Annotated in this window: 57 protein-coding genes and 1 CRISPR repeat array (1 of these 58 only partly in view); of the genes, 17 read left to right on the top strand and 40 right to left on the bottom strand. The window is 58.3% G+C overall.

The genetic code is table 11. The annotated features are described in order from the left end of the window. On the bottom strand, positions 1-800 hold the 5' portion of the coding sequence (locus VLM75_05185; GenBank protein ID HSV96314.1) for a peptidylprolyl isomerase. Its footprint begins 598 nt before the window's first position; 800 of the gene's 1398 nt are visible here — the first part of the coding sequence; it begins with the start codon at positions 798-800; its stop codon lies beyond the left edge, outside the window. Between the two features lie 260 nt (positions 801-1060). Between VLM75_05185 and VLM75_05180 the strand changes: the two genes are divergently transcribed. Beyond that, positions 1061-1606 (top strand): tetratricopeptide repeat protein, encoded by a 546-nt coding sequence (locus VLM75_05180; GenBank protein ID HSV96313.1) that lies wholly within the window; start codon positions 1061-1063, stop codon positions 1604-1606. Between the two features lie 43 nt (positions 1607-1649). Here the strand turns inward: VLM75_05180 and VLM75_05175 are convergent, their stop codons facing one another. The 8 genes from VLM75_05175 to VLM75_05140 all read right to left on the bottom strand — a co-directional run bounded on the left by VLM75_05175 (position 1650) and on the right by VLM75_05140 (position 10819). Continuing rightward, entirely contained in the window at positions 1650-2123 is a 474-nt protein-coding gene (locus VLM75_05175) for a DUF4878 domain-containing protein (GenBank protein HSV96312.1), read from the bottom strand. Between the two features lie 47 nt (positions 2124-2170). Next, on the bottom strand, positions 2171-3370 hold the full coding sequence (locus VLM75_05170) for a 6-phosphofructokinase (GenBank protein ID HSV96311.1): 1200 nt from the start codon (positions 3368-3370) through the stop codon (positions 2171-2173). Between the two features lie 95 nt (positions 3371-3465). After that, entirely contained in the window at positions 3466-4164 is a 699-nt protein-coding gene (locus tag VLM75_05165; protein ID HSV96310.1) for an acetate--CoA ligase family protein, read from the bottom strand. Continuing rightward, the gene (locus VLM75_05160) at positions 4161-5636 is read right to left on the bottom strand and encodes a CoA-binding protein (protein HSV96309.1); all 1476 of its coding nucleotides are present in this window, start codon (positions 5634-5636) and stop codon (positions 4161-4163) included. The genes VLM75_05165 and VLM75_05160 overlap by 4 nt, the downstream gene beginning before the upstream one ends. A gap of 319 nt (positions 5637-5955) precedes the next feature. Next, on the bottom strand, positions 5956-6942 hold the full coding sequence (gene galE, locus VLM75_05155; protein ID HSV96308.1) for a UDP-glucose 4-epimerase GalE: 987 nt from the start codon (positions 6940-6942) through the stop codon (positions 5956-5958). 83 nt (positions 6943-7025) lie between these two features. Next, a complete protein-coding gene (locus VLM75_05150; GenBank protein ID HSV96307.1) occupies positions 7026-7868 on the bottom strand; it encodes a TIM barrel protein in 843 nt (280 codons plus the stop codon). 19 nt (positions 7869-7887) lie between these two features. Next, positions 7888-8682 carry an exodeoxyribonuclease III gene (gene xth / locus VLM75_05145; GenBank protein ID HSV96306.1) on the bottom strand — a complete coding sequence of 265 codons (795 nt, stop codon included), beginning with the start codon at positions 8680-8682 and terminating at the stop codon, positions 7888-7890. 49 nt (positions 8683-8731) lie between these two features. Then, positions 8732-10819, bottom strand: coding sequence for a U32 family peptidase (locus tag VLM75_05140; protein HSV96305.1), 2088 nt, complete (start codon positions 10817-10819; stop codon positions 8732-8734). Between the two features lie 148 nt (positions 10820-10967). Here VLM75_05140 and VLM75_05135 point away from each other — a divergent pair, with 148 nt between their 5' ends. Both VLM75_05135 and VLM75_05130 read left to right on the top strand, forming a co-directional pair. Continuing rightward, positions 10968-11384 (top strand): hypothetical protein, encoded by a 417-nt coding sequence (locus VLM75_05135; GenBank protein ID HSV96304.1) that lies wholly within the window; start codon positions 10968-10970, stop codon positions 11382-11384. A gap of 22 nt (positions 11385-11406) precedes the next feature. Next, positions 11407-11868, top strand: coding sequence for an alpha-isopropylmalate synthase regulatory domain-containing protein (locus VLM75_05130; GenBank protein HSV96303.1), 462 nt, complete (start codon positions 11407-11409; stop codon positions 11866-11868). 32 nt (positions 11869-11900) lie between these two features. Here the strand turns inward: VLM75_05130 and VLM75_05125 are convergent, their stop codons facing one another. Further along, positions 11901-12809 (bottom strand): TIGR01777 family oxidoreductase, encoded by a 909-nt coding sequence (locus VLM75_05125; protein HSV96302.1) that lies wholly within the window; start codon positions 12807-12809, stop codon positions 11901-11903. 185 nt (positions 12810-12994) lie between these two features. Between VLM75_05125 and VLM75_05120 the strand changes: the two genes are divergently transcribed. Beyond that, positions 12995-13615: a TetR/AcrR family transcriptional regulator gene (locus tag VLM75_05120; GenBank protein ID HSV96301.1), complete on the top strand. Its 621-nt coding sequence runs from the start codon at positions 12995-12997 to the stop codon at positions 13613-13615. Here VLM75_05120 and VLM75_05115 read toward each other — a convergent pair. The 16 genes from VLM75_05115 to VLM75_05040 all read right to left on the bottom strand — a co-directional run bounded on the left by VLM75_05115 (position 13588) and on the right by VLM75_05040 (position 29229). Continuing rightward, positions 13588-14418, bottom strand: a complete 831-nt coding sequence (locus tag VLM75_05115; GenBank protein HSV96300.1) for an SUMF1/EgtB/PvdO family nonheme iron enzyme — start codon at positions 14416-14418, stop codon at positions 13588-13590. The genes VLM75_05120 and VLM75_05115 overlap by 28 nt on opposite strands. Further along, on the bottom strand, positions 14396-15673 hold the full coding sequence (locus VLM75_05110; GenBank protein HSV96299.1) for a glycoside hydrolase family 1 protein: 1278 nt from the start codon (positions 15671-15673) through the stop codon (positions 14396-14398). The genes VLM75_05115 and VLM75_05110 overlap by 23 nt, the downstream gene beginning before the upstream one ends. After that, positions 15670-16767: a flavodoxin-dependent (E)-4-hydroxy-3-methylbut-2-enyl-diphosphate synthase gene (ispG, locus tag VLM75_05105; protein HSV96298.1), complete on the bottom strand. Its 1098-nt coding sequence runs from the start codon at positions 16765-16767 to the stop codon at positions 15670-15672. Before ispG ends, VLM75_05110 begins: the two co-directional genes overlap by 4 nt. Positions 16768-16860: 93 nt before the next feature. Further along, positions 16861-18429 carry an RIP metalloprotease RseP gene (rseP, locus tag VLM75_05100; protein HSV96297.1) on the bottom strand — a complete coding sequence of 523 codons (1569 nt, stop codon included), beginning with the start codon at positions 18427-18429 and terminating at the stop codon, positions 16861-16863. 2 nt (positions 18430-18431) lie between these two features. Further along, positions 18432-19589, bottom strand: a complete 1158-nt coding sequence (locus tag VLM75_05095; GenBank protein ID HSV96296.1) for a 1-deoxy-D-xylulose-5-phosphate reductoisomerase — start codon at positions 19587-19589, stop codon at positions 18432-18434. A gap of 12 nt (positions 19590-19601) precedes the next feature. Continuing rightward, a complete protein-coding gene (locus tag VLM75_05090) occupies positions 19602-20477 on the bottom strand; it encodes a phosphatidate cytidylyltransferase (GenBank protein ID HSV96295.1) in 876 nt (291 codons plus the stop codon). Continuing rightward, complete coding sequence (gene uppS, locus VLM75_05085) at positions 20474-21190, bottom strand: polyprenyl diphosphate synthase (GenBank protein HSV96294.1); 717 nt, start codon at positions 21188-21190, stop codon at positions 20474-20476. The genes VLM75_05090 and uppS overlap by 4 nt, the downstream gene beginning before the upstream one ends. Positions 21191-21370: 180 nt before the next feature. Next, entirely contained in the window at positions 21371-21928 is a 558-nt protein-coding gene (gene frr, locus VLM75_05080; protein HSV96293.1) for a ribosome recycling factor, read from the bottom strand. A 21-nt stretch (positions 21929-21949) separates the two neighbouring features. Next, positions 21950-22681 (bottom strand): UMP kinase, encoded by a 732-nt coding sequence (pyrH, locus tag VLM75_05075; protein HSV96292.1) that lies wholly within the window; start codon positions 22679-22681, stop codon positions 21950-21952. 2 nt (positions 22682-22683) lie between these two features. Further along, complete coding sequence (gene tsf / locus VLM75_05070) at positions 22684-23280, bottom strand: translation elongation factor Ts (protein HSV96291.1); 597 nt, start codon at positions 23278-23280, stop codon at positions 22684-22686. A 42-nt stretch (positions 23281-23322) separates the two neighbouring features. Continuing rightward, a complete protein-coding gene (gene rpsB / locus VLM75_05065; GenBank protein ID HSV96290.1) occupies positions 23323-24207 on the bottom strand; it encodes a 30S ribosomal protein S2 in 885 nt (294 codons plus the stop codon). A 249-nt stretch (positions 24208-24456) separates the two neighbouring features. Continuing rightward, positions 24457-24693 carry a hypothetical protein gene (locus VLM75_05060; GenBank protein HSV96289.1) on the bottom strand — a complete coding sequence of 79 codons (237 nt, stop codon included), beginning with the start codon at positions 24691-24693 and terminating at the stop codon, positions 24457-24459. Between the two features lie 62 nt (positions 24694-24755). After that, positions 24756-25535, bottom strand: coding sequence for a cyclase family protein (locus tag VLM75_05055; protein ID HSV96288.1), 780 nt, complete (start codon positions 25533-25535; stop codon positions 24756-24758). 269 nt (positions 25536-25804) lie between these two features. Then, positions 25805-26413 (bottom strand): transcriptional repressor LexA, encoded by a 609-nt coding sequence (lexA, locus tag VLM75_05050; protein HSV96287.1) that lies wholly within the window; start codon positions 26411-26413, stop codon positions 25805-25807. A gap of 309 nt (positions 26414-26722) precedes the next feature. Then, entirely contained in the window at positions 26723-27658 is a 936-nt protein-coding gene (locus tag VLM75_05045; GenBank protein HSV96286.1) for an adenylate/guanylate cyclase domain-containing protein, read from the bottom strand. Between the two features lie 107 nt (positions 27659-27765). Then, complete coding sequence (locus VLM75_05040; protein ID HSV96285.1) at positions 27766-29229, bottom strand: MATE family efflux transporter; 1464 nt, start codon at positions 29227-29229, stop codon at positions 27766-27768. A gap of 240 nt (positions 29230-29469) precedes the next feature. On the opposite strand from VLM75_05040, the gene VLM75_05035 reads away from it, so the two are divergent. The 4 genes from VLM75_05035 to VLM75_05020 all read left to right on the top strand — a co-directional run bounded on the left by VLM75_05035 (position 29470) and on the right by VLM75_05020 (position 32245). Next, positions 29470-29883: a DUF3795 domain-containing protein gene (locus VLM75_05035; GenBank protein ID HSV96284.1), complete on the top strand. Its 414-nt coding sequence runs from the start codon at positions 29470-29472 to the stop codon at positions 29881-29883. Positions 29884-30140: 257 nt separating this feature from the next. After that, a complete protein-coding gene (locus tag VLM75_05030) occupies positions 30141-30827 on the top strand; it encodes a hypothetical protein (protein ID HSV96283.1) in 687 nt (228 codons plus the stop codon). Beyond that, positions 30828-31649, top strand: coding sequence for a 1,4-dihydroxy-6-naphthoate synthase (locus VLM75_05025; protein HSV96282.1), 822 nt, complete (start codon positions 30828-30830; stop codon positions 31647-31649). After that, positions 31622-32245, top strand: coding sequence for a hypothetical protein (locus VLM75_05020; GenBank protein HSV96281.1), 624 nt, complete (start codon positions 31622-31624; stop codon positions 32243-32245). The genes VLM75_05025 and VLM75_05020 overlap by 28 nt, the downstream gene beginning before the upstream one ends. 90 nt (positions 32246-32335) lie before the next feature. On the opposite strand, the gene VLM75_05015 is transcribed toward VLM75_05020, so the two are convergent. The 6 genes from VLM75_05015 to VLM75_04990 all read right to left on the bottom strand — a co-directional run bounded on the left by VLM75_05015 (position 32336) and on the right by VLM75_04990 (position 37992). After that, the gene (locus tag VLM75_05015) at positions 32336-33280 is read right to left on the bottom strand and encodes a methyltransferase (protein HSV96280.1); all 945 of its coding nucleotides are present in this window, start codon (positions 33278-33280) and stop codon (positions 32336-32338) included. Between the two features lie 95 nt (positions 33281-33375). After that, positions 33376-34080 carry a class I SAM-dependent methyltransferase gene (locus tag VLM75_05010; GenBank protein HSV96279.1) on the bottom strand — a complete coding sequence of 235 codons (705 nt, stop codon included), beginning with the start codon at positions 34078-34080 and terminating at the stop codon, positions 33376-33378. After that, complete coding sequence (locus VLM75_05005; protein HSV96278.1) at positions 34061-35305, bottom strand: glycosyltransferase family 4 protein; 1245 nt, start codon at positions 35303-35305, stop codon at positions 34061-34063. Before VLM75_05005 ends, VLM75_05010 begins: the two co-directional genes overlap by 20 nt. Continuing rightward, positions 35302-36546: a glycosyltransferase family 4 protein gene (locus VLM75_05000; protein HSV96277.1), complete on the bottom strand. Its 1245-nt coding sequence runs from the start codon at positions 36544-36546 to the stop codon at positions 35302-35304. The genes VLM75_05005 and VLM75_05000 overlap by 4 nt, the downstream gene beginning before the upstream one ends. Positions 36547-36554: 8 nt before the next feature. Further along, positions 36555-37022, bottom strand: coding sequence for a hypothetical protein (locus VLM75_04995; protein HSV96276.1), 468 nt, complete (start codon positions 37020-37022; stop codon positions 36555-36557). Between the two features lie 16 nt (positions 37023-37038). Further along, positions 37039-37992 carry a zinc-binding dehydrogenase gene (locus tag VLM75_04990; protein ID HSV96275.1) on the bottom strand — a complete coding sequence of 318 codons (954 nt, stop codon included), beginning with the start codon at positions 37990-37992 and terminating at the stop codon, positions 37039-37041. A gap of 226 nt (positions 37993-38218) precedes the next feature. Here VLM75_04990 and VLM75_04985 point away from each other — a divergent pair, with 226 nt between their 5' ends. From VLM75_04985 to VLM75_04970, 4 genes are all read left to right on the top strand, one after another. Then, on the top strand, positions 38219-38560 hold the full coding sequence (locus VLM75_04985) for an STAS domain-containing protein (GenBank protein ID HSV96274.1): 342 nt from the start codon (positions 38219-38221) through the stop codon (positions 38558-38560). A 36-nt stretch (positions 38561-38596) separates the two neighbouring features. Beyond that, positions 38597-39130, top strand: a complete 534-nt coding sequence (gene pth / locus VLM75_04980) for an aminoacyl-tRNA hydrolase (protein ID HSV96273.1) — start codon at positions 38597-38599, stop codon at positions 39128-39130. Positions 39131-39244: 114 nt separating this feature from the next. Beyond that, positions 39245-39793: a DJ-1 family glyoxalase III gene (locus tag VLM75_04975; protein ID HSV96272.1), complete on the top strand. Its 549-nt coding sequence runs from the start codon at positions 39245-39247 to the stop codon at positions 39791-39793. Positions 39794-39795: 2 nt separating this feature from the next. Next, a complete protein-coding gene (locus VLM75_04970; protein HSV96271.1) occupies positions 39796-41214 on the top strand; it encodes a cyclic nucleotide-binding domain-containing protein in 1419 nt (472 codons plus the stop codon). 42 nt (positions 41215-41256) lie between these two features. Here the strand turns inward: VLM75_04970 and VLM75_04965 are convergent, their stop codons facing one another. After that, on the bottom strand, positions 41257-42525 hold the full coding sequence (locus tag VLM75_04965; protein HSV96270.1) for a peptidoglycan DD-metalloendopeptidase family protein: 1269 nt from the start codon (positions 42523-42525) through the stop codon (positions 41257-41259). A gap of 409 nt (positions 42526-42934) precedes the next feature. Here VLM75_04965 and larA point away from each other — a divergent pair, with 409 nt between their 5' ends. The 3 genes from larA to VLM75_04950 all read left to right on the top strand — a co-directional run bounded on the left by larA (position 42935) and on the right by VLM75_04950 (position 45186). Beyond that, positions 42935-44254 carry a nickel-dependent lactate racemase gene (gene larA, locus VLM75_04960; protein HSV96269.1) on the top strand — a complete coding sequence of 440 codons (1320 nt, stop codon included), beginning with the start codon at positions 42935-42937 and terminating at the stop codon, positions 44252-44254. Continuing rightward, the gene (locus VLM75_04955) at positions 44251-44460 is read left to right on the top strand and encodes a hypothetical protein (protein ID HSV96268.1); all 210 of its coding nucleotides are present in this window, start codon (positions 44251-44253) and stop codon (positions 44458-44460) included. Before larA ends, VLM75_04955 begins: the two co-directional genes overlap by 4 nt. 87 nt (positions 44461-44547) lie before the next feature. After that, entirely contained in the window at positions 44548-45186 is a 639-nt protein-coding gene (locus VLM75_04950; protein HSV96267.1) for a hemolysin III family protein, read from the top strand. Between the two features lie 6 nt (positions 45187-45192). On the opposite strand, the gene VLM75_04945 is transcribed toward VLM75_04950, so the two are convergent. Together VLM75_04945 and VLM75_04940 are read right to left on the bottom strand one after the other, a co-directional pair. After that, on the bottom strand, positions 45193-45708 hold the full coding sequence (locus VLM75_04945) for a thioredoxin fold domain-containing protein (protein ID HSV96266.1): 516 nt from the start codon (positions 45706-45708) through the stop codon (positions 45193-45195). 17 nt (positions 45709-45725) lie between these two features. Next, positions 45726-45908, bottom strand: coding sequence for a hypothetical protein (locus VLM75_04940; GenBank protein ID HSV96265.1), 183 nt, complete (start codon positions 45906-45908; stop codon positions 45726-45728). A 184-nt stretch (positions 45909-46092) separates the two neighbouring features. On the opposite strand from VLM75_04940, the gene VLM75_04935 reads away from it, so the two are divergent. Then, positions 46093-47199, top strand: a complete 1107-nt coding sequence (locus VLM75_04935) for an Ldh family oxidoreductase (GenBank protein ID HSV96264.1) — start codon at positions 46093-46095, stop codon at positions 47197-47199. A 25-nt stretch (positions 47200-47224) separates the two neighbouring features. On the opposite strand, the gene VLM75_04930 is transcribed toward VLM75_04935, so the two are convergent. From VLM75_04930 to VLM75_04920, 3 genes are all read right to left on the bottom strand, one after another. Then, complete coding sequence (locus VLM75_04930) at positions 47225-47545, bottom strand: multidrug efflux SMR transporter (GenBank protein HSV96263.1); 321 nt, start codon at positions 47543-47545, stop codon at positions 47225-47227. A gap of 427 nt (positions 47546-47972) precedes the next feature. After that, complete coding sequence (locus VLM75_04925; GenBank protein HSV96262.1) at positions 47973-48278, bottom strand: DUF86 domain-containing protein; 306 nt, start codon at positions 48276-48278, stop codon at positions 47973-47975. Beyond that, the gene (locus VLM75_04920) at positions 48275-48562 is read right to left on the bottom strand and encodes a nucleotidyltransferase family protein (GenBank protein ID HSV96261.1); all 288 of its coding nucleotides are present in this window, start codon (positions 48560-48562) and stop codon (positions 48275-48277) included. Before VLM75_04920 ends, VLM75_04925 begins: the two co-directional genes overlap by 4 nt. A 431-nt stretch (positions 48563-48993) precedes the next feature. Between VLM75_04920 and VLM75_04915 the strand changes: the two genes are divergently transcribed. Further along, on the top strand, positions 48994-50571 hold the full coding sequence (locus tag VLM75_04915) for a methyl-accepting chemotaxis protein (protein HSV96260.1): 1578 nt from the start codon (positions 48994-48996) through the stop codon (positions 50569-50571). 65 nt (positions 50572-50636) lie between these two features. Here VLM75_04915 and VLM75_04910 read toward each other — a convergent pair whose 3' ends face one another. Next, positions 50637-52304, bottom strand: a complete 1668-nt coding sequence (locus tag VLM75_04910) for a sialidase family protein (protein ID HSV96259.1) — start codon at positions 52302-52304, stop codon at positions 50637-50639. Positions 52305-52476: 172 nt separating this feature from the next. Next, positions 52477-53262: a 4Fe-4S dicluster domain-containing protein gene (locus tag VLM75_04905; protein ID HSV96258.1), complete on the bottom strand. Its 786-nt coding sequence runs from the start codon at positions 53260-53262 to the stop codon at positions 52477-52479. Positions 53263-54633: 1371 nt separating this feature from the next. Next, positions 54634-56492: direct repeats of the CRISPR family, unit length 29 nt; unit sequence CGGTTCATCCCCACGGGTGTGGGGAATAC. Positions 56493-56526: the final 34 nt, after the last annotated feature.

Below are 56526 nucleotides of genomic sequence, written 5' to 3'. Positions count from 1 at the left end.
AGGTATTCCCTGGATGCCTTCGCGAAAAACCTGTTCTTCAGGCGGGCCGCCTGCATCTTGTCCTTGACGATCTTGTCAATATTTTTCGCGCTCAGGTCCTCCCGGTCGACAACCTGCAGGATGTATACGCCTCCCCCCGTTACGACCGGCTCCCTGGTGTATTCATCTTCCCCGAGCGAAAAGGCGGCCTTTGAAAATTCCGGCGGCATCATGTCGGCGACGATGAATCCTATATCGCCTCCGCTTTTCTTTGAGAAGTCGTCGGAATACTGTTTGGCGAGGTCATCGAATTTTTCCTTTTTTCCAAGCCTTGCGATAATCTCGCCGGCGCGTGACACGGCGATATCCGACTCGCGCTTCAATTCCGCTTCGGTCAGCTTCTGCCGCTTCCCCCCCGCTATCTTGTAATCCTTTATCCGGATAAATATCTGCCTGACCCGGACCGCAGGCTCCTTGAAAACGGCCTTCTCCTTAATTTCCCTGTTGTAAAGTAACTCCATAAACTGCGATTCGGCCGCCATGTCGGCAAAGGCAATGAATTCTTTGTTTTTATCAAAGCCTTCCTTCAACGCCTCCTCCACGGCGAAGCGCTCAAGCGCCATCATCTCCAGCTTATTTTTCTGGTGTTTTGGAGACTTCAGAATCGTATCCCTTGAAAGGCGTTTCATGTCCATCCATTCATGAAATTCGCCGCGAGTGATCCGCCCCCCGTCATAGGTTGCAACGACGTCATTCTTGCTTTTACAGGCGGCAATGGCCAGCACCGGCACCAGCATGACCGCGATGATGGATCGATTCATTTCCTGCTCCTGTCGTGGGGGTTTTTTTCTTACCTTAATCCGTGTGATATATTTAGCTTCAGGGATTGTCAACAGGATTTTGAACCGGCGAATCGGGTGCGCGCCGGCGACAGAACCGCCCGGCGCCGCGACCGAAAGGCACAGATTCCACCCCACATTCCGTGCCGATAAATTGTATTGACAATTTTTCTCCACCGGAAGCATAGTTTTGCCGGATACCGTCGCGGCCGGCCGATTACGGAAAATTGATACCCGCAGACATGAAAGACATTAAAACATATAATGAAAGAATCCGTAAAATCCTTACTATCGAGGAATTGCGCGAATACGACCGTGACTCATACAGCCTCATCGACTTCGGATACGGGTACGTTGAGATGGGAGATTTTAAACGGGCGTTTCAGCTCTTCAGCCTGGGAGCCCGGATCAACGGCTCGGACCCCGATATATTAAACGGCCTCGGTATTTCTCTCTGCGAACTCGGGAGGTTAAAGGCGTCCCGGCTCGTCCTCGAGAAGGCGGCGGAATTATACCCCGATGACGCCGTTACACTGGCTAATCTCGCCGGCGTCTACTGGGAGGAAGGTGAATTCGATCTGGCCATCCACTTTTACTCACGCGCCATCGAGATCGACCCCGTGATATCCGAAACGCATTTCAACCTTGTCAATCTCTACTATGAATCGGGTGATCTGTTCATGGCGTATATCGCGTGCCTCAACCTTCTAAAAATCGAGCCGGAAAACCCGCAGGCGCTTGACCTCCGCGACGACATCATACTCAACCTCGGCCTCATGGTATGCTGATGTAAAGGCCGGGAGCACCGGCCCCCGCCTTCGTATCCCGCGGTCATCTTGCCGCTTTTTTCAGCCTCTCCGCGAATCCGGACAGGGCTCCCATGTTCTTCATCAATGAAAGAGCACCTTTCAGGTCGTCCTCCATGTCGATCTTCCAGACGCCGTCTTCCTTTTTCATTTTATAGGTATGCTCGTACCCCTTCATGTTCTCCACCGGGTGCTCGACGTAGCGCACCTTGACCCGGGCCGATTCACCGTCAGTCTTCTCCTCTATCACTTTCCACTTTGCACCCGACACGAATTTCTTATCGGCCAGCGATTCTTCTTTGGTCGACTTGGGATTGAGTTTGTTCAATTCGTTCAACAACTCGACGGTGCCCTTCGTGTAGTATTTATTCGCGTCATCGAATTTATCCGAAGAGTAGACCTTTTGCATGGCCTTGAGCACGTCGCTCGGCCTCCCGCCGCCGCACGCCAGCGCCACGCCCAGGGTCGCGATCGCTAAAAAAATGAAAGTCCTCCTCATGCCACTCCTCCTTGTTGCGAGATTCGGCCAAAACACTCCGACCGCCCCTACTCCCAGAACTTCCGGTATGACAGGGTTTCCTTCAGTGTATAGAAATCGCTGCCGCGCGGAACGTCGCGCAGACGCGTTTTAAGCGTCACGGGATCGATGAGTTCCCCGAAGGGTACCGCCTTTAGGTCAAAGTTGTCGGTCACCGAAACCATCACCCCGAACTCATCCTGGCGAAAGAATTTGAACGCCCCGTAACCGAGCATGCTCCCCAGCACAACATCGAAGCTTATCGGCGCCGCGGACCTCGTTTCATAGCCTATCTGTTTCGGGATGATCTTCACCTCGAGTCCGGTTTTTTCGCAGTAAATCCGTTTCGTCGCTTCCGAAAGGATTTTCCCTATCTGCGCCTCGCGATACAGGATATTGCCGTGCTTGTCGGTCTCGTGCGGGCGGAGATCCTCGGGGAGCTTGTCCGCAAGCCCCTCGGAAATGGCGATGATGCCGTACGGCCTGCGGTTGTTCTCGCGCGCAATGATGGTATCGGCTATCCGCTCGGCCAGCCCATCCACGTCGAGCACGGCGTCTTCTATGTCTTCGAGCGCAATCATCAGTATCGCCTCGGCGGCTATGCCCGCGGCGTAGGTGACCCAGCCGGCCTTGCGGCCCATCAGCTCCACCAGAAAAAAACTGTCGGTCGCCTGCGCGTCCGCTTTCAGATTGAGCATGGCGGTCTGCGCCGTGTTAACCGCCGTCCAGTAACCGAAGGTCCACGGAATGCCGTAATAATCGTTGTCTATCGTCTTCGGTATGTGGATCACCGGAAAACCCATGATCGATAGGTAGTTCGCCGTTTTAAGCGTATCATCGCCGCCAATAGAGATCAGGGCCCCCACATTGAGATACTCGAAGGCGTCGAGGATATTGCGCAACTGGGCGTTTTTTGCCGGATCATCGACGTCTTCGGTCGTCTTGATGTTTTTCCCCGGGTTGGCACGCGAGGTCCGGAGATAGATTCCGCGGTCGTTCCGCACCTGCGTGATATTGTAACCGAGCTCCTCGTAGTGGACCCCCTTTCGAAGCTTCGGATTGTGCAGGTTGAAATCCTGAAGGAACTCGTAACCCCGGAAGACGCCGATTACGGGAATATTGTTGTCGAGGAAATTGAGCGTCGTCGCCGATATCACCGTGTTCGCGCTGGGGGCCGGGCCGCCCGAAAAGAGTATCGCAACCTTCCTGTGTTTTGGCTTGAACTGCATGATTACTCCCTGTTTTACTTTTTTACCGCGCAAGGCGCCGCCCTATGGCGCCGCCGGAAGTATAACCGCGCGTGTTGTCGGATTGCAAGAAATAATCAGGCGGACTTTCCCCCGGCCTTCGCAGCCGAGAGTATAACCAGCGCGTCGACCGCGACCGGTTTGTCGCCGTCGATTATGAGCGGATTGACATCGATTTCGGCAATTTCATCATACTCAAGGCCCAGTCTGCCGATCCCGACAAGCGCCTTGACGAGCTCGGCCCTGTCGACGGCCGGACTTCCCCTGAACTCGCCGAGCAGCTTTTTTGTCTGGATTTCGTCGATCATCTCCTCTGCATCCATCTCGGAGAGCGGTGCGACCCTGAAACTCACATCGCGCAGCGCCTCCGTAAAGATCCCGCCCAGTCCGAACATCACGCAGGGGCCAAACTGCGGGTCCCGCGTCAGGCCGACAACAAACTCGCGCTTGTCGCCCTCTATCCACTCTTGAACAAGAACACCGTCGAGCACCACTCCCTTTCCGGCGATCTCATCGTACGCCTCGGCGACCTCGGTCTCGGTCTTCAGCTTGAGCTTTACCATGCCCATCTCTGTCTTGTGCGTCAGGATGTCCGAGCAGCCTTTAAGCACCACCGGAAACCCGAAACTCTTCGCTATAGCCACCGCCTCGTCGCGGGAACTGGCGAGGTCGTTACGCGACACCGGAAATCCCGCCATCGCCATGAGACGCTTCGAATCGAATTCCGAAAGGGCCTTCTGGCCCCGCTCCATCGCTTTCTTCAATATTTCTTTCATGGTTGTCCTGTCGCCCTCCTGCTGCGGTATCGGTAATATTCGAATTGCTTTTCCAAACAGAAGACCGCCTCCTCCGGCGTCTTGTATATTATGGCCTTGAACCTGCTTCCGTCCTTGTAATGGATCATCTCGTCTTCGGGAGCGGAGACGAGCGCCACGGGATAGATCGGCTTGTCGTATTTCTCCATCAGCTCGACTATGTTGTCAAGAAAGTTCGCCTGGCGCTCGGCAATTAATTTCGTCAGACCTTCAAGTTTGTCGTGGGGGTAATATCCCATGCTCGCCGCCGATGCGTGTATGCGCAGTGCGTATTTCCCCGCACCAACCATCCCGAGCAGTATTACCGCATCGTAAGCATCGCTCGCGACCATGCTGTTCATGGACTCCTTGAAAAGCTCTATGCTGGGCTGTCCGACCAGGTCGACCGGGTTGCCCTTGCTCCAGAACGGCGGAAGCATCCGGTCCAGCTTCTCGTACACATCTCCGGGAAGCGGCGGAAGAGTCAGCCCGCGCTCCTCGCATTCGTCCGCGGTTATAACGCCCCATCCCCCTCCAAGCGTAACGACGCCGACGCGGTTCCCCTTGGGCAGCGGCATGCTGTCGAACGCGGCCGAGATGGTAAGGAGCTCGGTCGGCGCCTTTACCAGCATGACTCCGCTCTGGCGCAGGGCGCTTTCGTATGTCTTGAACGAACCGGCCATTGCCCCGGTATGCGACGCCGCCGCCCTGCTTCCGGTCTCGGTCCGGCCGGCCTTGAGCGCGATCACCGGTTTTTTCATGCTGGTCCGGCGCGCGGTATCCATGAAGCGCCTGCCGTCGTCGACCCCCTCGATATACATTAAAATCACGGAGGTGTCCGGATCAGCGCCGAAGTACTCGATGTAGTCCTCACAGTCGAGCACCCCCTCGTTCCCCGAACCGACGAACTTCCCGAGACCGATATTCTGCTGTTCGGCCCATTCCATGATCTGATTGCCGACGTTGCCGCTCTGCGCGATGATCGAGATCCCGCCGCGCGGTGCACGAACCTGCGAGCCCGTAGCGTACAGGCTTACCGCCGTGTTCACGATGCCCATGGTGTTTGGACCCACGATGTTGATGCCGTTCTCGCGGGAATAAGCGATCACCTGCTCTTCCAACCGCTTTCCCTCTTCTCCGGTTTCGCTGAAACCCGATGTGATCATGACCACGTTTTTTACGCCCTTCTTCACGCAGTCGGCAAGCACTCCCATCACCGAGCTTGCGGGCGTGGTGATAAAGACCAGGTCGACGCTTTCAGCTATTTCCGCCACCGTATTATATGCCCGGTGGCCGTAAACCGTCTCTTTGTTCTTCGCCACAGGAAACACCCGCCCCCGAAACCCCCCCCCCAATATGTTTATAAAAATAAATGAACCCCATTTATAAAGATTCTCAGATACCCCGACGACCGCGATGGACTCGGGATAAAAAATCTTTCGAATATCAGCCATTCACTACACCCCCCGGGCAGAGATATACATTGTAATCCCATATCGCCATTACGACTTTATTTGTCAATATATTTAAGAATAGATGGGAATGCAGCATTACGAATAAAACTACAGGAACCTCTATTAATCTGTTTTTTGAAGTTCCCCTGTGGGTAAAAAATCCGGTGAAATCAGGAGTTGCGATTATTTGAACAATGAATTTCCTGATTTTTCGAGGTTCCCTTGCAACTATTTCCGGCTGATCGGCTCTTTCCCGGCCCTCGACCGGGAAAAACTCAACATTTTCAATTTGTGCAACGACACCAGCCCGAACGCATTTTCAATAGTCCTTCCTTTTACCCGATCGCTCCCATCTCCACGCCGTTTCGACGATGCCGTCCAGATCGGTGAACACGGGGACCCATCCGAGTTCGTCGCCGGCCCTCCTCGACGAAGCCACAAGGCGCGCCGGATCGCCGCTTCTACGGAATCCGTCAAGGGCGCGGATGACCTTCCCGGTTACCCGACGGGCCGACTCGATGACCTCGAGCACGGAGAATCCGCTGCCGTTTCCAAGGTTGTACACCGCAGAGCCCTTACCGTCGAGCAGGCGCCGGAGCGCGAGCACGTGCGCGTCGGCCAGGTCGTTTACATGCACATAGTCGCGAATGCAGGTTCCATCGGGCGTATCGTAGTCACGCCCAAAGACGGTGATTGAATACTCCGGATCGATCGCCGCGCGAAGCACCAGGGGCACGAGATGGGTTTCGGGCGCATGGCGCTCCCCGATGTCGCCCGAAGGGTCGGCCCCGGCCGCGTTGAAATAACGCAGACAGACCGAACGGAAGCCGTCGGACACCTCCAGGTCGCGCAGCATCTCTTCGATAAAATATTTAGTCCTCCCGTACGGGCTCGCCGGGCGAAGCGGGCTCTCCTCGCGAATGGGCGCTGCATCGGGGTCGCCATAAACGGCCGCGGAGGATGAAAAGATGAAATTGGGCACGCCGGCGTCCTTCATCGCGCGGAAAAGAGCGATGGTGCGACCGACATTGTTGTCGTAATATTTAAGCGGATCGGCAACCGACTCGCCTACCGCGATATATGACGCGAAGTTCATCACACAGCGAATATCTCGCTCCGTAAAAACGCGCGAGAGTTTATCGTAATCGCCGATGTCGCCCTGGATAAACTCGAAACCCGCCACCGCTTCGCGGAATCCCCCGTCGAGATTATCGTACACGACCGGTGTGAAGTTCATTCGTGCGAGCGCCCGGACCGCGTGGCTCCCGATGTATCCGGCGCCGCCGGTAACCAGTATTTCGGTCATATCACCATCCCCTCCCGTCATGAATCGGTTAAAATGCCTTCTGTTTCCCGGGCGCGTCCGCTCTCTCCGGAATACGGCACCGCTTAAAACCGCGAAAGCGCTTCGGCGATACCCGAGCGTTCGAAACCGTCGAGCGTTCTCCAGATGTCCTCCGCGGTATGCGGCTCGAGCGTGATCAGCGGCCGGACATCCAGCCCCCCGATAAAATCCGCGACAAGGTCGAACCGGACCGCACCGGTCCCGATCGGCCCGTGAGCGTCGCCCGAGCCATCATTATCGTGCAGATGGAACTGGCGGACAAACGGCCCCGTTGCGGCAAGCCAGTCCTCGAGCTTCGTTTCGGAGAACGCGTTAAGGTGCCCTACGTCAATGCAATGGAAAACACCCCTGTCGCCGAGCGCATCGAGAACGCGCACCATCGCCCGGGGGCTCTCCTCATAAACGTTCTCGAGCACGAGAATGGCGCCCATGTCGCGGGAAAGGCCGGCGTACCGTTCGATCGCGGGCACGATATGCGCAAACCAGTCGTCGGCGACGAAACCGAACCGCCGGTTTTCGTGATTGAGATGCATCACCACCGAACGCGGAGAAAAGTCCGCCATCAGGTCGAAGGCGGCGTCAAGCCGCATGATCGCCGCCTCGCGCACCAGGCGGTCGGGCGCGCCGGGAAAGAGCTCGTGAAAGGGCGCGTGCACCGTCATGTCGATGCCGGCGCGTTTGAGTCTGTAGGCGAGGTCTGCAAAATACGCCGACGGGAAGCGGTCGAGCGCATAGTGGTCTATGCCGATTTCGAGGTTGAAGCGGTATTGTTCGACAAGTTCGAGCATGCCCTCGTCCAGGCGCCGCACCGGCATGCAGATGAACACCATCGATGCCAGGGAGGCAAGCTCGGTCCTGCGCCGGTCGCTCATTTCATCCGTTTTCATCACCCGCGCCTTCCCGCAATCACGGCCTGTTTTCTTTATCCGGTTCGCTGAACTCGGCGTATATGAACGTATGATCGGAAGGGCGTTCGGCCAGCCGCGGCGCGACATCGATACCCGCGCCCACCGACCTGTTCGCGAGCGGAACGGTCGCCCAGATGTGGTCGACACGCCATCCGAGGCCTCGCGCAACGGCATCGCGCACGCGATAATCCCAGAACGTGTATTCGCCCGGGTCCTTTCGGTGCGCCCTGAATACATCAACGAATCCCCACTCCTTAACAAGCGCCAGCGCCCGATGCTCGTCGGGATGAAACCCCACCCGCCCGAGTAGCCGCTTAGGATCGTGCACGTCGATCGGCTCCGGGGCCACATTGAAATCGCCCGTCCAGATGAGTGGATCGTCCGCCGAAAAGCGGCTATCGAAAAATTCCCGGAGCCTCTCGAACCAGCGAAGCTTGCGCGCGAACTTCTCCGACGACGGGTCCGCGCCCTGGGGGATGTAGGTATTGACGACCGGCACACCCGCGAAGACGCCCGCGACGAGGCGCGAGCCCTCGTCCTCGCCAGCACCGTCGAAGCCGTACCAGACCGCATCCAATGGAAGCCGGCTTATAATTGCGACGCCGTTATATGATTTTTCGCCTTTATACTCGACATGGTATCCGGTCGACCGGATTTCCGCGGCGGGGAACTCTTCGTCGCGGATCTTGGTCTCCTGGAGGCACAACACATCGGGGGAATTATCGGCAAGCCATCGTATTACGATGGGGAGCCGCGCCCGAATCGAATTTGCATTAAAGCTCGCAATTTTCATCTCCGCACCTTTTTCAACAGAAATTTAGGCGAACGTGCGCAATGGTCAATCATTTATCGTCCTCAAAAACAACATCGTACTCGGCAAAGCGCGCGACACGGATGGTCGCCTTCGCGCCACGGTAGCAGGTATCGGGCAGGCGAAGGCGTGTCGCCATGAGCTCCTTCCTGAAGGTTCGCGGCAGGAGGTGCCCCCTGTAAGAAATCGTCACAATCCGTTCATTATGCATGTCGGGCGAAACGGAAAAATGACGAACTCCCCTCGAAACGATTTCCGCGTACGCCATTGAATTCACCGCGTACAGGAAGGGACCGCCGAAAAGCTCCAACTCGTCGTAGCGACTGAAAAATTCAATCCAGCCGTAGGTCGGGATCATGAACCGGCGGTGACCGGCCGCGACGAGCCCGGCGATCTCACCGTGCATGCCGGCCAGCCGCTCCCCGGAGACGAAGAGCGGGAGCAGTATGACCTCTTCCGGACAGGGTCGCATGGCCGCACCAATGGATTCAAATTCGATGATCCTGAAATCGGCCGGCTCGCCGCTTTCCAGATCGGCGTATTCGAGATACAGGCGTTCATCGGCAGTTGATGAATCGCGAATGGAGGCCATTTCGGCAAGGATCGCCGTCTTTCGTTCGGCGTCCCGGCGGTCGCGCCCGGCCTCGTAATGAGCGTACAGCAATTCATACAATTCCCGCCGGAGCGCCTTCAGCGCACCGAGCCGAACGAAGATATCCGGTTCGATGTCGACATGGCGCTTTTCAACAAGAAAGGGATAGCGGTCGGTCCGCGCAAAGATATCTTCGATATCGGCTGTCGTTACCGCCCGCGTCCGCGCGGTGTTCGTTTCGACGGCGCGAGCGAACTCGAACGGAGCGAGATCGTCCGCTACGGCGCGCGCCTCGATCGCCGTGCGCGAGAGTCGTATCTCAAGACGCACCGGAATGAATTTATGCAGCGCGGCCTCGCGCCGTATGGCCGGCCATTCGCCGAAGGTCCTGCTCTCCCCCGTAAGATACACGCGCATGCCTTTCGCTCGGGGTGCCTTTACGGGAAGCCTCCACTCGTAGGTTCCCTCCCGGGGGCGCGAGTACTCGAGAAGCGTCCCCTCGTGGAGCATCCGCCCCTCCGCGTCGACCACCCTGAGCCGGGAACCCTTTCCGATCTCGACGCCGGAGGTGAACACCAATAGCGATCCCGCGGCCGAAATCACCCCGCCGAGCTCCTCGCCGGAGCCTCCGGGGCGGTCGGCCGCCACGAGACGCCGGTACTCGCGCCCATGGAAATATCCGCCTTCCGATTCCCTCGTGCTGCCTGGTGCGGCCTTACCTTCCTTCCGGCGCGCGGTACGGTCGACAGGCGAGGCGTCGATGAGAGAGCGGTACATCCGGACCGCGCGCGAAACATAAGCGGCGTTACGAAGCCTCCCCTCGATTTTAAATGCCGACGCGCCCGATGCGACAAGCTCGCCGACGAGCGAGGCGGCCGAAAGGTCCTTCATGGAGAACGGATAGGACTTCCCGCGCGCCCCTTCGAAGGGCAGCCTGCAGGGCTGGCGGCATCGTCCGCGGTTCCCCGAATCGCCGTACAGGTGGGAAGAGAAGAGGCAGCAGCCTGAAAAGGAAAAACACATGGCCCCGTGTACGAAGACCTCGTATTCCAGCGGCACCATGGCGATGATGGAGCGGATCTCTTCGAGGGAGAGCTCGCGTGCGAGGATGACGCGTCTCGCCCCGGCGTTTTTCAGATACAGGGCCTGTTGCGAGTTATGGCAGAACATCTGCGTGGAGGCGTGGATGGGGATGGATGGAAAATGGTTCCTCAGCAGTGACATAAGCCCGAGGTCCTGCACGATGATACCATCAACGCGAATATCCTCGAGGAAGGAGAGAAGATCGATGACGCCCGGAAACTCGTCGTCGAAAAGGAGGGTGTTGAGCGTGATGTAGACGCGCCTGCCGTTCCGGTGGGCGAAGAGCGTCGCTTCTTTTATCTCCTCGCGCGAGAAGTTGCGGGCTCGCTTTCGGGCGTTGAAATCGCCGACTCCGAGATAGAAGGCGTCGGCCCCGGCCCGAAAGGCCGCGGCGAAGGTTTCGGGGGAGCCCGCGGGGGCGAGGAGTTCGGGTTTGTCGTTCATATACCGTACCGTCTTCGGTAATTTAGTTGACAGGTCCGTCCAAACGCCATTACTTTTTCGGTTATCGGGCGATGGAATGACAATTCCGGCGAAGCCCGCATACTAAAGAATAACGGGGCGTTTCGCTAATCACGTATCTGCATCGACCATGAAAAATCCGGCATTCTATATATTTTTCGTCCTGTTCGCGGCAATTCTCTTTGCCCTACGGTGCAGCGACCTCCCAAAAGATCCGGTCACGCTGAGCGTTCTTCTTACCGACAACGGAACCACCCCCGATTCTTTTTCCGGCTGGTACCGGATCGACGGCGGTTCAACCCGCATCATCGACGCGGCGCAGATCATCTATCTTGGAAGCAATATATATGAATTTACCGTCGAGGCCGACGAGCTCGATACGCTCGACGTAAGCGTAACCAGGCAGGACGCCAACGACACGCTGGAGATAATGATTTACCGGGACTCCGCCAAGGTCAAGGAAGACCGTTTGAGTTCCGGGGCTGCCGGGAATGATCTCCAACTGACCTACACATATGGTGAAGAATCAACGGGCGATGATGAATAAGGCCGTTCAGGGGTGTGCGCCAATGCTCAATTACGAAATACACGACGCCACGCGCGAGCTTACGATAACCCGCTCGCTCGACCGGTACGAGCCGCCGTTCAAGGTGGTCGGCGGCTACAAGCTCATCGACAACGGGATCGACCCCGAGGCGACGGTGCAGATAGAGGCCAACGGCCGGCATATCCACGAGGCCTCGACCGGCAACGGGCCCGTCGACGCGCTCGCGCGCGTTCTAAAGAAAGCGCTCATGCCGCTTTTCCCGGAGATCGATAAAATCAAGCTCGTCGATTACCGCGCCAACATCCTCGAGGCCAAGCGCGGCACGGCCACCGAGGTGGAGGTCACCATCATCTTCACCGATGGGACAACAGTCTGGAAGGTGAACGCGCTCTCGGAAAACATCAACGCCGCGTCGTTCTACGTGCTGATAGACGGCTTCGAGTACGCGATACTGCGCAACCGGGGCACGATGGCAAAGGGATAGCCGGACCCTTCCCGGCGTGCATTCTCATCACGTCATCCCCCGAAAATTTCCTCAAGCGCCTGTTCGAGATCAGGAAACTGAAATTCGAATCCCGCTTCCAGCAACCGCTCCGGCAGCACCCGTTGTCCCGAAAGCACGAGCTCGCGCGCCATCTCCCCGAAAGCGATCCGCAGCGCCAGGGCCGGGAGCGGCATCCAGACGGGACGGTGGAGCGTTCTGCCAAGCTGACGGTAAAACTCAGCGGCCCGCACCGGCACGGGCGAGGTGAGGTTGTACGCTCCCCGCGCGTCCTTTCGCTCCATGAGAAACCGGATGGCCCTTGCGGCGTCGCGCAGATGTATCCACGAAAACCACGGCCTGCCGCCGCCGGGAATTCCACCCGCGAAGAGCCTGAACGGAAGCGCCGCGCGCCCGAGCATCCCGCCGCGCCCGAGCACCACGCCCGTCCGCACGACCACGCGCCGCACGCCGTAGTCCTCGACCTCCGCGGTGGAATCCTCCCACTCGCGAGCGATCGATGGCAGAAATCCATCGCCCCGCGCCGAATACTCGGCAAGCCGCTCGTCCCCCCGGTCTCCGTACCATCCGATCGCCGAGGCCTGCAACACGACTTTCGGCTTTGCCTTCGCTGCTGAAACGGCCGCGGCGACGGCCATCCCCGCTTCCATACGGCTTTCGCGAATCGCCCGCTTCTTGCCCGCCGTCCATCTTCCCGAGCCGATGTTGTCGCCGGCGAGATTCACGACCGCGAAGGCTCCGTCGACCTCGTGCGTCCAGCCCCGCGGACTGCGAGCGTCCCAGCGGACTCTGCGTATTCCGCCGCCATCCGTCCCCTCTCCCCGCGAAAGCACTACAAGCTCATACCCGGCTGCGTTAAGCTCTGTGCTCAGGGCGGTACCGATAAAGCCCGTGCCGCCGGTAATGACAACGCGTTTTTTCACGGTGACCTCCCGTCAAATTATGGGGCGACTCCCGTTTGTCAGGGTCGCGCATTATATTCAGAATGCCGGGCCTCGGCGACCCCAGCTTGAAGCCGGCCATTATATTCACTTGACACGGCAGCATAACAGTGTTACGCATCCACCCGCGTGCCGGCGCTCGCAGATCACCACACGAGCTTACACCAATGAAAAACAACAATAAAGAAAAAATACTCCAAGTGTCGCGGCAGCTTTTCTTGAAGTTCGGCTACAGCGGCATCTCGATACGCACCATCGCCTCGAAAGCCAGGCTGACCACCGGGGCGATCTATTTTCATTTCAAGAACAAGCGCGACATCTATACGACCATCTGCATCGAGGCGATCGAAATGCTTTTTGCGAAATTCTCGGGGAGCATGGCGCGTCGTAAAAGCAATCCGCAGAAGCTCATCTCGACCTTCGATTCGTACATGGAGTTCTTTTACCGGCACCGGGACTACTACAACATCCTCATGGAATACAAAGCCGAGTTCGACGCCGAGGGGGCGAGCGGCCGCGAAACCGTCGCCGAAAAGATGGCCGAGCTGCTGAGGCTCACGTCCGAAACGGTACGCGCGGGGATCGCGGCGGGGGAATTCAGGAAGGTCGACCCGATGATGCTCTCGCTCTTCCTGGCGTCTGTGGCCGAGGGCATGCTTCAGTACAAGAAACTCGGCCTCATGGCGGCGATAAAGATCGAGGACGGGGATTTTCGCAATTTTATGGCCGATGTAATCGGCGGCGGGATAGCGGCGTCATCTCAGCCCAGGGCGAAGCGGAAACCGTAGAAGGGACTTCGGGCCGTGGGACAGCGGCGGAAGCGGTATTCGCGGCAGCGCTGAAGAGGGTGGCTCGCGAGCGAACCGCCGCGGAGCATCCGGTACACCTCTCCGTAATCGGCATCGGGGCCGCCGCCGGGATAAGCCCTGAACCAGTCCGCCGTCCACTCCCACAATACCCCGGCCGGATGCAGGTCCGCGTTCGCGGAGAATATCCCGGAAAGCATTTTAAAAAAGTCCCCGGCCGTATCCACGGCGATCCGTGATTCGTCATCGGGTATTTCGCGTATTGACCGAACTCCGGCGAGAAGGCCGAAGGCCTCCCATTCGGTTTCCAGCGGAAGGCGGATGCTTTCACCGGTTTCACCCGACAGCCACCGGCACCAGTTGTCCGCGTCATTCCAGCTCACCTGGAGCACAGGCATAAAGGCGCGCCCGCTCCAGTAATCCTTATCGATTTCACCGCCGAAGGGACGCCGCCACGACAGGTCTTCTCTTTTCGTCCAGCCGCCTTCCCAGGTCCAGCCCCATCCCTCGCGCTCGGCCTCGGTGACGAATGCCGTGGAATCTGCGAATTCCTCGAATTCGGCGGCCGTTACGAGAAAGCGCGAAACGCGCACCCTCTTTAAATGTACCGACCGGCGCGGCACGGCCGTGGCCATATACGCGGCCGGGAGATCCTCGCCGAAAACACGGCGCTCAATATCCGGAATAAAGGCCGCGTCGATACCGATATCGTACATCCCTTCGGGAATATCGACGAAGCGCGCCGGCTCCATAAGCGCGTGGCTACGGCCGCCAGTCGGGCGCATGCTTCCGTACGATGTTCTCGGTGATGCCGCCCGAGCGCGCGATCTCGCCGTAGAGGCGGCCGCTTCGCTTGATCGTGCGCTTGCGCTTCGGGTGTTCGTGGTCCACGTGCACCAGTCCGAAGCGCGACATAAGCCCGTCGACCAGTTCGAAGTTGTCCAGGGTCGACCAGTGATAGTAGCCGGCGACGTCCACGCCCTCGTCGATGGCCCTGTGGAGTTGATACAGGTGTTCGAGAATGTATCGGGGGCGAATTTCATCGCCATCCTCGCAGGTACCGTTTTCGGTGATGTAGATCGGCAGGCGGTATAACTCCCAGTACCGTTTTACTATACGGTACAATCCCTCGGGATAGATGTCCCACCCCAGCTTGTTTTTCGGAAGCTCCGGACGGGTCAGCATCTTCATGGGGAATTTTACAAGGTCACCGGAATAATAGTTCAGCCCGAAAATGTCGAGGGTGCGCCCCTTCGCGCTGATCTTTTCGAGGTATCGGTTGTTGAAGTACTTGTCCATCAGGCGCGCCGAGACGCGGTCGAGCGGGCTTTTTTCGTTAAGCGGGTCGAAGGGGCGCAGGTGCTTGGCGATTCCGACCCGTGCCTTTCTCCAGTTCTTCTCATCATGAATTTCGTGGATCGCCGCGTAAGCCCGCACATGCGCCTCGATCATCACGTCCATCACACGCAGGCACAGCCGGAAGCTTTTCTTCCCCGGGGGGAACTCTCCGAAGAGGTAGGCCGCCACGGCGTAGACCGACGGCTCGTTGATTGTGTTCCAGATGTCGACAAGATCCCCGAGCGAGTCGACCGCCTTTTTAACGAAGCGAAGGTAATAATCGACGGTGCGGGGGTTCTCCCATCCCCCCATGCGCACCAGCCACATTGGGTTGGCGAAATGGTGGAGGGTGACCATAGGACTTATTTTCGCCTTTCGCATTTCTTTTAAGATCGCCCTGTAGTGCGCCAGCGCCTTCTCGTCGAACGCTCCCTCGGACGGTTCGATCCGCGCCCACTCGATGCCGATGCGCGCCGCGTTGTGGTTCATTTTTTTCATGAGCGCGATGTCGCCTTTATAATACTCCCAGAAACGCACCGCGTCGATCGGGCTGGTGCCGTCTTTTATTTTCCCCCGAAGCGCCCAGTCGTAAAAATCGTGGTGCGCACACCCGCCCTCAACCTGGAAGGCCGCGGACGCGCTGCCCCAGAGGAAACCCTTCGGAAAAATATAATTCCTATCCTCGGCTTTCACTTTTTTCATTCCGAATCCTCCCGTAGTTTTCGTTCTATCTCGTCGGCGAGCGATCGCACCGCCTCGTCCGGCCTTATCCTGCGCAGTTTTTTCCCCCTTGAGAAAAGGAGCATGGTCCCGCCGCGCCCACCGGCGATTCCGGCGTCGGCGTGGGCCGCCTCTCCCGGACCGTTCACCTCGCACCCCATCACCGCAACGACGACGCCGCGCCCGGAGCGCTCGAGCCCTTCGCCGAATCGCGCTGCGATTTCCCGCTCCACTTCCTGCGCTAGCGCGAGCAGATCCAGCGACGGGTCCGTACGGCCGCAGGTCGGGCAGGCGATGATGCGTACCGGCGCCGTCCGCAGTCCCACGGCCTCCAGTATTTTTTTCGCAACGGCCACCTCCCCCACCGGATCGCCGGTCATGGAGACGCGGATGGTGTCGCCGATTCCGTCGAGGAGGAGGGCCCCTGTCGCGATCGAGCTGTGTACGATGCACGAAAGCCCGTACCCCGCCTCGGTGAGCCCCACGTGGAGCGGATACGGCGCGGTCGCGGCAAAGAGCCGGTTTGCCTCCACGGTGAGACGGACGTCGGAGGCCTTGATTGAGACGACAATATCGAAAAAATCATTGTTCTCGAGGATATGCACGTGGTCCATCGCCGAGGCGACCAGGCTTTCGGCGTCAATGAGAGGATACTTTGTCCTGTCGATCGAACCGCCGTTTACGCCAATCCTGATCGGCACCCCTCGTTCCTTCGCGGCCCGCACCACCTCGAGCACCTTCGCGTCGTCTCCGATGTTGCCGGGGTTGATGCGCACCTTGTCGATGCCGGCCTCGATCGCGCCGATCGCGATGCGGTGATTGAAATGCACATCGGCGGAAAGCGGCATATCAACGGCACTTCGCACGATTTTAAGGTGCTCGAGTGATGATTCGTTTCGGAGCGCAACGCGGACAAGCGCTGCGCCCGCCGCGCGGAGCCGTTCGATCTGCGCGATGGTTCCCGCCGTGTCTTCGATCGGGACGTTCGTCATGGACTGGATCGACACCGGAGTGCCGCCGCCGATCGGAAGACCGCGGACCGTGACCCTTCGCGTTGAATTTCTGGAATCGCTCACCGGTGGCACCGACAGGCAACAGTAATTTCCGGCCGCACGCAGCGGCCGGTTCGCGGCGCACCCCGCCGGCAGCGGGGGAGTGCGCCCCGACCGCTACTGAAAGAGCTTCTGAAAGAACGGGAAGAAGCTCAGATCGTTGAATATAACGAACACTCCCAGAATGATCAGGAGCGTTATCCCTACGAATTGGATCTTCTCAAGCACCTTCTGGTTTATGGGACTTCCCTTGATCGCCTCGTAGACAAAGAAAATAATGAAGCTACCGTCGACGGCCGGGATTGGCAGCAGGTTCATCACCATAAGTATAATCGATATTTTCGCCATGAGAATGATGAAGGCCGAGATCCCCCGGTAATAAGCCGTGTCGCCGGCGATCTTCGCGATCCGGATCGGCCCGGAAAGGTTCTGCCGCACGTCGAGCTCTCCGGCGAAGAGCATGCCGATGCCCTTGATATTCATCACGATAAAATCATACGGATCAACGAGCGATTTCACGAACCCGTCCGCGATACCGAAGCGAAGCGGCACCATCTCCGGCGCGACCCCCGTTTCAACGCCGATGAAGCCGAATTTTTCATAGGCGACGCGCCCCGTGTAGCTCCCCCCGGCCGTCTCAAGCCGCACGACCTTGCCCCGGTTCCGCTCCAGGCGCTTCTGGAAGTCTGCGAGCGAAAGCACCCGCTCTCCGTTTATCTTCACACTCCCCCGTACGATTCCGTTTTTAACCAGATCGAGCTTATCCGTGGTAAGCTCGATCTTCTCCCCTTTAAACCGGGCATCCTCGAACTCTTGAATCGTAATCGTCTCCTTAAGTCGCGGAGTCACGGAAATCTCCATCTCCTTTCCGCCCCTGTCTACAAGCATCTTGACCTCTTTGCCGGCATTCGCCCGGATGTACCCGGTGAAATCGGCGGGCGTTTTGACCGGCCGACCGTTAAAGGCCTTCACCTCGTCAAACTGCCGTATCCCGGCGCCGTGGGCCGCCTCGTCCTCGAGGCTCCGAACCACGAGCACCTGCTCTCCATAGGGCATCACACCCAGCGTATAATACCCTTTCGCGGTAAACCTCTTCGGGGTTACGGTAAAATCAATCGTCCGACCCTCGCGCACCACCCGGATCGCCGCCGGAAGGCCGTCCGAAAAAACGATCGAATTCTGAATGTCCTGAAAGGACGATATCTTTTTGAAATTTATCCCGACAATCGTATCGCCGCTCCGTATGCCCGCCTTGTACGCCGGGGATATGTACTCCCCCTGCGTGAAGTAATCGGGTATGTATACCCTGTTGGTCTCGACTTCGTATCCGATCATGTTCATCGTGAAAAAAAGGATGATTCCGAAGAAGAGATTGAAGAGCGGTCCCATCACCACCGTCACCACGCGCCTGAGCGGGTGGGCGGAGAGAAATTCGTACGATTCGCCCTTTCGGTCCTCGGAAGGGTCTTCCCCGTAAAACTGGCAGTAGCCCCCGAACGGAATAAGAGTGAGCTGGTATGTCGTATCGCCGATCTTTTTTTTGATGAAGCCCTTCCCGTAACCGATGGAAAATACCTTCGCCTTTATGCCAACCATCCTGCCGCCCAGAAGGTGACCGAGCTCGTGTACAAAGATGCACAATCCGAGAAGGATCACCGCTGCCAGTATGTATGTAAGTGTCGCCATCATTAACCTCTCAAAATAGATTGTACGGCTTTCCTCGCCCAGGCGTCGGCCTGGAAAATATCGTCGATGTCCGGTTCGGCCACCGGCCTGTGAAGCGCGAGCACCTCCTCGACCAGGCGCACGATATCGGTGAATCCGATTTTACGCTCCAGGAAAAGATCCACCGCCGTTTCGTTCGCGCCGTTAAGCGCCGCCGGGGCCGTCCCTCCGGCACGGCCCGCGCCATAGCACAGCGCAAGCGCCGGATAACGACGCGCGTCCGGCGCCGCGAAATGAAGGCTGCCGAGGTCCTCAAGCCTGAGTCGGCCGAAAGGATTGCGCCGTCTCTCCGGGTATGAGAGCGCGTTGAGGATCGGGAGCGCCATGTCCGGAACGCCGAGTAACGCGTACAGCGATCCGTCTATCGTTTCCACCATCGAGTGAATGACGCTCTCCGGATGAATGAGCACGTCGATGGAGTCGTAGGGCGCATCGAAAAGATGGTGCGCCTCGATCACCTCGAGCCCCTTGTTCATGAGCGTGGCCGAATCGATCGTTATTTTACTTCCCATGCTCCAGGTCGGGTGATTGAGCGCCTCGCCGGGTGTTACGCCGGCAAGATCGTCGGCACCGCGGTCGCGAAGGCTCCCCCCGGACGCGGTGAGGATGATGCGCTCGACCTCGGACGAATCCAGGTTTTCGAGGAGCGAGAATACCGCGCTGTGCTCGCTGTCCACGGGAATGAGCTCCACGGAGTGCTCCCGAATTTTATCCATAAAAAGCCCGCCCGCCATGACCAGCGTCTCCTTGTTGGCCAGCGCAATCCGGCGCGTGTGCGGCACGGCCTCGAGCGTCGGCCGCAGGCCCGCGGCGCCTACAATCGCCGAAAGGACTATGTCGACGTCGCGCCTTGCAATCTCGAGGACGCCTTCCGCTCCGTCAAAAAACTCGATCCCGGGGAAACGCCGACGCAGTTCCTCGCAGCACCCGTGCGAATCGTCGTTCGATGCGACGGCCACCACTTCGGGGCGGAACTCCTCAATCTGCTCCCCCAGAAGCGCCGTGTTGCGGTTGCAGGAGAGCCCGTACACCCTGAAATCGCCGCCCTGCGAGCGGATCGCCCGGAGCGCCGAAGTGCCTATGGACCCGGTTGAGCCCAGGATGCTGACGGTGACGGACATCGCGCCGCGGGCTTACTGGACGCCCTTGAGTACCAGGTAATAATAAAAAAGCGGCAGCGTAACGATCATGGAATCGAAAACATCCCAGATTCCACCGTGCCCCGGGACGAGCGAGCCGGAGTCCTTGATCGAACCGTCGCGCTTGACCGCGGACTCCGCCAGGTCGCCGATATTACCGACCACGCTGAGAACGATACCGATGAGAGTCGCCTCGATCATGGTGAAAAGGCTCTTGCCGAAAAAGGACTCGAGCACCAGGCTGATGAGGAGCATCGCGATGATACTGGTCAAAAGCCCCGAGAAATACCCCTCCCACGATTTATTGGGGGATACCCTGAAACCCGCCTTGTGCCTGCCGAAATACACCCCGCCGAAATACGCGCCCGAATCGTTCAGCATGACGACGGCGTTCAGGATGAGCACATAGATATAACCGTCCTTGAGGGCCTTCAGGAGTATGATATGCGAAAAAAGGAACGCGATAAAAACGACGCCGAAGACCGTCGTTGCGAGCGAATAGATGCCGCCGGCCACGGGCCGCTTGTAAATATGGATCGCGAAAATTACCGGCAGCCCTATCGCCAGTACCGCAAAAACCAGCCGGGCGTCGAAGGGCTGAGCATAGGCCGAATACCCGTAGACTTTCCCGAACGCGTAGAGATACATGATGATGTTTATGGCCGCGGCCATGACCATGCCCGTGATGACAAACGGCCTGTTGCCGTCGTCGCGGGAACATATCTGATAATACTCGTAAAGACAGCCCAGCGAAATGATGAGCGAGATGATCAGAACGGGGAGCGAGTAAAATAGATCGGTGACCACCAGAAAGCAGTAAACCGGCAGCGCCACAGCCGCGCTGAGTATTCGAGTCGATGTTTCGTTCATAGTCCGCCGAACCTCCTATCTCTCCGCTGGTATTCGTAAATCATACGGTACAGATGGCGCGATTTGAAATCCGGCCAGAGCACCCCGGCGAATATCATCTCCGCGTAGGCGACCTGCCAGAGCAGGAAATTGCTGATCCGATGCTCCCCGCTGGTCCGTATCAATAAATCGACTTCGGGCAGTCCGGCCGTATAAAGGTGCCGCTCGAGCGATCGTTCCGATAATTTTTCGCCATGTTTGCGCGATACCGCCCAGCCGTTAACGGCGTCAAGAATCTCCTGGCGGCCGCCGTAATTGAGACAGAAGTTCAGGATGATAACCCTGTTGTTGCGCGTCCGGTTGACCGAATCCTCGATGATGCGCCTGGTCGATGCCGGGAGATGCCGCATGGAGCCCGAGTGGCGCAATCTCACCCCTTTTTTTTTGATCCTCTCAATATTGGCCTCGAAGAACATTTCAAGCAGCTTCCAGATGCCCGCAATCTCGTCCTTCGGCCTGGACCAGTTTTCAGTTGAAAACGCGTACAGCGAAACGACCCCTATCCCCAGATCAATCGCCGTGTCCATAAGCGACTCGATTACCTGCGCGCCCCGCCGGTGGCCCTCGACGCGCGGGAGCGAACGCTTTTGGGCCCAGCGCCCGTTGCCGTCCATGATGATGGCCACGTGACGCGGGACATTGTCCCTGTCGATGAGGCTCGCATAATCTTTCATTTCATGCCGTAAGGGTGGAATTGTTCATTCCGGTTACACCGGTTACACGAACGCGCCCGGAATATCCCGGCCGGTTCAAACGGCGGCATCAATGGACGCCGGGGGAAATCCCCGGGCGCTCCGGTGTTGCGGCAAATCGGCCCCGCTACCGAACCGGACTCCCCGGGGGAATTACCGTGATCAGATATGGCTGATCTCCTTCTCCTTGTTGTCGGTCAGCTTCTGCACCTCTTCGGTAAACCTGTCGGTGATTTTCTGTATTCGCACCACGGCGGCCTTGGAATCGTCTTCAGATATTTCCTTCTGTTTTTCGAGGTCCTTGATCATATCGTTCGAATCACGCCGTACGTTGCGAATGGACACCCGGCACTCCTCCGCCTTCTGCTTGGCCAGCTTGACGTACTCCTTGCGGCGCTCCTCGGTCAGATCGGGGATCTGTATGCGTATCAGGTTCCCGTCGTTGTTTGGATTCAGCGAGAGGTCCGATTTAAGAATGGCCTTCTCCACCGCCGTGAGATTGCCCCGGTCCCATGGCTGTATCACCACCAGGCGCGGCTCGGGACACGAGATCGTCGCGAGCTGGTTGAGCGGCATCATGGAGTCGTATACGTTTACGCGTATTCCGTCGAAGAGTGACGGATTGGCCCTTCCCGTACGGATCGAGCCGAATTCCTTTTCGAGCGCCTTGATGCTCTTGGTCATCCGCTCTTCCGCATCAGTAATTATGTCATCGATCATTATTCCCGTCCTCCGGTGATTTCAGGATATGGTTGTTCCTATGGTATGGCCCGTTACGGCCTTTCTGATGGAGTCCTCGTCGAGGAGATTGAAAACGATAATCGGCAGGTGGTTGTCCATGCAGAGCGATATGGCGGTGAGGTCCATCACCCGCAGTTGCCTCTCTATCACCTCGAGGTACCCGATCGCGTCGATCTTCCTGGCGCCGCTGTTTTTCTCGGGGTCCGAATCATAGACGCCGTCGACCTTTGTCGCCTTCATGAGCACCTCGGCCCCGATCTCGATGGCGCGCAGGCCCGCGGCGGTGTCGGTCGTGAAGAAGGGGTTGCCCGTGCCGGCCGAGAGGATCACCACGCGGTTTTTTTCGAGGTGGCGAATGGCGCGACGGCGTATATACGGCTCGGCGACCGCGCGCATCTCAAGGGCCGTCATCACTCGCGTCGGCGTTCCGAGCTTCTCCAGCGCGTCCTGCATGGCAAGCGCGTTGATCACCGTGGCGAGCATGCCCATATAGTCGCCGGTGGCCTGTTCCATGCCCAGCTCCTTGCCCACCGAGCCGCGGAAGATGTTGCCCCCCCCGACGACCACCGCAACCTGTACTCCGAGCCGGTAGACCTCGGCGATCTCGCGGGCGATCCTTTTCACCGTTTCGGGATTGATGCCGAAACGATCCTCGCCCGCGAGCGCCTCGCCGCTTATTTTAACGACGATGCGCCGGTATTTGAGATTCGGCCGGTCTGCCGGGGGTTCCATCGTTATTTTCCTATCTTGTAACGCACGAACCTTCCGACCGCGATGTTCTCGCCGTAGGTGGCGATCCTGTTTTTAACAAGATCGCGTATGGTCAGCTTCGGGTCTTTAATATACTCCTGCTCCATGAGGCAGACCTCGGCGTAATACTTCTTGATTTTACCTTCCACGATCTTCTCGACAACCTGCTCGGGTTTTCCGGAGTCCTTAATCTGGTCGCGGTAGATCGCCTTTTCCTTCTCCAGATCCTCGGCGGGCACGTCTTCAATATCCATATACAGCGGGCTCGAGGCCGCAACCTGCATGGCTATCTCCTTTGCCAGCTCCTGGAAGTCCGCATTCTTGGCGACGAAATCGGTTTCGCAGTTGAGCTCGAGGAGTACGCCGAGCTTGCTGTTGGTATGGATGTACGACGCGATGATTCCCTCGCGGGCCTCGCGGCCCATTCTCTTGTTCGCCGACGCGAGGCCCTTCTTGCGCAGGTACTCGACCGACTTCTCCATATCGCCACCGCACTCCATGAGAGCCTTCTTGCAGTCGAGCATGCCCGCCTGCGTCTTCTCCCTCAACTCCTTTATCATGTCGGATGTTATATCAGCCACCTTATCTCTCTCCTTCAATCTATTGACAAACCGAAAGCCGACTTACCACGAGGTCTTCTCATCGGCGTCGTACTGGTCCTCATATTTCTTGCGGTACTGCTCCTTGGCCTCCACGGCGGACTTCGTCTTCGCATCGCCCTCTTCCGTGGACTCGGTCGCTTCCCCGGCCGCTTCCCCGGCCGCTTCGCCGGCTGTCTCCGGCTCTCCCTCGACCTCTTCGATCGCCTCGACTCCATCGGTCTGGCCGCCGGACTGGCCCTCGACAATCGCCCGCGACATCACCTCGAGAAAGAGCGCGATCGCGCGGATGGCGTCGTCATTGCCCGGGATCGGGTAATCGATCTCTTCGGGATTACAGTTGGTGTCCACAACCGAGAATATCGGAATGCCGAGCTTGCGCGCCTCGTTTACGGCGATCGCCTCCCTCTTGGGGTCGATGATAAAGAGCGCGTCGGGAAGCTTTGTCATTTCCTTGATGCCCTTGAGCACCTTGTGCTTCTTTGCGAGCTCGCGGCTGAGGTCCAGTATCTCTTTCTTGGTTTCCGCGTCCCAGGAGCCGGTTTCGGACATTTTCTCGAGGCCCTTCAGGCGCTCGATCGAATTGCTCACCGTGTTGAAGTTGGTCAGAAGCCCGCCAAGCCAGCGCTCCGCCACGAAGTACATGCCGCATTTCTGCGCGAATTCCTCGATCGCGGATTGGGCCTGTTTTTTGGTCCCGACAAAGAGCACCTTCCCCCCGTTCGCCGATACCTCCTTCATCGCGGCGTAAGCGATCTTGAGCCGCTGCATCGTTTTCTGCAAATCTATGATATGGATCCCGTTGCGGGCCGTAAAGATAAACTGGGACATCCGCGGATTCCATCTCCTCGTCTGGTGCCCGAAATGAACACCCGATTCCAGAAGCGCTTTCATCGATACTACTGACAATGTACGGTACCCCCTTGTATTTAATAAAGTGACGGATTAATTTCATCCGCCGGCCGGCGAACGGCACATAACGCGCCCGTTTCACCGCGCACCGACGCAGCGCACACCCGCGCCGCGAGACGATCCTGTAACAGAGTTAATATCACACAAGGTCGGCGGCAACCGGCCCAGGGCCGGTTTATGTTATACGGTTCCGGCGCAAATGCGACGGTTCCGCGTGATAGCCGCGGGTGCGGCCGTACGTCTGAACTATACCTTACGAAAAATAAGCAGCCCGACAATCATACCGGCAATCGCCGAAAGATTCAGCCTGACGCCGAAGCTGATGATCTCGAGATTGAGCGAGATCGGCCCCGTCAGGCTGGTATTGATGACCTGGAGCGCGGGGAAAAGCCTTACGACCAGCGTTCCGAGGGCCGAACCCAGCACCCCGCCAATCAGCAGAAAGGCCAGAAAAAAACCCAGATTTCCCTTTGCGAATATCATCGTGCGTCCTTAACAAAAAAGCATGGATTTTATCGGCCGATTTTGTCAAGCCTTTTCCCCGATCACTCCTCAACAACGGCGACCGCCCGAACCCATCCCGCGCTTGCTTCCTTAATTTTTACCGGAAAGCAGAACACGGTGAAACCAAAGGGCGGGAGCCTGTCCAGATTAGTGAGCTTTTCGATATGGCAGTACCCCCGCTCTATGCCGGCAAAATGCCCTTCCCAGATAATCGAAGAATCGCCGTTTTTCTGAAATTCCTGCGCGATGAGCGGCAGGGGCCGGTCCCAGCTCCAGGCGTCCGTCCCCACCACGCGTATGCCGCGCTCGCAGAGCCACAGCGTCGCCTCGCGCCCCATTCCGCATCCACGGATAAGATACTCCCCCTTGCCCCAGCAGGCGTCGGCGCCGGTATTCACCAGCACGATATCGCCTTCCTTGAGCGCATAACCCATCTTTGAGAACGCCGCCTCCATGTCCGCGGCCGTAACGAGATAGCCGTCGGGAAATTCCCGAAAATCAAGTTTGACGCCGTCGCCCGTGCACCATTCAAGCGGCACCTCGTCGATGGTGAGCGCCCTGAGTCCGCCGCTCATCGTGGGATGGTAATGCCAGGGGGCGTCGAGGTGCGTCCCCGAGTGCGTGGTGAGCGTGATCATCTCGAGTGCCCAGCCCTTCCCTCCGGGAAGGTCCCTGGCCGGGTCGATGCCGGGGAAGAATGGGATCATCTGCCCGGCGCCCTCATCGTGCGTTATATACTGTATGTTCGGGATCATCTGGGGCGGATCGGACGGAATGCCGTTCTCGATCGCGATACTCAGGTCGATGTATTTACGGGCCATGGGCTGCGCTCCACGCGGTGGAATCGTTCGAATCCGCGGCCATACCGCGGCTGCCCGGTAATGATGGACGATAAAACAGACCGAGTCAACGTAATTTCACCGGGCGAGGGTAAAATTCGGCATCTGTCCGTCATATCATCGGGATGGACGGGATGACAAAGGAGAAAGAACATCAAGTTTCCGAAAAGGATACAGGACCGTGAAAAATTTTCAAGCCCGACCCCTGCGCCAAAAAAGAGAGAACCGCAGCGACTCATGTAATGAAAAGATTAATACCTCCTGAACATACCGGCAAGCTTTCCCAGCACTTCAACCTCGTTCACAACGATCGGTCGGTAGGCACTGTTGGCCGGAACGAGACTGATTTTGCCACCGGCCTTCTTGAAAATTTTAAGAGTGGCCTCGTCCTCTATGAGCGCGGCGACGATATCGCCGTTCTGCGCCGTGTTCTGTTTTCTGATTATGGCGACATCTCCGTCGTGTATACCCTCGTCGATCATCGAATCGCCTTTCACCTTGAGGGCGAAGAAATCACCGCCGCTGAAGGCCGGGGCCGGGAAGCTGAGATAGTCCTCGATGTTCTCCTCGGCGAGAAGCGGTGCGCCCGCGGCGATCCTTCCGACCAGCGGAATATTGACCGCATCCATTCGAAGCACCTCTACCCGGTCAGTCAGGAGCTCTATCGCTCGGGACTTGTTTTGCGCGCACCGGATGAATCCCTTTTTCTCGATTGCCTTGAGGTGGTCATAGGCGCCCTTGGGCGTAATTCCGAAACGGTCGCCTATCTCTCGCACGGTAGGCGGGAAGCCCGATTCGCGAATCGCCTCTTTTATAAAGTCGAAAATATTTTCCTGTTTCTCGGTGAGGTCTTTCTTCATGGATTGCCTACCCTCGCATGATATATACTCAGCAGTTTACTGGACTTATTGCAAATCCCGGGAATATCGGATTTCTTCCGCCACGGGCGTAGAAAATCCACCATAGTGCCCGGTGATGCAACAACGATACTACACATCATAGTAGTATATATCGGTATAGTTGTCAACAAAAAAAGGGACCGCGGCAAGATGCTGACTGAGCGCCTGCCGAATGGGGCTATAGGGTACGGCTTTGCGCCTGTCGAGAATAACGCGCGGCTCCGACCCCGGTATTTTCAGGGTTCTGTCGCGCGAATTCGGGGGGCGCGCTCAGCAGAGGGCCTTGTCACAGTTGTAAGTGAGTGAATAAGCGGTGCGCGACTCGAACTCGTCTCTCTTTTTGAACATATAGCGAAGCTGCGGAGTAAGCCGCTCGTACAGTTCGCCCGATATCGAGATCCCGTTGGGATCGGCATGGCTCTTTTCGAGGTGGCACGCGTAATTGATGACGTCCGAAACGATCTGTCCCGTTTTTTTGAAGAACTTGATCTTCCCCGCGTCCAGGCCGATCCGCATTGAAATGAGCTCGTCGATCTGTTTGTCCGGCGAACAGTTGTAGATGCTGAGGGAAAATATCATTTCCAGGCAGCAGCTCACCGCCTCCACCGGCCCGCCGTTCTGGTCGCGGAAGGCGAGTATGCCGCCGTCGCCCGCCCAGTACCACATCCGGGCGTTATACTGTCGCATCTTCGGCTTGTAAAACTCCCAAAGGTCGAGGTACATCTTTTCCATTACTTTCGGGCCGTATTTCTTAACCAGCTTCGAGTTATTGCAGATATCCATCGACGCGATGATGAGCGGGTATTCCTTGCCGTCGCGGAGCACCCCCCAGTTCGGCATGAGGTTGGCGTCTTCGCTGATCTTTACAAGCCTCCGGCGGGCGTGGTCGTAGATGTGCCCCGAACGTGAAAGCGTATAGAGGAGATTGTCGAGCCCCGCGAGCCTCACCGTTCGGCCGTTGAGCTGGTTGTCATCGAGCTCGACGGTGAAGGCGATGAGTTCCTCGAGCTTTTTCCCGTCGATGCACTCCTGCACGAGCCTTCGGGCCGCCCTGCCCGGGGATATGGTTACGGTCTTCGAGATGCCCTCGAGCGCGTGAGTGTCATACTTATTAAAAAAATATCCGCCGACTATTTCTATTTCGGGAAAAGTAAGATTGTTGGCAAGAAGCTCGGTAAGATCCTTCAGCAGGGTGGCGTCCAGCATAATGTGTTTTAGGTAGCATCTATACGGCCGTTGTAAACCACTTTTTTCCCGACTACGCTAAAAAAGTCCCGGCGTGATTATGAATTTCGTAACGGACCTCCCACCGTTCACTCCGCCCCCGGCACCTCCGGAAGCGATGGCGGAATGCAGACGACCGGCTCTTCTATCACGCGCATTGACTTCCATCTGCCGCCGCGAAAGCGGATGAAGAATGAAAATCCGAGGATCACCACATAGAGCGAGGCGATGATCCAGGCCTCGTACAGGCCGCCGCTGAAAACCACGAGCACGAGATACGAAGGTATCACCAGCACAAGCAGGGAAACCGCGGCCAGCATGTACATGACGAAACGGGTGTCTCCGGCCCCCTTGAGGGCGGAGGCGAAAATGATGTTCATGGTATCGAAAATGGAGTAGATCGCCACGAACTTCAGCAGCACCACCGACAGCCGGTAGATTTCGTCGAACGAGCCCGGATCGGCTTTCGAGGCGAAGGGCGCGACGAAGATTTCCGGAAGCAGCAGGTAGCAGAGCGATATCGCTACCATATAGATGAACGTCAGATGAAATCCCGAGTACACGCTGCGCTGTGCGAGCTCCGGCTTCTCCATGCCGATATACCGGCCCACCATCACCGAAACCGCGATGCCGAATCCGATCATCGGCATGAACGCGAGCGTGTTGACGTTAAACGCGATGTTGGTGGCGGCGAGATTAACGGTGCCCAGGCGCCCCACCAGCAGAATAAAGATCGTGAAGCCGGCGATGTCCACGAAAAACTGCATGCCGCTTGGAAAGCCGAAGCGCAACAGCCGGAGGAAGAGCGCGCCCTCGAAGCGCCAGCCGCCCAGCGTGCGATAGGTCGCGCGCAGTTTCGGAGCGGCGAGAAGCGCCAGATAGGCGATACAGTATACAAACCCGGCCGCGACCGTAGCGATGGCGGCACCCTTTATGCCCATTTCGGGAAATCCCCATTTCCCGAAGATCAGGATGTAATCCAGCAACAGATTGACGGCCGTGGCGAGGAAGTTCACCCACATCACCGGCCAGGGCCTTCCCAGTCCGGTGAAAAAACCGGAAAACGCCGAGGCGGCTATGCCGGGGAAAGCTCCGACGCAGAGAATCTGGAAATATATGGTTTCATAATGGCGGACCTCCGGGTCGTGTCCCACAAAGTCGAAGATCGCCGGGGCGAGCGGGATGAGAAGCAGATGAACAACGGCCCCGGCCAGGGCGATGTAGGCCCCCTGCCAGATGGAGGGCCCCACGCGCTCGTTTACTCCCGCGCCGTAATACTGGGCGGCGAAGATGCTCACATATCCCGCGGTGCCGATAAAAACGCTCATGGTGCAGAAATTGAGGATTCCGGCGGGCAGGACCGCGGCTATGGCATATGGCGAGTACCAGGCCAGGAACATGCGGTCGACAAAGTGCTGCAGCGACCACGAGGATGTGCTCAGGATGAGCGGAACCGCCAGTACGAGAAGTTCGCGATAACCCGCTACCGAGCTCCACCTTCCGGAAAATTGTCTTCTGATGCCGTTTATCACCCGTTCCGCCTCTGGAGCCATCACGTTTCCCGTTTCGTTCCGCCACGTACCCGCCCGCGGGCCCGTGGAGGCCGCCAAATGCCGCAAATCGCCCCGCCATCACCTTCATATCGCTCAATACGGCATGGCCGGTTTGCGAAAGGGCGTTATTTTTTTAGCGAAGGGGCAGGCTCCATGGTAGACTCGTACAAACCGGAAATCAATAACACCGGAGCGCCGGCTTAGCGCAAGACTTTTATACCGGATTTGATCGATGTGACAATGCAAGGGAAGCATCCGAGCGCCATAATATCACCCTGCGGCATATACTGCGGGGCATGTCCAAGGTACCGCGACACGGCGGTATGCAGGGGATGCCGCTGCGACGGAAGGCATGACAAGTGCGACATTTACGATTGCTGCGTCGTTATGGGCGGTAAAAACTTCTGCCACGAATGCGACTGTTTCCCCTGCGAACGGCTGATAAGCTTCACCCGGTATAATCCCGGAAAGTCCTTCGCCCATTTCAGGCATATCGCCATAGAAAACCTCAACCGGATCAGGCTTATCGGGCCCGATGAATGGGCACGGGAAATGGAAATCCGAAGCGACGCAGGCGACTACTCCATCAGCGGAAAAAACCAGGACGGCGGTCCGGACACCTCACCCTGCTCCTGCACACCCCTTGAAGAATAGCTCTGCGGCCCAGGCAGCGGAAAAACACAAACCGTTCTTTTTCCCCATGGAAAGTGGCATGTCAAACAAATAAAAAAACCGTCTGAATACGCATTTAATTTCCGCCAGCCTCTTGCTAAAAACCGATATTAACTGTATATTTTGCTTGTTGCATAGATGGAATGCACCGGTGCGAGAATCAAGGTTCGGACAGCCCGCGGGAAAATGAGGCGAAGTGGCGTCATTTCCCGAAATAAACAGAGTCAACAGCGCCCTCAATGAAATATATAACCGACGCCGTCAAAGAGAATAAGGACGTGAGAATCGTCACCTATTCGGTGAGCTCGACCAACGAGAATCGCCTTAAGAAGGTGCTTGCCCTTTACCTTCGCAAGCAGGGCTGCGAGGTGCTCCTGGGCCCCATCTACACCTGCGTTAAAGAGCTCCTCATCAATGCCGTCAAGGCGAACTTCAAACACATCTATTTTGAGGGCTCGGCGCCGCAGAGCCCGGTCCCCGGCATCATCGCCCACGACAAGGTATTCCGGCTCTTCAAGCTCGAGATGTCGCGCGAAGACGCAAGAACCCTCGCCCGCCTGGCGAGGAGCCGCGACATGAAGGCGGAGATCGTTTTCCATCACGAGGACGACACCCTCCATATTTCGATCACCAATCCCATAGAGATAACGCCCGAAGAGCTCGTAAAGGTGCGCAAAAAACTTGAGGACGCCCGCAAGTGCGAGGACATCTCGGACTATTTCTTAATGAACGCCGGCGATCCGGAGAATGAGGGCGCCGGAATCGGACTGGTGCTCATCTCGATGATCCTGAGAAGCCTCGGAGTTGACCAGTCCAGTCTCGACATCCGGTCGCTTGAGGACCGGACCAGGGCGTCTCTTTCCATCCCACTCAACAGGGCCACTCTCGAGCATTACGCCCGGAGCACCGCCCAGGCCGCCGGGTAAATGCCGGCAGAACCTGTTCTGTTCGGGTTTTCCCCGTGTCCCAACGATACCTATGCCTTCCACGCGATGCTGCACGGCCGCGTCGACACGGGGAACTATCGCTTTGCCTCACATATCGAGGACGTTGAAAGCCTCAATCATGCGGCGTTTCAGGGGGCGTACAAACTCAGCAAGCTCTCCTTTCACGCGTATCTCCATCTGGCCGGGCGCTACGCCCTGCTCAACGCGGGCTCGGCGCTGGGCTTCGGCTGCGGGCCGCTGGTAGTCGCGCGCGGCGCGCTCGCCGACCTCGAAGGCACGCGCGTCGCCATTCCGGGAGAGCTGACCACGGCCTATCTGCTCTTCCGGCTCTGGAGCGAGGCCGACATTGACATACATGTCGCGCGCTTCGATGAAATCATGGAAGGTGTCGCCTCGGGACGCTTCGACGCGGGACTCATCATCCACGAGGGGCGCTTCGTCTATCCCCGCTTCGGGCTCGAAAAAATCGTCGACCTGGGCGAATGGTGGGAGGCGGAAACGGGCCTGCCGATTCCGCTGGGCTGTATCGCGATGCGACTCGACGGCGGAGAGGATGGGAGTGAGCGCGCGGCCGGGTTTTCGAGGATCATCCGCGCCTCGGTGCGGCACGCCTTCGACAATCCCGGCGACTCGCGGGAGTTTGTCCGAGCGCACGCGCAGGAGATGGATGAGGATATCACCCGGCAGCACATAGGGCTCTACGTGAACGATTTTACGCTCGATCTCGGCGAAACGGGACGGCGGGCGATTCAGACACTCGAGGAGATGGCACGATGCAGGGGAATTCTCGAACCGGCATAGTAATGGCGACGATGATCGAGGCGGGGCCGCTCATCGCCTCGCTCGGGCTTTCCGCGGCCGCGAAGGGGCCGGTCCGCGTCTTCTCCGCCGACGGGGCCCCCGTGCTCGCGGTTTCGGGCATCGGCAAGGTGAACGCGGCGCTCGCCGCGGAGTACCTCATACTGAACTACGGCGTCGGGACGATCTTCAACATCGGCGCCGCGGGCGCCACCGGAAACGCCATGCATACCGGGGACATCTTCCATATCGACTCGATCATCGAACCCGACCGGCCCCGGATAATGAACCGCTCACAACGCTCGTCCACGCCGGACGCGTTCGACGGTTTTCGGAAGGCGATCCTGGCGACACTCGACCGTCCGCTGATTACGGCGTCGGAGCGCGCCTCGGTGGCGGCCCGGGCCGACCTCATCGACATGGAGGGGGCGGCCGTACTGCAGGCGTGCAGACTGTTCAAGGTGCGGTGCTATCTCTTTAAAATGGTGAGCGACACCCCGGAGCACGAAAGCGACACGCAGATCGTCGAGAACATCCGCCTGCTGGCCGCTGCGCTCGCGGGCTTTTTCATCGAGAAGGTCCTTCCGCTTTCAGCGTAGCTCCCATTCCCCTCCCTGTTCCACCGGCCGGAGACGGGCGTAATCATCCCCCCTTAAAAAAATCATAAGGATGCCGCACCGGGCCATACGTCAGCGATATCCGACCACGAGGCTCCATGCGGGATCGGAGAGCTTTACGACTTTCAGCTTTTTGAACCCGGCGTTCCTGAGCCAGCCCAGATATTCGGCACGCGTATAGACGTTGCCCAGGGGGCTCTGCGTGATCATATGAAGCGCGAGCGTCGCGGAGCGGTGATCTTCGCGCTTCAGATTATCGAAGACGGCGATCATGCCGCCGTCCGACAGCCGCTCGCGCGCCATGCGGAACATCTTCGCGTTATCGGCCGGAGACTGGCCATGGCATAGGTTTCCCAGGAAGACGATATCGTACACTCCCGCCGGGAACGACTTCGTCGCGTCGCCGTCGATTACGCTGATATTCTTCACCCTCGACAGCTCCTTCCGCATTACGTCGTTCGATTCTTTCAGGTCATAGATGAGTGTAACCAGGCCACTGCGGGCGAACTCGCGCGCGACGGTGCCGGGAGCGCCGCCGATGTCGGCCACGCTGGCGGCCCCTTTGCGGAGATCGAGGCACAGGCGCACGACCTCAGGGGCTATTTTTTTCTTCCACGGCGAGTCCATGCCGCGGATGAAATCATCCATCGAAAACCCCGCGTAGCTCGACCTGTCGGGCCTGCCGTGCTTCATGACGTAGGGGAGCGTCCGCCAGGGATTGACGAGGTACAGGAGAAAGCTCCAGAAATCGCCCTCGTAATCACGTCCGGCGCGAACGACGAGGCGCCGCCTGGTTTCCGGCGTCACCGAATAGCATTCCTTTCGCTTTTTTAGATATTTCATCTCGACGAGCGCGTCGAGGAGCGCGACGGCGGCGCGACGGTCGAATTTCATGCGCACGGACAGGCCCGCGGCGGTGTCGCTTTTTTCATCAAGCGCGTCGAAGACGCCCAGTTGGCGCGCCTGTCCCACGAAGATGAATTCCTCAAGCGCCGATTGCAGTTCGCGTATGTTCATCGGCATGCACCTCTGGAATTATTAATTTCGGGCTGAGAATCCGCAACGCAGCGTCGACGAACGCCGGTCGAGACTCCCGGCCCGCGGACGACGGATCACCGCTTGACGGCGTAAAACACGATGCTCTTGGGAAAGAAGTGGTCGAAGAAGGCCTCGACGCGCTCCATGAAGCGCGAGCCCATGCCGAGCGCGAGAAAGCGCCTGTAGGCCCCGGTAAACGGCTGGTCGTTGAGGTGAAGGCCCACGACGCAGCGGATCATCCAGTAAATGGTGTGCAGCGAGTGCTTGAAGCCGACGCCGTAGATCTCCAGGCCGTTCTCGCGCAGTATGCCGGCCAGCCGGCGCGGAACGTATTTGCGGATGTGCCCGCCGGGCGAAGTGAAGTACTCGTACGTGAGCGTGTCGAAAACGAGCTCGCTGATGAAGGTCGGCACGGTGATGGCGACGCGCCCGCCCTTTTTCAACACGCGCGCCAGTTCCCCGCACGCGCGATGATCGTCGCTCACGTGCTCCATCACCTCGGAGCAGATGATGCGGTCGAAGGTCCCGCCGCGAAACGGCAGGTTCAGCGTGTCGCCGATCTGGCAGAGGTAGGCGCCGTTTTCGTGCGCCTGGCGGCTCGTTTTCATGTGTGCCAGCGTGTAACGCGCCTTGCGGAGCGATTCCATGTCCATGTCCATGCTGCAGACGCGGGCCCCGCGCGCGACGCACTCAAACGAATGCCTGCCCTCGCCGCACCCGGCATCAAGCATGAGGTCCCCTTCCCGCACGCCGAGAAGGTCAAAGTCCACGGTGAGCACGTATGACCTCCTCGTAGACCTTCACCATCTCGCGCGCGGCATTCTCCCAGGTGAACGTGGCGAGCACGCGCTTGCGGGCGTCCTTGCCCATCTTATGACGAACGTCGGGATGGTCCATGAGGAAATCGATCCCCTTTGCCAGGGCCTCGGGATCGCGCGGGGGCACGAGATAGCCGGTCTTCATGTGCTCGCCCACCACCTCGGGAAGCGCCCCGCCCGTGGCCGCAATCACCGGGACCTCGCAGGCCATGGCCTCGGCCGCCGGAAATCCGAAGCCCTCGTACAGCGACGGGCACACCGCGATCTCCGTGCGGGAATAGAGCTCCACAAGCTGCTCGAGCGGAATCTTGCCCGTAAAGCTTACGCGGTCCTGTATGCCGAATCGGTCGATCCAGCGGGGGACAAAGTTCCTGTTGGGGGCGCCGCCGTCGACAATCGTCAGGTGCACCCTGTTTTTCGTGAGCGTAAGCGCCTTCAATAGATAGATAACGCCCTTCTTGCGGTCCTCGACGTTTCCCACGAAGATCAGGCTATTCCTGCGCTTCTTCACGCCTTTGACCGGGTGGAATATGCCGGCGTCCATCCCGTTATAGACCACGCTCTGGCGCTCCATGGGCACGCCGAAGGCCTTGTTGATCTCGCGGGCGGAATCGTGGGAGACGGTGATGATGCGGTCCAGCCTGTTCGAAACGATGGCCTGCATGAGGAGCGGATAATAGAGGATGCGCTTCATCTTGAGGGTGAATGTCGATGGATACTCGAACCAGGTGCTGCGGTCGATCGAAAGCGGATGATGCAGGGTCGAGACGAACGGCACGCCGAAATGATTGATGAGAAGAAAGCCGTAGCCCAGGCACTGGTTGTCGTGTATGATGTCGAAACGGTGCTCTTTCAGAAGCTCCTTGAGTTTCAGAAACGCGCGGACCGAGAAGGTTTCGATCTCGGGGAAAATGCCGAACTTCGACGCGACGAACTCGTAGAAATTGAGCGGAGAGAGGCTCGCGAACGGCCTGTGCGGCTTTATGTAGTCCTTCCTGACGTTGAAGTAGTTGTGGTTGCTTACCCTGTGCAGGGCCACCCCCTCCATCTCGAAGGGATAGGGAGGCCCCACGATGGCATGCACCTCGTGGCCGAGTTTGATCAGCTCGCGCGCAACGTACATCAAATAGATGCCCTGTCCGCCGCAGTAAGGGTTGCCCCTGTAGCTCATCAGACATATCTTCATGACCGGCTCCTGTACGACTCGATAACGTCCTGGTATACCGCAAGCGTGTTTCTGGCGGCGACAGGCCACGCGAAGTTCCGTTCCGCGCGGGCGCGTCCCTTCTTCCCCATCGCCTTTCGAAGCGCGGCGTCCGCGAGGAGCGTCGCGACCGCGTCCCGTATGGCCGCCGGATTTTTTGGCGGCACGAGTATCCCGGCGCCGTCGTCGCCCACAACCTCGGGAAGCGCCCCCGCGGTGGTCGCGACCACCGGAGTCTCGCAGGCCATCGCCTCGGCGGCGGGCAGCCCGAACCCCTCGTGCAGCGATGCCATCACGGCAACGGTGCAGGTGGAATAGAGGCCCACGAGCGTGGAGAGGTCCACCTTGCCGGTGAAGACCACACGCTTCCCGAGTCCCAGCTCCTGTATCATGCCCCATGCGGTGAGCCGCTTCGGAGGCCCCTCGTCCACGATGGTGAGCGTGACGTCCTCAGGAAGCATTGCAAGCGCCTCGAAGAGGTAGCGCATGCCCTTTTTGTGGTCCTCGGTGTTCCCCACGAACAGGAGCGTCCGCTCCCTGCGCGTCTCGCCCGTGCTGCGGAAGGTCTCGACGTCCATTCCGTTATACACCACCGAAAGCCTGTCCTCCGGGAGCCCGAAAGCCTTCCCGAGCGTCCCCACGCCCTCGTTGGACGAGGTGATGACGCGGTTCAGGCGGTTGATGACGATGCGCTGCATCGAAAGCGGATAGAAGAGCACCGTGGTGGCGTGCTCCCAGAACCCCCTGTCGATAAGGAAATCGGCCTCCCGGTCCATGGTGAGCGGGTGATGCACGGTCGAGACGATGGGCATTCCGTACGCCTTCATCGGCAGGAGCCCCCACCCCAGGCACTGCACGTCGTGAACGATGTCGTAGCGTTTCTCGCGCAAAAGCCCCTTCATTCGGAAAAAGGCGCGCAGGCTGAACGTTTCCATCTCGGGGAAAACGTGAAAGCGCGTGAGAAAGTAATCGACGAAGTTCCAGGGCGAGTATATCCGGGTTAGCTTTTCATACGGCAGGCGCATGGTACGCTCGCACCATAGGTTCAGGTTTTCGATCCTGTACACCGACGCCCACTCATCCATCGGTTCCGGATAGGGCGGCCCCACCAGCACGTCCATCTCGACCCCGAGCTTTCCGAGCTCCCTGGTAAGATGATAGAGGTATATCCCCTGCCCTCCGCAGTAGGGGTTACCCCGGTAGCACAAGAAAAGGACCCTCATCTCATGGATTACTGTTTTTTGTCTTCAGGCAGCGTCGAGCGCGCCGATATTATCGCGATGCCGACCCAGAACACCATGCCCAGCACCACGAGCGTGACCGCCGCGGCCGGGACCGCCAGGGCCCAGTAATTTCTGATATACATTCCGTAAATGAAGAGTGTCGCAAGAGCCAGCGTGAAAAGGCACAGAAACAAAGCCTTTACTTTCGCGTAATCCTTTTTTTCCACAATTTCAGGCATAGGAGGTGCCACCTTTATCGTTAGTATCGTCCAGCCGACCCAGAACCCCGTACCGCAGACGCCCAGAGCAACCAGCGCTATCGGAATGGCGAGGGCATAATAGGTATACGCGTCGAAAAGACCTATATCGGAAATCTCGAACGCCGAAATCTCCACGAACGCGTAATTGACGAAAAGGCCCGCGAGCACCACCGCGATGGCGCAGGCGATGAATCCGGAAATCCGTGAACGTTGCATATGACTATCCTGACCGTTAAAATTCCAAGACTATCTTAATGACGCCGTCCTCCCTGCTCACCGCCCTGTCGAAGGCCTTCTGGATTTCATCGAAGGGCATCACATGGGTGATGAGCGGGGAAACATCGACCGCGTTTTTCTCAATCATGCTCAGGGCGAACGGATAGTCGATCGAAAGGTCCGGCCCGACCGACGCGACCATCCGCAGTTCCCTGCGGAAGAATTCGTTGAAGTTGAGCCGCGGCGCCTCCTCAAGACAGATGCCGAAGAAGGCCATCTGGCCGTTGTGACGGGCGAACTCGAAACAGGTATTGATGACGGAGCTTTCCTGCCCGTATGCGTCGATGACGATGTCGGCCATGGTCCCGGAGGTGATCTCCCCGATCGCCTTTACGGCATCCGTTTTCGACGGATTGACGAGATGGTCGGCCCCCATGCGGCCCGCCGCATCGAGGCGGTAATCCAGGATATCGACGGCGATAAGGCTCCGGGGAGAGAGGTTTTTTATGAGAGATACGAAAAGCAGGCCGACCGGCCCGAGGCCAACGACCACCACGTTTTTGTTATACGGGCTGTCGAGCCTGAACACGCAGTGGGAGACTGCACCGAGAACCTGCGTCATCAGGAGCATGTTCGTATCGCCGTGAGCCGGGAGTTTCTGCAGCCGTCCGGGACCGGTGACATGATATTCCTTGAAGGCGTCCAGACGCGGGGGATAATACATCACGCGATCACCCGGCCTATACAAGCCGTTTTTCGACTCCTCGACGACGCCCATGCACTCGTGGCCCGGATATCCCGCCGGAAACGGGTAGCTTGCGGGATTGAAGCTGTTGCCGAAATAAGGGAGGTCCGAACCGCAGAGCGCCGCCTTCTGTAAACGCACGAGAACCATATCATCGCCGACAGCGGGTATGTTATCTTCCGTTACCTCGATCTTCCGGGGGGATACAATCTTCGCGGATTTCATCAATAAACCTCGGTGCACAACGATGATCAACGGTAGGTCTGACGCCATAATTGTCAACATATTTTGCAATACACGGGACCGGTATAATGTAATAAGGAATTGTATATATGTTTAAACATTTTCAGTTTCATAAATTTTCATAAACGATTCTCCGGCATGCCCGCAAAAAATATCTTGACGCCGCGGCGTATGGCTGCCCACCATACGTAAGGAATTGAGGTCTAAAATGAGAATAATACCGCAATCGATCGGCGACATCAGCATCCTGAGGATTGAAGGCTCCCTGTCCAACGAGAACCTGCAGGGCCTCGAGGAGGTGGTGCGCGGGCTCCAGGAGAAAAAGCGAAGCATCGTCCTCGATCTGTTCGAGGTCGGGTTCATCTGCAGTTCGGCTCTGAGCCTGCTACTAAGCTCAACCAAAAAGTCCCAGAAAGATAATCTTCACTTCGTAATAGCGGGCCTCAACGATGACATTAAAAAGCTCTTCGCCATCACCGAGCTCGACAGGCACCTTGTCCTTTTCGACAGCCTGGACAGGGCGACCGAGTATCTCGAAAAAAACAAATAAGGCCGCGCCCCGCCGCCGCTTCAAACTCACGGCATCATGAAAATAATCGCCTGCCTCGGCAATCCCGGAAAAAAATACAGCAACAACAGACATAACATCGGATTTCTGCTCGGCGAGGCCGTCGCCCGCATTGCGAATATACCGCTTCGCAAAAAGGAGTTCTCCTCCACCACCGGCGCGGGCGAGATGGCGGGCCAGTCGGTCCTTCTGCTTTTTCCGGAAACCTTTATGAACAACAGCGGCGTCGCGCTTCGCGCCGCGATCGATTATTATCGGGAGAGCCCGGAGAACATCGTCGTCATTCACGACGAGATCGAGCTCCCCTTCGCCGAGTTCAGGCTTAAATTCGGCGGCGGACACAAGGGGCACAACGGGCTGCGTTCCATCATCCGGCACATCGGCACCTCCGACTTCCACCGGTTGCGCTTCGGGGTCGGCAGGCCCCCGCACCCGGAAATGGTGGTGGCGGACTACGTCCTTTCGGATTTCACCGTCGCAGAGCTGCTTTGCATCGAGGAGGCACTGCCCGGCGTTCTCGACGCGCTGACGGGGCTCATCGCCGGCCTCTGAACAGCTGCTTCATCCACGATGAATATGCCTTGACGAAGCGACGAAAATGGTTTCTGAATACGGCACGGACACAGGGAAGGACGAACGCTTCCCGTTGTCGAAGGGGAGGTTTCCATGAAGATACTCGTTCCCCTCGCCGAGGGATTTGAAGAGATCGAGGCCGTCACCATACTCGATGTTCTGCGCCGGGCCGGGCTCAGCACGATTAGCGCGAGCCTCGCCGGCAATCCGGTTCGCGGATCGCACGCCATTCCCGTTACGGCGGACGAGCCCCTGGCCGGGCTCGAGCCCGACGACTTCGGAGCGATCGTGCTTCCCGGCGGCATGCCCGGAAGCGACAACTTGAAGAAGAGCGATATCGTCATCTCGTTTATACGGAGCATACACCAACGGGGAGGCATCACCGCCGCGCTCTGTGCGGCCCCCATGGTGCTGGGCCACGCCGGCGTACTGGCCGGGAAAAAGGCGACCTGCTTTCCGGGGTTTGAGAGCGAGATGAAGGGTGCGACACCGACCGGCGCCCCCGTCGAGGTGGATGGAACGGTCATTACCGGCAGGGGCCCCGGCTGTGCCATACCCTTCGCACTCGCCCTGGTCGAGGCGCTTGCGGGAAAAACAATGATGAGAGAATTGAGAGACGCCATGCAGGTCTACTGGCTCTGACGATGGCACCGGAAACGGGAAAAAAAAGCGTTTTCAGGGCCGGCGCCTATGTGTACGTTGAGGGCGACGAGGACTCCAACGATATCTTCATCGTCGAGAAGGGGGAGGTCGGCCTTCACGGCAACAACGACCGCATAAAGCTGCACAAACCGCTGGTGCGCCAGGGCGAGGTCTTCGGGTTCACCTCGACGCTCTGCAAACGCCCCAGGATGGAATCGGCGATCGCGCGCAGGGACTCGCTCATCATCACCCTGAAGCGTGAGCGCTTCATCGAACTGGTGCAGAACAACCCGAAGGTCGCGATCAAGATACTGAACTACTTCGCGAACGAGCTGCGCACCTACAACGAGATGATGCTCTCCCTGGACCCCCAGGACGATGACTTCATCGAAGACGAGACCAGGCTCTTCGACCTGGCGCGCCACTATCGTCTCTCGGGCAGGCACGATTACGCGCGGCACATCCTCGAAAGCTGCGCGGAGCAGTACCCCGGCGGGGCGCATTCCGGGGAAATCCGGTCGCTGCTGGCCGAGATGCGCGGACCGGACGCGTCCCCTTCCGCGGGACTCATCGAGAACGGCTCGTCTGGCATATTCCGCGACGGCCAGATGATCTTCGCCGAATTCGAAAAGGGCGATGACCTGTTCATCATCAAGGAAGGAAGGGTGAAGATCATAAAGGTCGGCGGGGGGCAGGAGGTCCTGCTTTCGGTCCTTAAAGGCGGCGACATCTTCGGCGAACTCGCGATCATATCGAACAAACCGCGTAACGCCACCGCCATCAGCATGGGGACGACGACGCTGTTGTCCATCAAGAAAGAAAACTTCGCCGAGGTCCTGGCCAAGTCGTCCGCCATCGCGAGCAAAATATTCATGGCCATCAGCCAGCGCATATGGTTCACCTACATACGCCTCGAATCCAAGGTGTACGCACAGCCCATCACCAGAATCTACGCCTTCCTCGAGAACAAGCTACTCGAAGACCGCGTGTCGCTCAAGAGCACCGGTTCCGTCACACTCACTTTCGGCATCGACGAACTGCTCCGGATGTCGGGCATCCCGGTCGCGCAGAGCGAAAAGGCCATGGGGACACTCCTGGACGATCCGAACCTCGAGTTCAACTTCGGTCAGGTCTCCATCGAGAACCCGAGCGTCCTCTCGACGAAGGCGAAGTTCTACCGGTCGAGGGACCATATCTCATCGTGGGACGGCGACTCGCCATCGAGGAAGGAGCAGCACCGCAGCGCGGCGCCCGCGCGAAGGGCGGGCGCGGGCGCCGACCCGGACGAAGGCGGCCCGCCGGCCCGACCGGCGGGGCCGCTCGATGAGACCGGCCCCATGGACGGCATCGAGCGCACCGAACCGGCCGTGCGCGACGACGCGGGCCTCAAGCTGCCGTCGGAAGAAATCAACTTCGATTGAGATGCGCGCCGGCGCCCCGGTGATCCGTGTGGAACGAAACCGTCAGCGCAGAAACTCGTCGGGGTCCATCGCCTTCCCGCCGCGCCGCACCTCGAAATGCAGGTGGTTGCCGGTCGACATGCCGGTGGAGTCGACCGTTCCGATGAGGTCGCCCTTCCTCACGAGCTGTCCCGGCGAAACGAGTATCTCCTCGAGATGCGCGTAGTACGACGACAGCTCCTTTTCGTGCTCGAGTATGATAAGATTGCCGTATCCGTTATTCTTGTACGAGGCCGTCTTCACCACCCCGTCGGCGGTGGCGTTGACCCTGGTGCCCCTGGGCGCGAAGATGTCGATGCCGCTGTGAAAGCTCTGGGATTTTTTCGTCACCGGATGTACCCGGTGACCGAACCTGCTCGACACCTTCCCCGTTGTCGGCACGGCGAATTCCCGGGAACCCGTCGTCAGGGCGGGAGCGTCCTCTCCCGTCGCGGCGTCCCCGGCGGCCGGCCGCTCGGGCACCTTCTTCTGGAGGAAACCGCCGAATATCCAGCCCTCGGAGCCGTCCAGCCGTCCGACCCGGAACCACGGCCGCGTCTTGCCGCCGATGGTCTCCGTCTGGTTCGACTGCTCGAGTACCTCCAGGCGCTCGGCGAAATCGAACCTTCCCGTCACGCTTCCGGAGCTCGAGCCCGACGCACGCATGAGAACGTCGGCGGCGGCGACGTAAGCGTAGAAGGCGCCGGCGCTTTTCTTCTCTACCGGCGCCTCGACGACGGGCGGCGGGGCGGTCTCTTTTTTAATCCTTTTGCCCGGCCTGTCTTTTGAAAGATATCCCGAAAAAACCCAGCCCTCCTCGCCGCCCGCGCGGCGCGCCAGAAGCCAGGGGCCGCGCACGCGGTCCACGGTTTCCATCTCCTCGGACTGCAGCAGCAGCTCCACCTTCTCCCCGAAAGCGCACCTTCCCAGCGCCGCGCTCCCGCTTTTGCCTTCCTCGTGATACGCGACATCGTCGAGGAGATACGCATATTCCCTGGGCGGCACTTTCTTCGATGTGTGGATAAGGTCGGTCGTCTTGATGTCGCTCACCGACTCGATATCGATCGGAACGTCGATCTTCGTGGAACTCCCCTGCTTCAGACGTCCGTTTATCTCGCCGATAAACTCGCGCATCTTGCGGAGGATGGCCTCCTTCTTCTCGAGGTCGGCGGCGTATTGCCGCTTGACCATGTCCCGGTTGCCCTTGCGCTGGCTGTCGTAAAAGTCCTGCGCGGACACGGACTGGATCGAAAGCGCAAGGAACGCACACAGGAAGGGAAATGTTCTCTTCATCGGATCGTCCTCTAATAATGGCGTATTCCCGGACCCCGTACGGGCAATTAAATTCATTGAGTATCATACGGCGCGCGGCATGTCCATACGTTTTTCGTTGCCGGGCCTCCCGTCCGGGCAACAAGTTCTTGACATTCCCGCTTTATAACAGATACTTCGATTTGTTCCGTAAAATCGGAGTTATAGTACACTCGGAGTTCTGTATCATCAGAGTTGATGCTTTACTGAGTGTCATTGCGAGCCCCGGCTTTATCGGGGCGTGGCAATCTCATGACGCATTTGGTTTCTTGGTAAAAACTTGTTGCCTTTTGAGATCGCCACGTCGGCCTGCGGCCTCCTCGCGATGACATTTTTGTCAGTTACGCAACAAGTCTATTATTTATAATCATATCCGATCACGAGGTATATCATGCAAGTCAAACTCCCCTGGGGCGGCGAAACACTCAAGATCAACGTACCCGACACCTGGACCATCCATTATCCGAAGGCCGAGGGAAAACAGGAGAAGGCGCCGGCCGACGAGCTCAAACTCGTAAAGGCCGCGCTCGCCAACCCGGTGAAATCGACGCCCATCGAGAAGATGAAGCTCGGGGGTAAAAAAATAGTCATCGTGGTTGATGACAACACCCGGCCGACACCGGCCGATCGGTTCTTCCATCTGGTCCTGGCGGCCCTCACGAAGGCGGGCGCATCGATGAAGAACGTCCTCCTGATTCCGGCGCTCGGAATTCACACCCCGATGACCGGGGAGGAGATGGCCCGGAAGGTGGGACCGAAGAACCTGACGAAAATAAAATGGGAGAACCACGACGCGTTCGACAAGGATAAAAACCACCACTTCGGAGAGACTCGCCGTAAAACGCCGGTCTGGCTGAACGGACACCTCGCCGATGCCGACCTCATCATCTCGATCGGCATGGTCGAGCCGCACCTGTGGGCGGGTTTCGGCGGCGGCCTCAAGAACATCCTGCCGGGCGTCGCCTATTTCGAGACGATCGGCATTCATCACTCCATCATCGCCGAACCGCCATATATCTTCAACCGCGTCGGCATGATGCCCGGGAAGAACTCCTTTCGCCAGGACCTGGAGGAGATACAGGGGCTCATAAAGGCGCCCGTTTTCTGCCTGAACGTGTCAATCGACCACACAAAAAAAATCACCGCCGCCTTCGCCGGCGACCCCGTCGCCTGCCACCGCGAGGGCGTGGCCTTCAACAACCGCACCAGCGGCCTCGTCTGCGATCGAAAGATGGACGCCATCATCGTCAACTCCTACCCCATGGACATCAACTTCAAGCAGGGGATGAAGTGCGTGGGGAATTCACTCCCGGCGCTGAAGCCCGGCGGCGCGGTAATCGCCTTCATGGTTGCCGAGCGAGGAGCCGACGACATCAAGGTGCCCGAGGACTCCAAGCCACTGTGGCTCGTGAAGACGATACTGCGGACCATCGGCCCCTCGCGAGTGATGGGCTTCCTCGAAAAGGTGAAAAAGGGCCTCAACGTGGAGGAGAAATTCCTCATGTATTACTCCATGCAGCTCATGCGCCAGTACGACCTCTTCTTCCATGTGCCGACCCTTGGCGACGATGAGATCAAAAAATTCGGCTTTTTCGTTCACGCGCGCGATCCGCAGGCGATCGTCGACATCGCGGCGAAGAAGATCGGACGGCGCGCGCACGTGGCCGTTTTCCCGGAGGGCGGCGCGACCTTCCCGATCGTCCGCGAATGATACTCGGCGTCCACGCCCATCTCGGCGGCATATTGCACGAGGGAGGGGGATCGCTCATCGCCAGGACGGGCGTAACGAAAGCCCGCGCCTTCGACCCCGTCTCGATCTCCGAATCGACGCTGCGCCGCGGCATGAACGAGGATGGCATCGATTTCCGTGCGGTGATGCCGATCCCGTCGCATGAACCGGCCGCGCGTCTTCGTTGAAAAAATCGCAACCTTCGCACAGGTATTGCTGTCGCTTTCTCCGTACCTCTTCGAGAGGATTCTTGCATACCGGATGGTATTTCAGCCATGAGCATTCGCCAACCATTTTCTTCGATATCTCATTTTGCGGGCGCGGTTGCGGCCCTGGCGGGAACCGTTGTCCTCGCCGTCGTTGCGCGGCACGACACCGGGACACTCGCCGCGGCGCTCGTTTACGGCGTCTCGGCCACGCTGCTTTTCACCGCAAGCGGCGTCTATCACGCGGCCAGGAGCGGAGAGAACGGGAGATCGGCGTTTCGGAAACTCGACCATTCGGCCATCTACGCAATGATCGCCGGCACCTATACGCCCGTGGCATTCGCGTACCTCTCGCGGACATGGGCATGGAGCATCGTCGCCGTGCAGTGGGGCCTGGTAGCCGCCGGCATCGCCATAACGCTCCTATGGATCACGCGGCCGCGCGGCGTCACCGTCGCCATCTACGTCGCCATGGGATGGGTCGCCATAGTGGCGGTGAAGGAGCTGTTAAACGCGATGCCCGCCCGGGCCCTCGTCCTTCTGCTCGCCGGGGGACTGGCGTACATGGCGGGAGCGATAATCTACGCGATTAAAAAACCCGACCCACTTCCGGGGAGGTTCGGGTTCCACGAGGTATTCCATGTCTTCATACTGCTGGGTGCCGGCTTTCACTACTTCCTGGTATTCGACGCCGTGGGAGGGAGCTGACGCCCCCTACTTTACGCCGCAGTCGGTCTTCTTCTCGAGATAATCCTTGAAGCTTATCTGCTGAAGATAACACTCGCTTTTTATATAGGAAAGAAGCGGAAGAAAGGTATCGGCCTTTATATACCCGGGGATCTGCGTAATAAGCCCGCCGTTTTTGTCGACGAAAACGATGGTGGGAAGCCCCCTCACTCCCATCATTGCGGCGAAATCGGCCGGTTTCAGATTTCGCCCATCCACCGGAATCGACTTCGTCGACTCCATGTCGATCTTGATCGGCACGAAATCATCGGCGAGCATGCGGATCACATTCGCGTTGGCGAAGGTGTCCTTCTCCATTACGACGCACCAGTGGCACCACGCGGCGTAGAAATCGACCACCGCGGGCTTTTTCTCGCTCCGCACGATCTTCATCCCCTCCTCATAGCTCTTCCATTGCACGGCGCCCTTCGGGGCGCTCTGTCCGCCGCACCCGGGAAAAACCACCACGGCAAGCATGCTGACTAAAAACAAACGAATGCGCATGATCGTACTCCTTTCAATTAGTAGCTATCCCCGCGCCGGGGGTCGAGTTCGGAAATGCGGTTTTCGAAGAGTCCGATATCGTACGACGATCCGCACTCGGGACAGATGAAAATCACCATCAGGCCCTCCTTCTCCTTTCGAAACGAGGCGTGGAACCCGCGGGCATAGCCGCAGTTGGGGCAGATACGGAATTCATCCATCACGATACCTCCGGAGCCGTTACACGGCGCAAGCACCCGTATTTTACACCACAGACGGTTCCGTAAATCCAGCATTATTTATGCGGACGGCGGAGTGAAAAAACCTTATTGACTGAATTCGGCGATGTGCACATATAGTTGATTTTCATTATCGCCGCCGCCGCGGCAGTAAAAGGAGACAGGGATGGACAGGAATACCGTGTGGATCGATTTCGAGACTGTCGAGCGCTTCATGATCGACGTGCTCGAGGGGGTCGGCGTTCCCGTTGCGGACGCCAAAATCGTCGCGGAAGTGCTCATAACCGCCGACAAGCTCGGCTTCGATTCGCACGGCATGAACCGTCTCAAGCCCATCTATTACGACCGCATTAAAGCGGGCATCCTGAATCCGGTTACAAAGATCGAGATTGTGCGGGAAGCCCCCGCCATCGCGGTGATAGACGGGCACGACGGCATGGGCCACGTCATCGCTAAAAGAGCGATGCGGATGGCGATGGACAAGGCGAAGACCTACGGTATCGGCATGACGGCGGTGCGCAACTCGTCGCATTACGGCATCGCCGGCTACTATGCGCTCATGGCCGTACGCGAGAACATGATCGGCATCACCGGCACCAACGCGCGGCCCTCGATCGCCCCGACCTTCGGCGTGGAGAACATGCTTGGCACCAACCCCATCACCTTCGGCATCCCCACCGACGAGGACTTCCCCTTCCTCCTCGACTGCGCGACCTCCATAAGCCAGCGCGGCAAGATCGAGGTCTACGCCCGCCAGGGCAGGGACGTGCCCGCCGGATGGGTCATCGACCTGGACGGGAACGCCCGCACCGATACGGTGAAGATTCTCGAGGACCTCACGAAGGGCACGGCGGCGCTCACGCCGCTGGGAGGCATCGGCGAGGAGGGGGGCGGATATAAGGGCTACGGCTACGCCACCGTGGTGGAGATACTCTGCTCGGCGCTCCAGGGCGGCGGCTTCATGAAGATGCTCACCGGAATGCGCGACGGCAAAAAGGCCCCCTACAGCCTGGGGCATTATTTCATCGCGATCAATGTCGACGCCTTTATCGAACCGGCCGACTTTAAAAAGACCGCGGGCGACATTCTGCGCGAGCTGCGCGCGTCGAAGAAGATGCCGGGACACGGCCGCATCTACACCGCCGGAGAGAAGGAGCACATCGCCTGGATGGAGCGCAGGGAGATGGGAGTGCCGGTAGGCCCGGACTTATTGAAGGAGATGCAGCAGTTGATCGACGAGCTGAAGCTTAAAGGCTACGAATTGCCGCTGTGACCGGCAGGGGCGCCGCGTCCCCCCGTCACCGGTGCGCGAGCTTCAGCCCTACCACCCCGGCGATGATGAGGAGCACGGAAAGTATTCTGAGAATATCGGCGGAATCTTTGAAGACGATGACGCCGACGATGAACGTCCCCGCCGCGCCGATCCCCGTCCAGACCGCGTAGGCGGTCCCCATGGGGATAGTCTTCTGCGCAAGCCAGAGGAACACGCCGCTTGCAGTCATCGCGACCACCGCCAAAACGATACCGGGGACCCTGTTCGCCGGGGCCTGCGATATCTTGAGTCCCAACGGCCAGCCTATCTCGAAAACTCCGGCTATGACGAGGAACAACCAGTCCATTTAAACCACCCCCTTAAAGTGGAGCCGCCAACGGCGGGAATACGCGCGCCGATTCGGCATGACGACATACCACTACTGTCGGAATTTCGGCCCGGCGGCATTACACCCCGTCGTCGCGCGTGCACGGTAATATCGCCTGACCCAATAAAAAATATACCATACACTTTATGCATTGTAGTCGTGGCATGCACGGAGGCTGCACCCCCCGCGGCGGGGGAAAACGCCAAAGGGAAGGCCATGGTGAAGCGAAAAAATTATTAACACATAGTAGGCCGCTCTACTGATACGAATATGATGAAAATCTCCCCCGGGGAAGCCCTGCTCGCGTCGGCCGCGGAACTGATTCATGGAAACGGCTGCGTCAACACCGGCATAAACGATATCCTTAAAAAAGCGGGCGTTCCCCGAGGTTCATTTTATTTTTACTTCAAGAGCTCGGAAGACGCCCGTGGACGGTCTCCCGGACACTTTCCGCGCCGACACCAAAATAGCCGTGGATCAGCCCATCCCGCATCTTCGCCATGCAGGTCCAAGGTATATCGGGGCTCGCATCCACAATATCAGGTGGAATATTCTTCGCCGCTTCGCCTATGATTTCCAGCTTTCGTATCACCGCGCTCAGCGTTTTATCATCCCTTTGGAATTCTTCCGAATTGTACCCGTTGATGAACGCGAAAATACTCTCCATCGAACCCAGTATATCATCAAGGAGCATATCTGTCGAACGTTTCATATATAGACAACCTCGGCCAACACCCGGGATTTTATCCGGTGTTTCAGAGCCTGCTCGCGCACCAGGTCGATCTTCGCGCCCAGGGCGTCTTCAAGGAATTCCTCAATCTCGAAGAATTCAAACAGATCGGGGGTTTTCTTGAATTCGATCAGAATATCCACATCGCTTCCGCCATGCTCCTCCCCTCTCGCGTACGAACCAAACACGCCCAGCCGCGAAACACCATAGCGCTCGGCAAGCCGGCGTTTCGCGCTTTTTAGCTTTTCGGTTATTTCAGGGTTCATCATAACCCTCCCTCATTCGACGTGGCCGGCCCATGGCGCTCCCGAAAGCAACGGCCTGGAGCGTTCCTCAATCGAATTTATATCATCCGGCCCGTGGCCGTCGAGCACATCTCCGGATGGTTTGCGCGGCAAAACTTCGCCTGCGCTGAGATCTCCATCTTTCTCCCTGTGGAAGTCAGTGCCTTTAACCTGCCCCCCTTAACCGAAACGCCCTGAAAACCACCCCGCTGTACAAACCAAAAGCGCGAATTGGTATTGACAAATCCGGCCCCGCGCGCACATCCTGCGACAGGGTGAGCGGTCGCTCAGTCCAATGGCGAGTAGTCCACGCAGAAGACACCGGTTCGAACGCCATTACATATAAAAATGGAAATTATCAGGTGTACCTGTTTTCTCCCATAGCACCAATCTCATAACCACAGGAGCTCCACATGGGAAAGACCGGAACCATCGCCGACATTACCAAAACCGGCATAGTGCTGGCGAATCGCATTCGGATGGTCATCGCCGTGATTCTCATCCTCATCATCGGCGGTGCCGCCGCCGATAACTCGATGGCCATAAACGTCACGTTTTTTTCAGGTCTGTTCGTCTTCATTCTATTTGCGCTTATAAACAACGCGCTCGCGAAGAGGGACATCCGAAGTATGGCGTTCCAGTACGTCACCGCGCTGATCGAGATCAGTCTTCCCACCCTGATGAAATCAGCGCACATGCTCGCCGGCAGACCCCATATGATGCTAAACGAGTCCACGGTCTTCCCCGCATACATGGTGTTCATCGCTCTGACGCTCCTCCAGAACAAAAGGTCGCTGACGCTGGTTGCCGGGTCTGCGGCCGTCATTGAATATGCGTTCCTGGTTTGCATCGGGGTATTCGTACTCGACCTTCCGGTGAAGGCCGGCGATTTCCAATTCGGGTTCATCATCATCGATGACGAACTGGGAAAAATCGTTCTCCTGGTCGGCTTCACCCTGATCTGCAATGCCATACTTAAAAACATGTCGTCTTTCGCCCGGCGTGCGATGGAGCAGGAGGATGTGGCGAAAAAAAGGGCTGGCTTCCTCGAGGGGGTCCTCGCGAGCCTCGGGGGGATGAACCTGGAGCTCTCGGGCGTAAGCGCCACGCAGCGGAACGTCTGCTCGAAGCTCGCCGGGGTATCGCAGGATCAGGCGGCCATGAGCGAGGAGTTGTCGTCGATCCACGAGGAACAGCTCGCCTCGATCGAATCCATTTCGCTGTCAATGAACGACCAGAGCGCCGAGACGGACCGCATCCGCGAACTGGTGCGTTCGCTGCAGGAGAGCCAGCGCGCAGTCCTGGCCGAGAGCGCCGAACTCCTTCGGAGCATCGAGACGATCGGCGGATCATCGCGGAAGACCGGCGGCAGTCTCGCCGACATGAACGATACGATGCGCATCATCAGCCAGGGGGGCGAGGCTATAGCCTCATTCATTGGCGTCATCAACGATATCACCGACCGCATCAACCTCCTCTCCCTGAACGCGGCGATCGAGGCGGCCCGCGCGGGCGAGCACGGCAGAGGATTCGCCGTGGTCGCCGACGAGATCGGGAAGCTCGCCCTCGCGACATCAGATAACGCGAAGGAGATCTCCGAAAGGGTGGGTCGGATCGGCGCCGATATCGGGAAGGGCGTGCAGCTTGTACAGACCACCCTCGACGCCATCGGCGAGGTGCTTGCCCTTATCGAAAAAAGCGGCGGCAACATCGAGAGCGTACGCGAAGCCATGCGGAGGCAGGACGAATACATCGGCGCCGCGGGGGCGCAATCCAAGAAACTCGACCGCCTGTCGAAGTCCATCCTCACCTCGACGGGGGAACAGCAGTCCTCGATGGAAGAGAGCGCCCTTTCGATCCAGAAGATCGCGGAGCTCGCGCAGAATATCGCCGCGCACAACCAGGAGATACTGGACACGGCGGACGTCATCGGCACCAGGGCCGCGGAGATGAAAAAGTTGATGGACGACATTCTCCACGATGAGAATTAGAATTCTCATCGTGGAGAGACCGCCTGGTTTCCATTCCGGCGAGGGCCCCCCGATGGGGGCGAGCGCTATCTTCCCTCCTTCACCCAGGCCAGATTGAATCGGGCGAGCCTGAGGCAGTCCGTCCGGTACTTGTTCCGTTTTTGCCACCCCTGCTCGTAAAGAGCATGGATGACGCCGCGATTCACGAAAATATCGGAATAGCCGCCCTCCCTATGCCGATATATCCGCGCCACGGGCCAGGTTTTGCCGTCATCGAAGCTCGCGCGGATGCCGAGCGGCTCCCGCGCCCCCCTCAGTTTGAAAAAGGTCAGCTTCCAATCCACCCTCAAATCGCTGTGCACGTTCGAAAACAGGATGGTGTGCGCGTCATAGCGATGCAGCGAGCCGAAACAGACCGCGTCGGGCAGCCCTCTGTTTTGCACGGGTCGCGACCAGCCGCGCGCCCCGTCGCGGCTGGTGGATACGGCGCGATACACGCGGTCGGAATCGAATATCTCGTTGCGCATGTTGAGCATCACGCTTCCGTCCGAGAGCTCCACCGCCACCGGCTCGCCCATGCCGGGCTCCCCAAGCGATGAGACCATCTGCCCCGCATGCCAGGTCGCTCCGCCATCGTCGCTGTACAGGGTTGAGGAGTGCTGTGGATGGTGGCCGTCGCTCCCTCCGCCGGGCGAAAGCCAGACCGGCGCGATCAGCCGTCTGTTCGATAGCTGTATGCCGTGCCCCGGACCGAAGGCGATGACCTTCCAGGGATATGTCGCACGAAACGCCTCGAACACCGGAGTGAGTTCGACGGTTTTCGACCACGTCGCCCCGGCGTTTAGGCTCTTCCGGTAGAAGGCGCGGTTATAGTTCGTGTTGTACAGCAAGTGCACGGTCTCCGAGCCGCGTTCCGCTATCATGACGGGATTGTTCACCGTACCATCCCGGCCGGCGTAGAGCGTCACCCGCTCCTCCCATGTATCGCCGCCATCCCGGCTGCGTTTCATGCAGATGTCGATCTTTCCCCAGTCGCTGTAGCTCTCGCGCGCCTCGCAGTAGGCCAGCACCACCCCGGCGGGCGTTACGACGATGCCGGGTATCCTGAAAGTGATATAGTCCGGGTCCCTTGTTCCATCGAAAATGACCTGGTCGTGGAAGCGCTGCGGAGGACGCGTCATCGGCGCGGAATCGCTTTCGGCCGCCCTGCCCTGGAGGAAAAGGGCGACCGCCAATATCACGCACGCGAGCGACGACACGGCAACCGCCGCGAACACCCCGGGGCCCGCTTCTCCGCGACGATGCCGTCTCCAAAGGTAAAACGAAAGACCGGCCGCGATCGAAACGAGAAGCCAGGGTCCCAGCAGGAGTGAAAGGTACTCGGCCTGAGAGACGAGCACAGCGTCGCCCGCCTCCATGAACAGGGCGAACACCATTGCGCTCCATACGAGCAGCACCGGAAGCGCGGCAATGCGCTGAAAAAGCGCCGGACGTGTCGGGGCCTTCGCGCGAAAAGCGCGGGCGGTTTTCCACAGCTGCGCGATATAGTTGACGAGCAGCGCGCCGGTTGCGCCGAGTATGACCGCGACCCAGTTCAATCGCAGTCCGCTCATGGCACCGATGAAGCGATTGACGTCATTCCAGATCGAGTTGACCGCAAGCACGCAGAGCAGCGCAACGGATACGACAGACAGGAGAACGGAGAACACGATGAGCCAGGATCTCGCGGTCGAGGATTCGGCGGTCGTCTTCATGAGTGCCTCCGGACGGACGAGTTACCGGCACCTGAATCGATGCCTGCCCGATAAACGGGGAAAACCGGTTTAATGCGCGGTACGCGTTTTATGATGGTAATCACATCATGGTTATACATGCGCCAGGGCGGCGCGGTCAAGCATGAATGGGGCGCCCGGGCAGGGGGAGCTCTCAGTCGATTCCGGTTCTTCCGCGGTAGATGTTCAGGATATCGCCCCCGGCGCGCGCATCTCCCTCCATCTCCATGACAATAGCCTTCCGGGGACAGACTTCCGCGCACAAGCCGCATCCCTTGCACTCCTCAAGGCGAATGGACGCGTTACCGTCTTCGAGCGTTATGGCCCGGGCCATGCACCCGGTCACGCACTCGCCGCAGCCGTCGCACTCCGCGGTGGCCCGCACCGTAAGTCCGGGAAGGCGGTGAATATTTTGAAAAAAACCCTCGGACCTTCTCAGCCGAACGGAATAGCGCACCGCGCAGCAGCAGTCGCAGCAGAAGCAGATATTCAGCATTCGGTGGTAGTCGACACCCCACAGCCATGCATCGAACTGGTTGTGCACCACCATGGGATACAGGCCGCGCCGCAGGGCCACACGCGCATGGGCCATGGCCTCCTTCGCGGTGACGGAGCGGCCGAGCCGCAAATCGAGGTCGCGCGTCGCGTCGCCCAGGATGAGACAACCCAGATCGGCGGGATGGCCCTGGCAGCCGTTGCCCCTCCGGCACAGGCACTCGGCCATGATGCCGACGGTGCCCGAGGCGCGGATGAGAGTTTCGATGATGGACACCGGCAGAACAACGCTTTTGCCGGCGTGGAGCACGCGGCCCACCGGGATGATGTGGGCGGAGGCGTTCCGCGCGGAATCTTTTTTTCGGAAAGGCGAGATGCGCTCCCAGAGGCGGGAGGGTTTGAAGAAGCACATGATGAGGTCATAGAGAAAACGGGATCGTCCCATGGAGGGGCCTCGCATGTATCGTTTCTTGCGGTATTGCCGACCGCATCCGCCGCGTCACTATTTCCCGGGTATCTTTTTGTTGCCGGACACCCTCAGCGGATTGATGCCTTGTGCCGTGAGATAACCGTAGCATCGACGGTTATTTTATTTTTTTATTGTCTCCCGATCCTTTACCCCCGGAATCCACCTTCGAAAGGTCCTCTCCCGTTAAATCGATCACATCTCGATCTTCCGGCGGAGGAGTCGATTTGGGGAGAAAAGAAGTCGTCGAATCCGCACCCTTTTTCTTTGCCGCCATTATACTTTTCCTCGCACTATTTTCGTTACGATTAATTTTTACGCGGGAACGCGACCGGGAATACATTCCGGTATCGAATCCTTCGAGCGTTTTGTTCCATACGGATGAATATATTCCTCGCCTCGCCGGGTCCGAAACCGAATCCTTGAAATTTGGATAGTCGATTGAGAGAACCGCGCTCGCAATTCGATCGGCGACGACTTCCCGGCCGATATTCGACCGAAACGCGTAATCGGAACCTGAAGTTTCGATGACTCTGGCATCCGGGAAAACCGACTCGATGTCGCCGGAACGACGGGCCCGAACGAGGAGCATGCCCGGAACATCATCATTCCGGACTATAGAAAGAAATGCGTTATTCATATAAATCCACATACCACCCTCCCGCCTGGCTTATAGAATCGATTATGGAAGAATATCACTTCGCCCTTCAATATTCGCCGAACGATTTGTCGCCACATAACTGGAGATTATAATCAATATTCCAACCGATCATAAATGTCAATACTGTTCTGCCCGATATTCGAGGGGCACACCGTCGTACCCTGCCCGACTGGTAAAGCGGGAATATAATAGCCCTAACGGGGCGAGTTTGTCCCGCAAGTCACGGCTATTCTAATTGTATTATTTCAGGCCACGCATTCGGCTCCCGACATCCCGCCTTCGCCGAGACTTCCCGCCTCCTGTGGGTCGCCCATTGGGGCGCGACAAACCAGCAACAGCAAGCCAGGCAACCAGTTTCAGTCCATGCGTTCCCGGCAGGACGCCCCAATGTCGGCGCGGCGACACGAGGTCGCGTCTCGCGCCGCCCCCGCGCGGGACGCGACGTTGATCATCTTCCTCGCCGAAGCCCGTTGTCCCGGCCGATAGTGCATGGGACAGAAAAGTATTTCTCTTGCAACGATGTTTTCATGTGAAAACTCATTGGCAACGTAATATGCCGGGAAAGATACAGGGGAGCACCACCGACGCTGAATACTTAAGCACGCCGACAAACATCTTCTTTCACAAGTCTAAACCTTCTCCTCGGACTGCGGATAAAGCCGGCTCCTGGGGCCGCTCATCCCCCGCAGCGGTTCATCCCCACGGGTGTGGGGAATACAAATTGCGTGATTTATATTTCAAGGTTTTTGGCGGTTCATCCCCACGGGTGTGGGGAATACTCCAATGCATAGCAGTGATTATTATTGTGATACGGTTCATCCCCACGGGTGTGGGGAATACTCGATTTAGACGGAATGGAAGTGGATAGGTTACGGTTCATCCCCACGGGTGTGGGGAATACCATATACGGACCGGAAATCCTCGAGCCGGACTCGGTTCATCCCCACGGGTGTGGGGAATACAGCGCCTGTGATTGGCGATACTTGTTTCTGTCCGGTTCATCCCCACGGGTGTGGGGAATACATGGTAAATAAACCGTGTATCATGCACGGTATCGGTTCATCCCCACGGGTGTGGGGAATACAATACGGAATCGGTTGATTCGCATAACTCCTCCGGTTCATCCCCACGGGTGTGGGGAATACAAATCGGAATACAGCGACGTGGTGACATGCCGCGGTTCATCCCCACGGGTGTGGGGAATACGATTGCAGATTAGCCAGCAGATCGCGGACGTACGGTTCATCCCCACGGGTGTGGGGAATACTCATTGGCCCCGTCCAGCGTGGCGGCCATGTCCGGTTCATCCCCACGGGTGTGGGGAATACTATGTTACCCTATGCCCCCTGACCTCCTCAACCGGTTCATCCCCACGGGTGTGGGGAATACGCCGACTCGCCGATCTCCAGCCCGGCGATCAGCGGTTCATCCCCACGGGTGTGGGGAATACCACTCGTCCTCGAGTCTGAACCACATCCCCCACGGTTCATCCCCACGGGTGTGGGGAATACAGGAGCTGATCCGCCATCAAACGCATGGCCGCCGGTTCATCCCCACGGGTGTGGGGAATACACCTAACCTGCATCAGCCAGAAATGCCGCACCCGGTTCATCCCCACGGGTGTGGGGAATACTTTCTGACATCCGAATTGTTTCGCGCACCGACCGGTTCATCCCCACGGGTGTGGGGAATACGTTTTGGTTTTCGGCTTCGTTTTGGTTTTCGGCGGTTCATCCCCACGGGTGTGGGGAATACTTTTGAAACATTATAAACCGAAATATTTTTTACGGTTCATCCCCACGGGTGTGGGGAATACATGACCTGATCTCATCAACGACTTTCGCAATACGGTTCATCCCCACGGGTGTGGGGAATACAATTTTTCCGACATTTTTTCTGGCGCCGTTATCGGTTCATCCCCACGGGTGTGGGGAATACCCCTCGACCGCCAGTACGACGACTCTTTCTCCCGGTTCATCCCCACGGGTGTGGGGAATACATCGTCGGACCAATTTGCAACCCATCCGTCGCCGGTTCATCCCCACGGGTGTGGGGAATACGTGCTGGTTTCGACCAGCACAACCAAGCGGCCCGGTTCATCCCCACGGGTGTGGGGAATACTTTCTGTGCCCTCGTGAAAAAACGCAGCGACGCGGTTCATCCCCACGGGTGTGGGGAATACATAACACCGAAAAGGATGCGGCCATGGAGTCCCGGTTCATCCCCACGGGTGTGGGGAATACTCTTCGAGGAGCTTCGTAATGGCCACCTGGGCCGGTTCATCCCCACGGGTGTGGGGAATACCGATATTCTCTCCTCTCGCCGAACTCCTCCCGCGGTTCATCCCCACGGGTGTGGGGAATACCGAATATGATGTATCTCTTCACCGCTGTTGTCCGGTTCATCCCCACGGGTGTGGGGAATACTAAGTGTCAATGTGTCCGCATCCTTGTTTAGTCGGTTCATCCCCACGGGTGTGGGGAATACCAGTCCTTCCATCTATTAACAAACCCTCCCTTCGGTTCATCCCCACGGGTGTGGGGAATACCCCATACCATGCGGCACTCCAAGGCCATGTACCG

Source organism: Spirochaetota bacterium (genome assembly GCA_035477215.1).
Classification (GTDB): Bacteria; Spirochaetota; UBA4802; order UBA4802; family UBA5368; genus MVZN01.
Note: the sequence above shows the minus strand (reverse complement) of the source record. Positions and strands in the feature narration are given on the sequence as shown.

Excerpts from the sequence above, each read along its gene's own strand:
- larA (HSV96269.1), top strand. The coding sequence starts at position 42,935 with ATGCAAGTCAAACTCCCCTGGGGCGGCGAAACACTCAAGATCAACGTA.
- VLM75_05170 (HSV96311.1), bottom strand. The coding sequence starts at position 3,370 with ATGCAGTTCAAGCCAAAACACAGGAAGGTTGCGATACTCTTTTCGGGC.
- VLM75_05110 (HSV96299.1), bottom strand. The coding sequence starts at position 15,673 with ATGAAAAAAGTGAAAGCCGAGGATAGGAATTATATTTTTCCGAAGGGT.
- VLM75_04955 (HSV96268.1), top strand. The coding sequence starts at position 44,251 with ATGATACTCGGCGTCCACGCCCATCTCGGCGGCATATTGCACGAGGGA.
- VLM75_04990 (HSV96275.1), bottom strand. The coding sequence starts at position 37,992 with ATGAAATCCGCGAAGATTGTATCCCCCCGGAAGATCGAGGTAACGGAA.
- VLM75_05150 (HSV96307.1), bottom strand. The coding sequence starts at position 7,868 with ATGAAAACGGATGAAATGAGCGACCGGCGCAGGACCGAGCTTGCCTCC.
- uppS (HSV96294.1), bottom strand. The coding sequence starts at position 21,190 with ATGAAAGATTATGCGAGCCTCATCGACAGGGACAATGTCCCGCGTCAC.
- VLM75_04930 (HSV96263.1), bottom strand. The coding sequence starts at position 47,545 with ATGGACTGGTTGTTCCTCGTCATAGCCGGAGTTTTCGAGATAGGCTGG.
- VLM75_04905 (HSV96258.1), bottom strand. The coding sequence starts at position 53,262 with ATGGGACGATCCCGTTTTCTCTATGACCTCATCATGTGCTTCTTCAAA.
- VLM75_05005 (HSV96278.1), bottom strand. The coding sequence starts at position 35,305 with ATGAAGATATGTCTGATGAGCTACAGGGGCAACCCTTACTGCGGCGGA.
- VLM75_05180 (HSV96313.1), top strand. The coding sequence starts at position 1,061 with ATGAAAGACATTAAAACATATAATGAAAGAATCCGTAAAATCCTTACT.
- VLM75_04950 (HSV96267.1), top strand. The coding sequence starts at position 44,548 with ATGAGCATTCGCCAACCATTTTCTTCGATATCTCATTTTGCGGGCGCG.
- VLM75_04945 (HSV96266.1), bottom strand. The coding sequence starts at position 45,708 with ATGCGCATTCGTTTGTTTTTAGTCAGCATGCTTGCCGTGGTGGTTTTT.
- VLM75_04985 (HSV96274.1), top strand. The coding sequence starts at position 38,219 with ATGAGAATAATACCGCAATCGATCGGCGACATCAGCATCCTGAGGATT.
- VLM75_05000 (HSV96277.1), bottom strand. The coding sequence starts at position 36,546 with ATGAGGGTCCTTTTCTTGTGCTACCGGGGTAACCCCTACTGCGGAGGG.
- VLM75_05025 (HSV96282.1), top strand. The coding sequence starts at position 30,828 with ATGCCGGCAGAACCTGTTCTGTTCGGGTTTTCCCCGTGTCCCAACGAT.
- VLM75_04915 (HSV96260.1), top strand. The coding sequence starts at position 48,994 with ATGGGAAAGACCGGAACCATCGCCGACATTACCAAAACCGGCATAGTG.
- pyrH (HSV96292.1), bottom strand. The coding sequence starts at position 22,681 with ATGGAACCCCCGGCAGACCGGCCGAATCTCAAATACCGGCGCATCGTC.
- VLM75_04925 (HSV96262.1), bottom strand. The coding sequence starts at position 48,278 with ATGAAACGTTCGACAGATATGCTCCTTGATGATATACTGGGTTCGATG.
- rseP (HSV96297.1), bottom strand. The coding sequence starts at position 18,429 with ATGGCGACACTTACATACATACTGGCAGCGGTGATCCTTCTCGGATTG.
- VLM75_05040 (HSV96285.1), bottom strand. The coding sequence starts at position 29,229 with ATGGCTCCAGAGGCGGAACGGGTGATAAACGGCATCAGAAGACAATTT.
- VLM75_04970 (HSV96271.1), top strand. The coding sequence starts at position 39,796 with ATGGCACCGGAAACGGGAAAAAAAAGCGTTTTCAGGGCCGGCGCCTAT.
- lexA (HSV96287.1), bottom strand. The coding sequence starts at position 26,413 with ATGAAGAAAGACCTCACCGAGAAACAGGAAAATATTTTCGACTTTATA.
- VLM75_05115 (HSV96300.1), bottom strand. The coding sequence starts at position 14,418 with ATGCGCCCGACTGGCGGCCGTAGCCACGCGCTTATGGAGCCGGCGCGC.
- galE (HSV96308.1), bottom strand. The coding sequence starts at position 6,942 with ATGACCGAAATACTGGTTACCGGCGGCGCCGGATACATCGGGAGCCAC.
- VLM75_04935 (HSV96264.1), top strand. The coding sequence starts at position 46,093 with ATGGACAGGAATACCGTGTGGATCGATTTCGAGACTGTCGAGCGCTTC.
- VLM75_05095 (HSV96296.1), bottom strand. The coding sequence starts at position 19,589 with ATGTCCGTCACCGTCAGCATCCTGGGCTCAACCGGGTCCATAGGCACT.
- VLM75_05035 (HSV96284.1), top strand. The coding sequence starts at position 29,470 with ATGCAAGGGAAGCATCCGAGCGCCATAATATCACCCTGCGGCATATAC.
- VLM75_05165 (HSV96310.1), bottom strand. The coding sequence starts at position 4,164 with ATGAAAGAAATATTGAAGAAAGCGATGGAGCGGGGCCAGAAGGCCCTT.
- VLM75_04965 (HSV96270.1), bottom strand. The coding sequence starts at position 42,525 with ATGAAGAGAACATTTCCCTTCCTGTGTGCGTTCCTTGCGCTTTCGATC.
- VLM75_05130 (HSV96303.1), top strand. The coding sequence starts at position 11,407 with ATGCTCAATTACGAAATACACGACGCCACGCGCGAGCTTACGATAACC.
- VLM75_05030 (HSV96283.1), top strand. The coding sequence starts at position 30,141 with ATGAAATATATAACCGACGCCGTCAAAGAGAATAAGGACGTGAGAATC.
- VLM75_05135 (HSV96304.1), top strand. The coding sequence starts at position 10,968 with ATGAAAAATCCGGCATTCTATATATTTTTCGTCCTGTTCGCGGCAATT.
- VLM75_04975 (HSV96272.1), top strand. The coding sequence starts at position 39,245 with ATGAAGATACTCGTTCCCCTCGCCGAGGGATTTGAAGAGATCGAGGCC.
- VLM75_05160 (HSV96309.1), bottom strand. The coding sequence starts at position 5,636 with ATGGCTGATATTCGAAAGATTTTTTATCCCGAGTCCATCGCGGTCGTC.
- xth (HSV96306.1), bottom strand. The coding sequence starts at position 8,682 with ATGAAAATTGCGAGCTTTAATGCAAATTCGATTCGGGCGCGGCTCCCC.
- VLM75_05120 (HSV96301.1), top strand. The coding sequence starts at position 12,995 with ATGAAAAACAACAATAAAGAAAAAATACTCCAAGTGTCGCGGCAGCTT.
- pth (HSV96273.1), top strand. The coding sequence starts at position 38,597 with ATGAAAATAATCGCCTGCCTCGGCAATCCCGGAAAAAAATACAGCAAC.
- VLM75_05015 (HSV96280.1), bottom strand. The coding sequence starts at position 33,280 with ATGAACATACGCGAACTGCAATCGGCGCTTGAGGAATTCATCTTCGTG.
- VLM75_04940 (HSV96265.1), bottom strand. The coding sequence starts at position 45,908 with ATGGATGAATTCCGTATCTGCCCCAACTGCGGCTATGCCCGCGGGTTC.
- VLM75_05020 (HSV96281.1), top strand. The coding sequence starts at position 31,622 with ATGCAGGGGAATTCTCGAACCGGCATAGTAATGGCGACGATGATCGAG.
- VLM75_05175 (HSV96312.1), bottom strand. The coding sequence starts at position 2,123 with ATGAGGAGGACTTTCATTTTTTTAGCGATCGCGACCCTGGGCGTGGCG.
- VLM75_04910 (HSV96259.1), bottom strand. The coding sequence starts at position 52,304 with ATGAAGACGACCGCCGAATCCTCGACCGCGAGATCCTGGCTCATCGTG.
- frr (HSV96293.1), bottom strand. The coding sequence starts at position 21,928 with ATGATCGATGACATAATTACTGATGCGGAAGAGCGGATGACCAAGAGC.
- VLM75_05045 (HSV96286.1), bottom strand. The coding sequence starts at position 27,658 with ATGCTGGACGCCACCCTGCTGAAGGATCTTACCGAGCTTCTTGCCAAC.
- VLM75_04920 (HSV96261.1), bottom strand. The coding sequence starts at position 48,562 with ATGAACCCTGAAATAACCGAAAAGCTAAAAAGCGCGAAACGCCGGCTT.
- VLM75_05060 (HSV96289.1), bottom strand. The coding sequence starts at position 24,693 with ATGATATTCGCAAAGGGAAATCTGGGTTTTTTTCTGGCCTTTCTGCTG.
- VLM75_05140 (HSV96305.1), bottom strand. The coding sequence starts at position 10,819 with ATGAACGACAAACCCGAACTCCTCGCCCCCGCGGGCTCCCCCGAAACC.
- VLM75_05090 (HSV96295.1), bottom strand. The coding sequence starts at position 20,477 with ATGAACGAAACATCGACTCGAATACTCAGCGCGGCTGTGGCGCTGCCG.
- VLM75_05055 (HSV96288.1), bottom strand. The coding sequence starts at position 25,535 with ATGGCCCGTAAATACATCGACCTGAGTATCGCGATCGAGAACGGCATT.
- VLM75_04995 (HSV96276.1), bottom strand. The coding sequence starts at position 37,022 with ATGCAACGTTCACGGATTTCCGGATTCATCGCCTGCGCCATCGCGGTG.